Source organism: Pseudoalteromonas sp. G5_S1_54_S4, from assembly GCF_054968565.1.
Map to the genome: position 1 here is coordinate 1 of NZ_JBQKUL010000024.1, position 57671 is coordinate 57671.

51 protein-coding genes, 8 tRNA genes and 1 other RNA gene (1 of these 60 running past the window's edge) are annotated in these 57671 nt (G+C 40.2%); 41 read left to right on the plus strand and 19 right to left on the minus strand.

Annotated elements, in window-relative coordinates; translation table 11 throughout:
* Nucleotides 1–2: 2 nt before the first annotated feature.
* Nucleotides 3–599, minus strand: a complete 597-nt coding sequence (locus tag ACTRWE_RS10490) for a DUF2726 domain-containing protein (RefSeq protein WP_013464137.1) — start codon at nt 597–599, stop codon at nt 3–5.
* 102 nt (nt 600–701) lie between these two features.
* Nucleotides 702–1622, minus strand: a complete 921-nt coding sequence (gene folE2 / locus ACTRWE_RS10495) for a GTP cyclohydrolase FolE2 (protein ID WP_024601258.1) — start codon at nt 1620–1622, stop codon at nt 702–704.
* A 207-nt stretch (nt 1623–1829) separates the two neighbouring features.
* Between folE2 and arcB the strand changes: the two genes are divergently transcribed.
* Nucleotides 1830–4148 carry an aerobic respiration two-component sensor histidine kinase ArcB gene (arcB, locus tag ACTRWE_RS10500; RefSeq protein ID WP_013464139.1) on the plus strand — a complete coding sequence of 773 codons (2319 nt, stop codon included), beginning with the start codon at nt 1830–1832 and terminating at the stop codon, nt 4146–4148.
* A 7-nt stretch (nt 4149–4155) separates the two neighbouring features.
* On the opposite strand, the gene arcA is transcribed toward arcB, so the two are convergent.
* From arcA to trmB, 4 genes are all read right to left on the minus strand, one after another.
* Nucleotides 4156–4872 carry a two-component system response regulator ArcA gene (arcA, locus tag ACTRWE_RS10505; RefSeq protein ID WP_008110444.1) on the minus strand — a complete coding sequence of 239 codons (717 nt, stop codon included), beginning with the start codon at nt 4870–4872 and terminating at the stop codon, nt 4156–4158.
* Between the two features lie 459 nt (nt 4873–5331).
* Nucleotides 5332–6936, minus strand: coding sequence for an ATP-binding protein (locus ACTRWE_RS10510; RefSeq protein WP_462879971.1), 1605 nt, complete (start codon nt 6934–6936; stop codon nt 5332–5334).
* Between the two features lie 183 nt (nt 6937–7119).
* The gene (locus ACTRWE_RS10515) at nt 7120–8145 is read right to left on the minus strand and encodes a methyltransferase (RefSeq protein WP_024601261.1); all 1026 of its coding nucleotides are present in this window, start codon (nt 8143–8145) and stop codon (nt 7120–7122) included.
* A gap of 36 nt (nt 8146–8181) precedes the next feature.
* Nucleotides 8182–8907, minus strand: coding sequence for a tRNA (guanosine(46)-N7)-methyltransferase TrmB (trmB, locus tag ACTRWE_RS10520; RefSeq protein WP_024601262.1), 726 nt, complete (start codon nt 8905–8907; stop codon nt 8182–8184).
* 150 nt (nt 8908–9057) lie between these two features.
* On the opposite strand from trmB, the gene mutY reads away from it, so the two are divergent.
* Entirely contained in the window at nt 9058–10119 is a 1062-nt protein-coding gene (mutY, locus tag ACTRWE_RS10525; protein WP_090494637.1) for an A/G-specific adenine glycosylase, read from the plus strand.
* A gap of 33 nt (nt 10120–10152) precedes the next feature.
* Nucleotides 10153–10425, plus strand: coding sequence for an oxidative damage protection protein (locus ACTRWE_RS10530; RefSeq protein WP_013464143.1), 273 nt, complete (start codon nt 10153–10155; stop codon nt 10423–10425).
* A gap of 57 nt (nt 10426–10482) precedes the next feature.
* On the opposite strand, the gene ACTRWE_RS10535 is transcribed toward ACTRWE_RS10530, so the two are convergent.
* The gene (locus ACTRWE_RS10535) at nt 10483–13266 is read right to left on the minus strand and encodes an ATP-binding protein (protein WP_462879972.1); all 2784 of its coding nucleotides are present in this window, start codon (nt 13264–13266) and stop codon (nt 10483–10485) included.
* A 306-nt stretch (nt 13267–13572) separates the two neighbouring features.
* On the opposite strand from ACTRWE_RS10535, the gene ACTRWE_RS10540 reads away from it, so the two are divergent.
* The 9 genes from ACTRWE_RS10540 to ACTRWE_RS10580 all read left to right on the plus strand — a co-directional run bounded on the left by ACTRWE_RS10540 (nt 13573) and on the right by ACTRWE_RS10580 (nt 20400).
* Nucleotides 13573–13648: transfer RNA gene (locus tag ACTRWE_RS10540), tRNA-Phe, on the plus strand.
* Nucleotides 13649–13720: 72 nt separating this feature from the next.
* Nucleotides 13721–13796, plus strand: a tRNA-Thr gene (locus ACTRWE_RS10545).
* A gap of 48 nt (nt 13797–13844) precedes the next feature.
* Nucleotides 13845–13920 (plus strand) — tRNA-Phe (locus ACTRWE_RS10550).
* A 59-nt stretch (nt 13921–13979) separates the two neighbouring features.
* Nucleotides 13980–14055 (plus strand) — tRNA-Thr (locus ACTRWE_RS10555).
* A gap of 41 nt (nt 14056–14096) precedes the next feature.
* Nucleotides 14097–14172 (plus strand) — tRNA-Phe (locus tag ACTRWE_RS10560).
* A gap of 86 nt (nt 14173–14258) precedes the next feature.
* A tRNA-Thr gene (locus ACTRWE_RS10565) sits at nt 14259–14334 on the plus strand.
* 383 nt (nt 14335–14717) lie between these two features.
* The gene (locus ACTRWE_RS10570; protein ID WP_462879973.1) at nt 14718–16127 is read left to right on the plus strand and encodes a TolC family protein; all 1410 of its coding nucleotides are present in this window, start codon (nt 14718–14720) and stop codon (nt 16125–16127) included.
* Nucleotides 16124–17320, plus strand: a complete 1197-nt coding sequence (locus ACTRWE_RS10575; protein ID WP_350608476.1) for an efflux RND transporter periplasmic adaptor subunit — start codon at nt 16124–16126, stop codon at nt 17318–17320. The genes ACTRWE_RS10570 and ACTRWE_RS10575 overlap by 4 nt, the downstream gene beginning before the upstream one ends.
* Nucleotides 17317–20400, plus strand: a complete 3084-nt coding sequence (locus ACTRWE_RS10580; protein ID WP_033102606.1) for an efflux RND transporter permease subunit — start codon at nt 17317–17319, stop codon at nt 20398–20400. The genes ACTRWE_RS10575 and ACTRWE_RS10580 overlap by 4 nt, the downstream gene beginning before the upstream one ends.
* Before the next feature lie 146 nt (nt 20401–20546).
* Here ACTRWE_RS10580 and ssrS read toward each other — a convergent pair.
* Nucleotides 20547–20730: non-coding RNA, 6S RNA (gene ssrS / locus ACTRWE_RS10585), on the minus strand.
* A gap of 225 nt (nt 20731–20955) precedes the next feature.
* On the opposite strand from ssrS, the gene ACTRWE_RS10590 reads away from it, so the two are divergent.
* The 4 genes from ACTRWE_RS10590 to ACTRWE_RS10605 are packed head-to-tail and all read left to right on the plus strand — an operon-like array spanning nt 20956 to nt 25243.
* On the plus strand, nt 20956–21519 hold the full coding sequence (locus ACTRWE_RS10590) for a UPF0149 family protein (protein WP_008110427.1): 564 nt from the start codon (nt 20956–20958) through the stop codon (nt 21517–21519).
* Nucleotides 21520–21555: 36 nt separating this feature from the next.
* Nucleotides 21556–22878, plus strand: coding sequence for a Xaa-Pro aminopeptidase (gene pepP / locus ACTRWE_RS10595; protein ID WP_462879974.1), 1323 nt, complete (start codon nt 21556–21558; stop codon nt 22876–22878).
* Nucleotides 22879–22892: 14 nt separating this feature from the next.
* A complete protein-coding gene (gene ubiH, locus ACTRWE_RS10600) occupies nt 22893–24080 on the plus strand; it encodes a 2-octaprenyl-6-methoxyphenyl hydroxylase (protein WP_462879975.1) in 1188 nt (395 codons plus the stop codon).
* The gene (locus ACTRWE_RS10605) at nt 24077–25243 is read left to right on the plus strand and encodes an FAD-dependent oxidoreductase (RefSeq protein WP_462879976.1); all 1167 of its coding nucleotides are present in this window, start codon (nt 24077–24079) and stop codon (nt 25241–25243) included. Before ubiH ends, ACTRWE_RS10605 begins: the two co-directional genes overlap by 4 nt.
* A gap of 160 nt (nt 25244–25403) precedes the next feature.
* On the opposite strand, the gene ACTRWE_RS10610 is transcribed toward ACTRWE_RS10605, so the two are convergent.
* Nucleotides 25404–26603, minus strand: coding sequence for an alpha/beta hydrolase-fold protein (locus ACTRWE_RS10610; protein ID WP_462879977.1), 1200 nt, complete (start codon nt 26601–26603; stop codon nt 25404–25406).
* A 430-nt stretch (nt 26604–27033) separates the two neighbouring features.
* On the opposite strand from ACTRWE_RS10610, the gene rpsF reads away from it, so the two are divergent.
* The 9 genes from rpsF (at nt 27034) to alr (ending at nt 33233) form a co-directional block, all read left to right on the plus strand.
* A complete protein-coding gene (gene rpsF / locus ACTRWE_RS10615) occupies nt 27034–27375 on the plus strand; it encodes a 30S ribosomal protein S6 (RefSeq protein WP_008110420.1) in 342 nt (113 codons plus the stop codon).
* A 43-nt stretch (nt 27376–27418) separates the two neighbouring features.
* On the plus strand, nt 27419–27736 hold the full coding sequence (gene priB, locus ACTRWE_RS10620) for a primosomal replication protein N (protein WP_008466122.1): 318 nt from the start codon (nt 27419–27421) through the stop codon (nt 27734–27736).
* Nucleotides 27737–27748: 12 nt separating this feature from the next.
* Nucleotides 27749–27976, plus strand: coding sequence for a 30S ribosomal protein S18 (gene rpsR / locus ACTRWE_RS10625; protein ID WP_002962753.1), 228 nt, complete (start codon nt 27749–27751; stop codon nt 27974–27976).
* Between the two features lie 36 nt (nt 27977–28012).
* Nucleotides 28013–28465, plus strand: a complete 453-nt coding sequence (gene rplI, locus ACTRWE_RS10630; protein ID WP_008110407.1) for a 50S ribosomal protein L9 — start codon at nt 28013–28015, stop codon at nt 28463–28465.
* 224 nt (nt 28466–28689) lie between these two features.
* Entirely contained in the window at nt 28690–29241 is a 552-nt protein-coding gene (locus ACTRWE_RS10635; RefSeq protein WP_016900127.1) for an RNA polymerase sigma factor, read from the plus strand.
* On the plus strand, nt 29234–29713 hold the full coding sequence (locus ACTRWE_RS10640; RefSeq protein WP_462879978.1) for a hypothetical protein: 480 nt from the start codon (nt 29234–29236) through the stop codon (nt 29711–29713). The genes ACTRWE_RS10635 and ACTRWE_RS10640 overlap by 8 nt, the downstream gene beginning before the upstream one ends.
* A gap of 9 nt (nt 29714–29722) precedes the next feature.
* Nucleotides 29723–30661: a DUF4097 family beta strand repeat-containing protein gene (locus tag ACTRWE_RS10645; RefSeq protein ID WP_462879979.1), complete on the plus strand. Its 939-nt coding sequence runs from the start codon at nt 29723–29725 to the stop codon at nt 30659–30661.
* 113 nt (nt 30662–30774) lie between these two features.
* Complete coding sequence (gene dnaB, locus ACTRWE_RS10650; protein WP_041695638.1) at nt 30775–32154, plus strand: replicative DNA helicase; 1380 nt, start codon at nt 30775–30777, stop codon at nt 32152–32154.
* Nucleotides 32154–33233, plus strand: a complete 1080-nt coding sequence (gene alr, locus ACTRWE_RS10655; protein WP_462879980.1) for an alanine racemase — start codon at nt 32154–32156, stop codon at nt 33231–33233. The genes dnaB and alr overlap by 1 nt, the downstream gene beginning before the upstream one ends.
* A 70-nt stretch (nt 33234–33303) precedes the next feature.
* On the opposite strand, the gene ACTRWE_RS10660 is transcribed toward alr, so the two are convergent.
* Complete coding sequence (locus ACTRWE_RS10660; RefSeq protein WP_462879981.1) at nt 33304–33543, minus strand: DUF2960 domain-containing protein; 240 nt, start codon at nt 33541–33543, stop codon at nt 33304–33306.
* 100 nt (nt 33544–33643) lie between these two features.
* Between ACTRWE_RS10660 and ACTRWE_RS10665 the strand changes: the two genes are divergently transcribed.
* From ACTRWE_RS10665 to ACTRWE_RS10675, 3 genes are read left to right on the plus strand one after another with little or no spacing between them, the layout of a single operon-like run.
* Nucleotides 33644–33895 carry a hypothetical protein gene (locus tag ACTRWE_RS10665; protein WP_008110382.1) on the plus strand — a complete coding sequence of 84 codons (252 nt, stop codon included), beginning with the start codon at nt 33644–33646 and terminating at the stop codon, nt 33893–33895.
* 30 nt (nt 33896–33925) lie between these two features.
* Entirely contained in the window at nt 33926–34549 is a 624-nt protein-coding gene (gene pnuC / locus ACTRWE_RS10670; protein WP_076922065.1) for a nicotinamide riboside transporter PnuC, read from the plus strand.
* Nucleotides 34550–34552: 3 nt separating this feature from the next.
* Nucleotides 34553–35356, plus strand: a complete 804-nt coding sequence (locus tag ACTRWE_RS10675; protein ID WP_427683986.1) for a phosphotransferase family protein — start codon at nt 34553–34555, stop codon at nt 35354–35356.
* Here ACTRWE_RS10675 and ACTRWE_RS10680 read toward each other — a convergent pair.
* Nucleotides 35353–35535, minus strand: a complete 183-nt coding sequence (locus ACTRWE_RS10680) for a hypothetical protein (RefSeq protein WP_008110377.1) — start codon at nt 35533–35535, stop codon at nt 35353–35355. The genes ACTRWE_RS10675 and ACTRWE_RS10680 overlap by 4 nt on opposite strands.
* Nucleotides 35536–35772: 237 nt before the next feature.
* Between ACTRWE_RS10680 and ACTRWE_RS10685 the strand changes: the two genes are divergently transcribed.
* Together ACTRWE_RS10685 and ACTRWE_RS10690 are read left to right on the plus strand one after the other, a co-directional pair.
* Nucleotides 35773–35847: transfer RNA gene (locus ACTRWE_RS10685), tRNA-Arg, on the plus strand.
* A gap of 284 nt (nt 35848–36131) precedes the next feature.
* Nucleotides 36132–37349, plus strand: coding sequence for an HD-GYP domain-containing protein (locus ACTRWE_RS10690; protein ID WP_013464161.1), 1218 nt, complete (start codon nt 36132–36134; stop codon nt 37347–37349).
* Here the strand turns inward: ACTRWE_RS10690 and ACTRWE_RS10695 are convergent.
* A complete protein-coding gene (locus ACTRWE_RS10695; protein ID WP_076922061.1) occupies nt 37309–37629 on the minus strand; it encodes a hypothetical protein in 321 nt (106 codons plus the stop codon). The two genes, ACTRWE_RS10690 and ACTRWE_RS10695, sit on opposite strands and share 41 nt — an antisense overlap.
* A 282-nt stretch (nt 37630–37911) precedes the next feature.
* Here ACTRWE_RS10695 and ACTRWE_RS10700 point away from each other — a divergent pair, with 282 nt between their 5' ends.
* Nucleotides 37912–39213 (plus strand): outer membrane protein transport protein, encoded by a 1302-nt coding sequence (locus ACTRWE_RS10700; protein ID WP_427683988.1) that lies wholly within the window; start codon nt 37912–37914, stop codon nt 39211–39213.
* A gap of 136 nt (nt 39214–39349) precedes the next feature.
* Here ACTRWE_RS10700 and ACTRWE_RS10705 read toward each other — a convergent pair whose 3' ends face one another.
* The 3 genes from ACTRWE_RS10705 to pepA form a co-directional block, all read right to left on the minus strand.
* Nucleotides 39350–42202: a valine--tRNA ligase gene (locus ACTRWE_RS10705; protein WP_427683990.1), complete on the minus strand. Its 2853-nt coding sequence runs from the start codon at nt 42200–42202 to the stop codon at nt 39350–39352.
* Between the two features lie 58 nt (nt 42203–42260).
* Nucleotides 42261–42707 carry a DNA polymerase III subunit chi gene (locus ACTRWE_RS10710; RefSeq protein WP_008466814.1) on the minus strand — a complete coding sequence of 149 codons (447 nt, stop codon included), beginning with the start codon at nt 42705–42707 and terminating at the stop codon, nt 42261–42263.
* A gap of 172 nt (nt 42708–42879) precedes the next feature.
* The gene (gene pepA / locus ACTRWE_RS10715) at nt 42880–44391 is read right to left on the minus strand and encodes a leucyl aminopeptidase (protein ID WP_008112485.1); all 1512 of its coding nucleotides are present in this window, start codon (nt 44389–44391) and stop codon (nt 42880–42882) included.
* A gap of 307 nt (nt 44392–44698) precedes the next feature.
* Between pepA and lptF the strand changes: the two genes are divergently transcribed.
* A complete protein-coding gene (gene lptF / locus ACTRWE_RS10720) occupies nt 44699–45811 on the plus strand; it encodes an LPS export ABC transporter permease LptF (protein WP_076919353.1) in 1113 nt (370 codons plus the stop codon).
* On the plus strand, nt 45808–46875 hold the full coding sequence (gene lptG, locus ACTRWE_RS10725) for an LPS export ABC transporter permease LptG (protein ID WP_076919314.1): 1068 nt from the start codon (nt 45808–45810) through the stop codon (nt 46873–46875). Before lptF ends, lptG begins: the two co-directional genes overlap by 4 nt.
* A 97-nt stretch (nt 46876–46972) precedes the next feature.
* Here the strand turns inward: lptG and ACTRWE_RS10730 are convergent, their stop codons facing one another.
* The gene (locus ACTRWE_RS10730; RefSeq protein WP_427683995.1) at nt 46973–47473 is read right to left on the minus strand and encodes an RDD family protein; all 501 of its coding nucleotides are present in this window, start codon (nt 47471–47473) and stop codon (nt 46973–46975) included.
* A gap of 271 nt (nt 47474–47744) precedes the next feature.
* On the opposite strand from ACTRWE_RS10730, the gene ACTRWE_RS10735 reads away from it, so the two are divergent.
* From ACTRWE_RS10735 to tyrS, 4 genes are all read left to right on the plus strand, one after another.
* A tRNA-Leu gene (locus tag ACTRWE_RS10735) sits at nt 47745–47829 on the plus strand.
* A 531-nt stretch (nt 47830–48360) separates the two neighbouring features.
* Nucleotides 48361–49350, plus strand: coding sequence for a fatty acid desaturase (locus tag ACTRWE_RS10740; protein WP_427683997.1), 990 nt, complete (start codon nt 48361–48363; stop codon nt 49348–49350).
* Nucleotides 49351–49374: 24 nt separating this feature from the next.
* Complete coding sequence (locus ACTRWE_RS10745; protein ID WP_427683999.1) at nt 49375–50181, plus strand: LuxR C-terminal-related transcriptional regulator; 807 nt, start codon at nt 49375–49377, stop codon at nt 50179–50181.
* An 84-nt stretch (nt 50182–50265) separates the two neighbouring features.
* Nucleotides 50266–51528: a tyrosine--tRNA ligase gene (gene tyrS, locus ACTRWE_RS10750; RefSeq protein WP_427684001.1), complete on the plus strand. Its 1263-nt coding sequence runs from the start codon at nt 50266–50268 to the stop codon at nt 51526–51528.
* A 48-nt stretch (nt 51529–51576) separates the two neighbouring features.
* On the opposite strand, the gene ACTRWE_RS10755 is transcribed toward tyrS, so the two are convergent.
* Entirely contained in the window at nt 51577–52770 is a 1194-nt protein-coding gene (locus ACTRWE_RS10755; protein WP_076922053.1) for an MFS transporter, read from the minus strand.
* Nucleotides 52771–52884: 114 nt separating this feature from the next.
* On the opposite strand from ACTRWE_RS10755, the gene ACTRWE_RS10760 reads away from it, so the two are divergent.
* Complete coding sequence (locus tag ACTRWE_RS10760) at nt 52885–53679, plus strand: AraC family transcriptional regulator (protein WP_075170392.1); 795 nt, start codon at nt 52885–52887, stop codon at nt 53677–53679.
* Here ACTRWE_RS10760 and ACTRWE_RS10765 read toward each other — a convergent pair.
* Together ACTRWE_RS10765 and ACTRWE_RS10770 are read right to left on the minus strand one after the other, a co-directional pair.
* On the minus strand, nt 53667–55736 hold the full coding sequence (locus ACTRWE_RS10765) for a TonB-dependent receptor (RefSeq protein WP_427684003.1): 2070 nt from the start codon (nt 55734–55736) through the stop codon (nt 53667–53669). The two genes, ACTRWE_RS10760 and ACTRWE_RS10765, sit on opposite strands and share 13 nt — an antisense overlap.
* A gap of 56 nt (nt 55737–55792) precedes the next feature.
* The gene (locus ACTRWE_RS10770) at nt 55793–56449 is read right to left on the minus strand and encodes a YoaK family protein (RefSeq protein ID WP_427684005.1); all 657 of its coding nucleotides are present in this window, start codon (nt 56447–56449) and stop codon (nt 55793–55795) included.
* Nucleotides 56450–56592: 143 nt separating this feature from the next.
* Here ACTRWE_RS10770 and ACTRWE_RS10775 point away from each other — a divergent pair, with 143 nt between their 5' ends.
* The 3 genes from ACTRWE_RS10775 to ACTRWE_RS10785 form a co-directional block, all read left to right on the plus strand.
* Nucleotides 56593–56841 carry a TIGR03643 family protein gene (locus ACTRWE_RS10775; RefSeq protein ID WP_041708743.1) on the plus strand — a complete coding sequence of 83 codons (249 nt, stop codon included), beginning with the start codon at nt 56593–56595 and terminating at the stop codon, nt 56839–56841.
* 73 nt (nt 56842–56914) lie between these two features.
* Nucleotides 56915–57286: a hypothetical protein gene (locus ACTRWE_RS10780; protein ID WP_427684007.1), complete on the plus strand. Its 372-nt coding sequence runs from the start codon at nt 56915–56917 to the stop codon at nt 57284–57286.
* A 9-nt stretch (nt 57287–57295) separates the two neighbouring features.
* Nucleotides 57296–57671 carry part of the coding region annotated (locus ACTRWE_RS10785; RefSeq protein ID WP_462879984.1) for an endonuclease/exonuclease/phosphatase family protein on the plus strand (this coding region is incomplete at its 3' end). The annotated region continues 444 nt past the right edge of the window, so 376 of the 820 annotated nt are shown.

The following is a 57671-nucleotide window of genomic DNA, read 5'->3' on the forward strand; positions in this document are numbered from 1 at the left end:
GATTATATTTCAGCAAGGGCTGTTGATTGTGCCTTTGCTTGAGAAGGAGACAATACCGCAGGTTTATGAACTCTAGCACGCGTAGGTCGTGAAGGTTTAGATGCCGCTGGCTTACCTAATTTAAACATAATTGCATCGCGTACTTCGCTTGGGCGGTAGCCTGCCTTCACTTTCATACGAATATGTGGAATACCTGCGGCTTCCAATGCGCCATTAACAAACCAGTCGCGCTGTGCTTTGTGGCCATCTTTATTGGCGTTATTAACTAAGTCAACCGCAGCTACTATGGTCATTTTTTCTTTATCTACTAAAACAAAGTCGAGCTGCTTATTTTTTGCTTTAGCCATTGCCGCACGTTTAGATTTAACAGACAGGCCTTGTTTACAGTCAATCACATCGATTAGTTTAACGCGACTAACAATTTTATATTGATCGCCAACAGCGCGCTCTAATAAATTCAGAAACGCCCCTTCTACTTGGGTAAATACACTTTGCTTACGAGTAAAAGGATAAGGGTTTCCGCCGTCATCATTAAATTTTGACGCAACGACAGATGCCCCAACAACTAGCACTAATATTAATAATAAAGCGAATTCCATACGGTAACTCCATAACAACAAATTGACACTGCTTTTCTAAAGCAATTTATGTGCCCAAATAGTTGTTATGGTTGTTTTATTAACGAATGGGGATGAGCACTATTATGCTTTATAGCCGCCTTCAATACCTTTTACGGCAATCGCAACTGCATCATGAGCATGTAAAGACTCATAATGGTTAATTTGCAGGAAGTAATCGCTAAACTCTTTTGACTCTAACGTCGTTTTAATTTTTCGTGCTGCGTCTTCACAAAACATTAAATTTTGACCGTTTAAGCGAGCAAACTCTTGTTCGTCTTCACGTTTTACCGCAGCTTGTACTGGTGTTTTTAGCTCATCTTCTAGTAAGTTTATTAAGTTAACCACATCAAACTGTTTAATGTTATTTGCTAATTTAACTTTAACATTAGCAATTGAACGCTGTGAATGCGGGGTTGCTACAATGCCTTGAGTTGTTCCAAGCCACTCTAAAACTTCTGATTGAGTGAGTGTTTCTTGAGAAAACTTTTCGCTGAATGCGTTTTGAATTAATTGGCGAGCCAGTGCTGCAGAGCAGGGGCAAGTTGATGAATAAGTCACATCAACGCTGAGCTCAAAACTAATAACGCCTTGATTTATAGTGCTGGTAAGTACAATGGGATAGCTTTTCCAACCTGCTTTACCACTAAGTAATGACTTACGGCGTAGCGGCAATTCAAATTTAAATTCAATGTGTGCTTTATCACTTAAGCCTTCATGACTGGTGATAAAGGTATCTAAGGCTTGTGCTAAGGTTTGTGGATTGACCTGTTGCTCAGTTGAGAGGTGATCCAACGCTAAAAATAGTCGCGACATATGAATGCCTTTAGCATCTTCTTTGTGTAAATTAACAAAGGCGCGTGCTTTTGCATTAACGGTAACTGGAGCTAAATCAAGAGATTCAAAAATAAAAGGCAGCTCTATATCGCCCATACCTACCCAGTCTAATTTACCTGTTTGTAATGCGGCAGCCGTGTTAGCAATATCTGGCATAGTTTTTTGCATGATACGTTACTCGTTATTTGCAATATTTAAAACGCCGCATTTTACACTAAATAAAGATTTGCTGAAATGCAGCAAATAACACCAAACATGAAATTTTATTGTTTTTGTCGCACAACATGAAAATAGCTGATAGAAAATGCTAAAATTAGCCTTTAACCTTGAAAGGTCAACAGACCCTAAGCATTTAGCTAAGAGAAAAACTGATATATGACTGATTCTTCTTTGAACCCGTGGGTTCGAGTTCTTTCCAGTTCAATAACTCGTTTTGGTGAGTTTAAAACTGCTGCTATTTGCTATGCATTATTACTAACAATATCGCTGGTTTTATCAAGTATGTTTTATTACGTCGCCATAGGCGAAGTAAACTTGGTTGATATACTGGCCGTAGTATTTTTTACCTCGGTTGTTTCTCCTTTAGTTATCAGCATATTATTAAACTCTATTCGGCAACTTGATGCCTCTTATGCTTATTTAGATAGTGCCACAAAACAAGAGAAGCTTTTAAATCAAACCCTCAAAGACAATATTAACCGCTTAAATATTGAAATTGACGAACGTAAAATGGCTTTTCATGCCAAACATCGAGCAATAGAAGAGCTCAGGCGTGAAATTGCAGAGCGTAAAAAAACACAACAAGAACTCGCACAGCAAGGCATGTTACTGCGCTCAATTGTAGACTCCTCGCCGGATTTATTTTATTACCGCGATAACAACGGGGTGTTTGCCGGTTGTAATAAAATGTTTGAAGAGGTAATGGGCAAAACCAGTGGCGAACTTATTGGTAAAGCCGCAGAAGAAATATTCCCAAGCCACTTTTTATCAGAAGTACTCAGAACCGATGAGCAAGTTGAGCGCACTCACCAAGGTTTAACTATAGATGTGGAGTACTCAGTAAACGGTGAAATTAGGTGGTTTGAACTCAGAAAACTCCCCTTTATTAATGAACAAGGGGATTACATTGGTTTACTTGCGTTTGGCCGTGATATTACCAGTCGTAAAGAAGCTGCGCAGGCACTAGAAACAGCTTATAAAGATAAAGGGAAATTTATTGCCACATTAAGCCATGAGTTACGCACACCGCTTAATGGTATTGTGGGCTTAACGCGCATGCTACTGGATACCGAATTAAACAAACAGCAACGCAGTTGGTGTAATACCGTGTTTTCAAGCGCCGAAACGCTAGGTAACATATTTAACGATATTATAGATTTAGATAAAATTGACCGTGAGCAGTTAGATATTGCCGCCAACGAAATTAATGTTTCGGACTTTATCAACGATGTAGTTAACTTTGCAGGCCTTATTGCTGAGCAAAAAGAGCTTTCGTTTGAAGTGAAGCGTTCTGGCATGCTTGACATATATGCTTTGCTTGACCCGACTCGTTTACGCCAAGTGGTGTGGAACTTAATTAATAACGCCGTTAAGTTTACTCAACAAGGGAGCGTAATCTTAGATTGTGCCAGAGAAAACCGTGAAGATGGCCCTTGGCTTATTATTAAAATACTCGATACCGGTGAAGGTATTCCACAAGAGCAACTAACACGCATTTTTGACATGTACTATAAAGCGCCAGATCTTAAAGGCACCAATGCCATAGGTTCAGGTATTGGCTTAGCTGTCACCAAAGCGTTAGTAAGCGCAATGAAAGGCACAATAACGGTTAATAGTACCCCAGGAGAGGGCAGCTGCTTTACGGTACAAATTCCGCTGAATTTATGTAGTGCACCTACCGAACATAGTTATGTTGGGCGTAGCTTATATATTTTATTAGTGGAGGATGTGCCACTTAATGCTGAAATTGCTACTAACCTACTAGAGCAACGTGGACACGAAGTGCTGTGGGCTGAAACGGGTGAAGATGCTTTATCGTTTGTCGAAACTGAAGATGACTTAGATTTAGTATTACTTGATATGCAGTTGCCTGATATTAATGGTGACGAAGTGGCAAGACAAATTCGCGCTCAAAGTCATTTTGATCAGCTACCAATAGTGGCATTAACGGCCAATGTTCGCAGTGCTGAAGAAGAGCTTGAGGGTATATCTATTCAAGGCGCACTAGCTAAACCAATAAACACAAGCAAGTTAGATAATATGCTCGCTGAACTCTTTGGCATTAAGCAAGCGCAAACCGAGGCTCCTCAACGAGTGGTCAATCAAGCGTTATTAAATCAAATTAATACTGACTTGTTGGATGTTGAAACCATTGAAGACTTTGTAAATTCGATGGGCGTTGAAGTATTTAAACGCAGTAGCCAGTTGTTCGCAAAGCTAAATCCGCAGTACCAACAAGAGCTATTAGCTTCGTTAAACGCTGCTGATAGAGAAGAGTACAAATCGGTTGCGCACAAATTAAAAGGTGCCGCTGGTTCGGTGGGTCTTAATGATGTTCAGTTGCATGCAAAGCAAATGGAGCATGGGGCGCTGGAGCAAAGTGATGAAGTGTTAGCTGTGTGGCTTGAGGAGTTAACAGATAAAATAAATGAAGGACAACAGGCCCTTCATTTATTTTTACAGCAATTAGAGTAATAACTAATTAGCTGTCGATTTTACCAATGAAACGGTAACCTTCACCATGGATGGTGCTGATTAACTCAGATGTTGAGTTGTCGCTTTCAAAGTGTTTGCGGATACGACGAATTGTTACGTCAACCGTACGGTCGTTAGCGCGGAGCTCTCGGCCAGTCATGTGTTTAATTAGTTGCTCACGGCTAAATATACGACCCGGAGAGTCAAGCATTAAACGCAGTGCTCTGTATTCGCCTTTAGGTAGACGTTTCGCGTCTCCGTTTGGAGAAGTAAGGCAACGACTGTTTTCGTCAAGTTCCCAACCGTTAAAGGTGATCACGCCATTTGTTTCAATAGCAGACTCTTCACCACCTAATGCAGTACGCGTAATTAAGTTACGAGCACGAATAGTTAATTCACGCGGGTTGAAAGGCTTAGTAATATAGTCATCAGCACCAATTTCAAGACCTAAAATACGGTCTACATCGTTGTCACGGCCTGTTAAGAAAATAAGACCAACTTTGCGTTTTTGGCGTAATTCGCGAGCTAAAATAAGCCCGTTTTTACCTGGCAGGTTGATGTCCATAACTACAAGATTGACGTCATCGTTATTTGTAAGCTTATCATGCATATCATCGCCATCAATGGCTTCAATAACTTTGTAACCTTCGGCTTCAAATAAACTAACGAGGTTTAGTCTAGTTACGTCTTCATCCTCTACGATCAGAATGACTGGCGTTTGCATTTTTAATTAACCTTTTTGGAGTGTGTTTTATTTTAAAATCGGTGTGATCATCAAAACCGACTACTAGAATTATAGGATTATATCTAAATGTTAACAAGTAAAAACAAATTAGATAAAAACAGCTGCGCGCCCAAACCTACTTTGACGTATTATTAAAAACCGCGGCTTAATTGATACTTAACGTTGGATGTATAATTTGAATTATAAAGTCGAAGCCATTTCCCTTTAATAATTGATACATCCATCAACCACCTAAAGATACTTAAAATAATCAGACTAATTCAAAACGAAATTATATCACTTTACAATTTTTCATCAATGTATGTGATATGTTAAACACAATTAAGTTCATTAATTGTGTGAAAATACAGCATTAATGATACAACTGTTCAATGAGTGCTGTCATAGTATGGTCATAAAGTCGTAATTCAAGAGTAGACAACGGATTTATTTCACTTTTTAAAATAGCGTAATAATAAATCGTGCTCCTGATTGATACTCAGTATCTAACACAATTTCTCCAGCCAAAGCCTGGGTCACTAAGTTGTAAACTAAATGCATGCCTAATCCACTGGCTCCTTGACCGCGTTTTGAAGTAACAAAGGGGTCAAAAATTTTCGCTCTTATGTTGCTCTCTACACCTAGGCCGTTATCGGTGTAGGTAATTTGTGTTTTTGTGTTTGTTGCCACAATATCAATTTGCACTACATTGTCACCGCCAGCTACAAATCCGTGTAGTAAGGAGTTTAAAATTAGTTGATGGAAAACTTGCTGCAGTGGCCCTTTTTTACTTTCAACGGTTAAATCTGCTGGACAATTTATAAGAACTTTAGGATTTTTTATTCTTAATTCTTGCCCCATAGACAATAATGTATCGTTTATGAGCTGCTGTAAGTGAACGGTGCTAGTGATTTCATCATCTTTGATCACGGCCACTTTTTTAAAGTTAGAAATAAGCTCTGCGACACGGTTTAGACTACTGTAGATGAGGTCTAAGTTTTCAATGCCATCGTTAGTAAATTGTTCAAATTGACTCGCAGTTAGTGATTTATTATGAAATTTAACCTGCAGTTCCGCGAGTTTATCCCGCAATAGAGTAGAGCCTGTAATACCAAGTCCAATCGGTGTATTTACCTCATGGGCAACCCCTGCCACCATTTGCCCCAATGAAGCCATTTTTTTGTTTTCGACAATTTGAGTTTGGTATTGGTGCATCTTTTCCAGAGTGGATAACAGCTCTTTATTAGCCTCTCTGAGTGCGATAGTGCGTTGACTTACCTTCTCTTCAAGGTTTGAGTTTAGCTGCTTAATTTCTTGTTTATCTTCTTCATGGCGTTCTATTTGCCTTTGTGTACGTGCAAGCATTACATTTAAGCTATTAGAAAGCCGAGTTATTTCAGTTAGGTTCGTTAAAGGCGCACGTGCATAGTAATTATGTTTTTTAGCTATGTTTTGCAGTAACAAGCTTAAGTTTTCTATTGGGCTGGCTATCCTTTTTTGTAGCCTTATAATAATCAAAGAGATGAAGATAAGTATTAAAGCGATAATGGCAATATCAATTATAATTTTTTTAGTGATAAGCTCATTTAAGTTATCCAAGCTGCCCCTAATATACACATAACCAAGTAACTGATCATTATTGAGTATTGGAGTAATGTATTCAATAAACTCATCACCTACTTGGGGTTCTATAAAGTCGTTAATACTGTCTGTTTTGATTGGTACAGGTGGCGATTTTCGGGCATTAAAACTGGTAAAAAATACTGGTTTTCTTGTTTGCTCATCTAGCGCATAAATATGTAAGTTTGTAACCGATGAGACTTGTTGAAGAAGCTTTAACCGCCTTTCTTCTGCAGGTCTATTTTTATTTAGTAATGACGGCATTGCATCAAAGGCAATGATCTCAGACACCAGCACAAGTTTACTAATCAGCTGCTTTTTTTGCTCTTGTGTACTTAAGTAAGTAGAAATAGAAAGAGATAATAGCAAACAGATGGCTGTTATAAGCATGATGGTTTTAAACAATATGCTACGAATGCTATTTTGCTCTACAGTTTTAGGCATTGCGAGAGGGTCATCCGTGTCAATTGTGAATGTAATAAATACTAGTTTAGCAAAAACAGGAAAAAGTGAAGCAAAAAGATTAGCTTAATTACACTATTTATTCTTAATTAACCTACGTCATAAAGTAAATATGCGGCTAATATACCGCATATTTATGTTTTGATAGGGGATTAATAATAAGTTTCAGCTACTGTATACAGCAAACTTATTATTCTTAAACACCGTTTGATAACTATCAAATTGGGCTTCTAAAATAGGTGGATATTTTAAAAAGCTATTAGCAACAATAGTGAGCTTACCTGTTTTAGTTAGGTGCTGTTTGGCATTATTTAAAAACGATTCGGCCACTGTGTAGTCGGTCGCAATACCGGTATGAAATGGTGGGTTACTAATAATTAAATCAAACTTACCTGCAATGCTGTTTAAACCATCGCTCAGTACGGCTTCACCATTAACGTTATTAAGTTTAAGCGTTTGTGTTGTTGCATAGGCAGCCAGTGCGCTTACATCACTACATGTAAATGTAAGAGCCGGATTTTTTAGCCCTAAAAACGTAGCAATAAGCCCCGCGCCACAACCAAAATCAAGAACGTTACCGTGTTTTATATTTGGTGCATTTTCTAATAGCATTTTAGTGCCTGCATCAAGGCCGCCATGGTTAAACACGCCAGGAATACTTACAGCAGTAAACTCAATATCACTTACGTTGACCACAAACTCTTTGTGGTAAGTACTAATATCAAATGTTGAATTCAGGGTTATTTCTGAAAATGAATATAAAACGCAGTGTTTTGCAGAGTCAATTTTATTACTAAACGCCGTTTTATTGGCGAGTTGCTTTTCAATTGATTTTACACCGCTTTTGTTTTCGCCAACGACTAGCAGCTCAGCTTCTTTACTTATCACTGCGCGTATGTTGTCTAATGCCATTAATAGCTCGGGCTTAGACTTGGGGTAATAAAGAATTACTAAATCATATTCACCGGCGCTAATCGTGTGATTAACTTCTACATTTATACCCGATATGTTTTTAGCAAATTCACCATTTGCATGGTTATAGCTAAAAGCCGTTATTTTACTTTGTGGGTTGAGCGTTTTTAGCTCATTTAAAAAGCCATCTTGAACAAAGTTGACCACCAATATTGATTTACCTTTTAGCTCCTCGCTGTTGCGAAGTAATAATAGGCTCGGATTGGTTAATACGCTCATAAATGGCTTTACCTTACTTGATTATTTAATTAACGGTTATTTAGTACGTTCGAACATTAAATCCCATACGCCATGGCCTAAACGATGGCCACGTTGTTCAAACTTAGTCAGCGGACGTAAATCAGGACGAGGTACATAGTCGTTAGTCTCTGATTGGTTTTTGTAACCAGGTGCTGCTTGCATTACTTCAAGCATATGCTCTGCATAGTTTTCCCAATCGGTTGCCATATGAAAAACGCCGCCAATTTTTAATTTAGAACGTAGTTTTTCTGCAAACTCAGTTTGTACAATACGGCGCTTATGGTGACGCTTTTTGTGCCATGGATCAGGGAAGAACAATTGTAAGGTCGATAAGCTTTCATCACTTATACAATCTGCAAGGACTTCAACGGCGTCGTGTTCAAATACACGAAGATTAGTAACGCCTGCTTCGTCGGCATCCATTAAACACGCGCCAACGCCTGGGCGATGTACTTCTATACCGATAAAGTTAAGATGTGGTGCGTTTTTTGCCATTTCAACCAATGACTTGCCCATACCAAAGCCAATTTCTAACACTACATCATTGTCATTGCCAAATACTGCGTTTAAATCAAGTAGGCCGTTTTTATGCTCAAGCCCCATTGTTGGCCAGCATTTTTCGATTGCAGCGGCTTGGCCTTTGGTTAATCGGCCTTCGCGTTTTACAAAACTACGAATAGTGCGGATATACTTACCTTCTTGCTTAGCTTGCTCAAGGTTGTTGTTACTTGATTCACTCATATTATTGGCCTGACAAAACAATGTGTTTAAAAATGGTTGCGTATTATCCCTGACCCGCGCGGGGTTGACAAGCTCTAGGGCGTTATAGCTTGATCTTTTCAACAACTACAATAGACTGAGCCGCCATTAAGCATTAGTAAAAAAGTAAATATGTTGGATTTAAAAAAGCAGCAGTCTGATTGGTTTTCTAACCAAGTAGTTGATTGGTATCATCTCCATGGGCGCAAAACATTGCCATGGCAATTAGCTAAAACACCTTATAAAGTATGGGTGTCTGAGGTGATGCTGCAGCAAACCCAAGTTGTGACTGTTATTCCTTATTTCGAAAAGTTTATGCAAAGCTTTCCCGATATTATTGCTTTAGCAAATGCTGATGAAGATCAGGTTCTGCATCACTGGACTGGTCTAGGTTACTATGCACGCGCGCGCAACTTACATAAAACGGCCAAAATAGTGCGAGACAAATATCAAGGCCAGTTTCCCAGCACGCTTGAAGAGGTAATGGATTTACCCGGAATAGGACGCTCCACTGCCGGTGCTGTTTTATCTTTATCTTTGGGGCAACATCATCCTATTCTTGATGGCAATGTAAAAAGGGTGCTTGCACGATTTTTCATGGTTGAAGGTTGGTATGGCGTCAAAAAGGTAGAAAATCAGCTGTGGCATTTAAGTGAACAACTCACCCCTAAAAATAATGTGACTGAGTTTAATCAAGCTATGATGGATTTAGGGGCAAGCCTTTGTTCACGAAGTCGTTTTGATTGTGAAGCATGCCCGTTAAAAACACAATGTGGTGCTTTTAATGCGGGTAAGGTTAAAGAGTTCCCACATTCTAAACCTAAAAAAGCAGTGCCTAAAAAAAGTTGTCATCAGTTAATTATTAAACATAACGACAAAGTACTCATGGAAAAACGCCCAAGTAGCGGTATTTGGGGCGGATTATTTGGGTTTTTTGAATTTAATGAGCACAGTGAGCTCGACACTTTTTTAGCACAGCAAGGGCTAAAAAGTGAGCTTGAGATATTAGCGCCTTTTAGCCATGTGTTCTCACATTTTGAGCTAACCATAAACCCACATGTGCTCAATGTTCAGCAAATCCCTGATGTGGTGAACGACAAGCAATTAATATGGTATCCACTTGATCAATCAATAGAGGTGGGTTTAGCTGCACCGACTAAAAAGTTGGTTAAACAAATGAGCCCAATAGGTTAAACTAGCAGCATTTAGCGTTAGAGAGAATAAATCATGGCACGTACTGTATTTTGTCAAAAGTTACAAAAAGAAGCTGAAGGCCTTGGATTTCAACTTTATCCTGGGGAAATTGGCGAAAAGATTTTTAATAATATATCTAAAGAAGCATGGGGACAGTGGCAGCATAAACAAACGATGCTGATCAACGAAAAGCATTTAAATATGATGGACCCAGAACATCGTACCTTTTTAGAAGAGCAAATGGTTGGCTTTTTATTTGAAGGAAAAGAGGTTGAGATTGAAGGCTATAAGCCAGTAGAAAAATAATCGTTAAAAAAGGGCTAAAAAGCCCTTTTTTGTTGTGCATACCTATGAACAGTTTAGTTAAATCAAGTCATCTTGTTGATCGTGGTTTCTAATTTGTTCTTTTAAAAATTGTGCTGCTCTTGAATATTCAATTTCGAGCTCATCTCTCATCTCAATTAACTCATCGGCATTGATTTCATCAGCCTTACACTTATCCTCAAATGACTGCGCTAAATCAGCCACAATATTAGCCCCCACTGTTTTTGATATAGATTTCAATTGATGGCAGGCAGCTATAATTTCACTTTTACTCTTTTGTAGTACCGCAAAGTTGATTGATTTAATTTGTTCTTGGCTTTGCTCTAAATACATTTTAAAGAAGCGAATTTTTTTAGCATCATCGCCATTTATATATTTGTTGGCAGACTCCATGTTAATAGGCATGGCTGGCTTTTCAGCTGAGCTAATTTGTTTTGGCTGTTTATTATCTATATCGCTCCATTGATTTAATATGTCCTCAAGCGTATTTAACTCAATCGGTTTAGTTATAAAGTCATTAATTCCCACAGCTAAACAGCGCTCTCTTTCGCCTTTTAAGGCATTGGCTGTTACAGCAATAATATAAGGTTGAGCGTCGATTGCTTCTAACAGTGCCGCTTCTTCTCTAATCTTTTCAACCATATCGTAGCCAGACATTTTCGGCATATGTAAATCTGTTAGGATGAGCGAATAGCTGTTTTTACGCCACATCTCTATGCCTTCCTCACCATTATTCGCTACTTCCACACTATACCCTAATATATGTAACTGCTCGGTAAGTACTTCTTGGTTTAATAAGTTATCTTCTACCAGTAAAACAAGCCTATTTGCAGCGAGTGCTTCTTCTGAATTTAAGTAATGATTCATGCTTTTAGCTTTTTTTATTTGCTTAGGTTTATGTAAGCCCGCCGCAACCAAAATTGAAAGCATAAAGTTAGATTTACACAGTGGTGAAGCATTAATATAAAAAATATTTTCATGATTAATAACGGCTTCATCTAGCTTACTTAATACCACCATTTGCTGATTATTATCTTCTAGTGAGTAAAGTAAACTTCTTAGCAAAGTGCTAATACTGCTCATGTCGTCAATACCATCGACAACCCAAATAATATCTTTTGTGTCTTGATGATCTTCTATATCTTTTTGCTCATGGGCATAGGTTATTTTGGCACCCATGAATGACAAGTAACGATAAATTACCTTGCCGCGTTCAGCATTGTCACTAACAACAACAACATGCTTATTATTGAGTGTATTTTTATGAGCAAATTCAGTTTTACCTGCCGTTGAAAAAGGCAGTTCAACGGTAAACTCACTACCAATCCCCTCATGGCTTGTAACATGTATAGTACCAAGCATTAGCTCGGTTAAGCTTTTACAAATTGAAAGCCCAAGTCCTGTACCGCCAAATTCTCGAGTAATTGAGCTTTCAGCTTGAGTAAACGGGCTGAATATTTTCCTTAATTGAGACTGACTCATTCCTTTACCGTTATCAACTACACAAAAACGGAGTGTAAAATGATCGGCAGTGTTGTGTGCAACTTCAACCGATATTTTCACCCTACCTTGAGTAGAGCCGTTAGTGCTGGTAAATTTAATGGCATTGCTACATAAGTTATAAAGTACTTGGCGAACCCTGACTGAGTCGCCGATAAGGTTATTAGGAATATCGGGTGCAATTGATAAATCGAGTTCTAGGTGACGGTTTTTTGCAACAGACGATAACACCTTTGCGACTTCTTCTAGCGTATCTGCAACAGAGAAGGGAGTCGGGTCTATATTGAGCTTTCCTGCTTCAATTTTAGAAAAATCCAAAATATCATCTAAGATACTGAGTAACGAAAATGCAGATTCACGAATAATTGTACTTAAACGTTGCTGTGCACCATCAAGTTCTGTTTGACGAAGTAAATCAATGGTACCGATTACGCCATTCATTGGTGTTCTTATTTCATGACTCATAGTGGCTAAAAAGGTGGTTTTAGTTTCACTGGCTTTTAGCGCTTTTTGCGTTTGTTTCTCTAACTCAAAGGTTCTGCTTTGTACTTCTGTTTCAAGGCTTGTTTGTAATTTTTTTAACTCTTTTTTTGCCGCTTGATCGTCAGCTTGAACCTTACTCACCTTTTTGAGTAATAAATTAACTTGTTGAGCTACCGTTTCTAAACCACCCTCTAGTTGCTCATTTAGGGTGCTTTGATAGTTATCATTTTGCGTAATTTCTTTTAGTTCTTGAGTAAGTGAATCTGTATTTTTATGTAATCGATTGTTAATGTGTTTATTCAACATGAATGCTAATACAAACAGCACCACCAGTGCAGCAAAGGCTACAACATAGGCATTTAGTGGTGAGTGTTGATTTGATGGTGTAACTGAGGACTGTGTTTGCTTAATAATAAGCTCTCCAATTATCTGCCCCTCTGATGAGATTAAATGATGAAGAGTATTTTGTTCTTTAATATGTTTATTAACAGCTAAAGGCGCAATTGCTTTACTGTTATTGCTATAAACTAACTCGGCTTGATTATTGGCATTAAAACGGTGGAGCGTATATTTATAATCATCATTGAGTAAGGTGGTCATATCGAGTAATTGCGTGACCTTGTCTTGCTCGTATATTGTTAATGCTTCTGCTAAAGGCTGATCAAGACGCTCAGCAAGTTTTGTTAACGATAAAGTAGAGGTTGGAGCAGATGCATTGTTATCAGCATTACTTTGTGAATAAAGCACAAAGGCGACTACAAATAATGCGGTTATTATAAGGTTACTAACTAAGAATAAAGGTAGTAGGCCTTTTATTGCTGAAGAGGGCTTGCTCTGCATGAGTTTTCCTGTGGTCTTATTATTAAAACGGTAAGCCTGTACCGAAAGTTATTATTCAATCGTAACACCTAAAAAAAATAATTCACTACGTTTTTTAAACTCTTTTGTTGGATAAATACACTGTATTAACGAAAATAGCCTCGAGTTGTTTGAAAACCGTTCAAACGATTATAAAGAATAAAAAAAAAGTTGACTTGTAGGGGCAAAACTCGTTTAATACGCCGCACGCCCAGATAGCCAGTCAGTAGAGCTAGCTGGGAATTGCATTAAAAATCCGTTAAGATTTTTAATTAGCACTGTTTAAGTGCCTCGATAGCTCAGTTGGTAGAGCAGAGGATTGAAAATCCTCGTGTCCCTGGTTCGATTCCGGGTCGAGGCACCATTATTAAAGTAATAGTGTTTCAAATCATAAGATTAAACGTTATTACACGTGCCTTAGCACACAGTTTAGTGTGCCGACTTAGCTCAGCTGGTAGAGCAACTGACTTGTAATCAGTAGGTCAACCGTTCGACTCGGTTAGTCGGCACCATTTATAAAAGTGAAATTGCTAAAAGCAGTTCACTAGCACTGTTTAAGTGCCTCGATAGCTCAGTTGGTAGAGCAGAGGATTGAAAATCCTCGTGTCCCTGGTTCGATTCCGGGTCGAGGCACCATTTATTAAAAGTTATCAATCTTTAAAATTGATAAAGTGCCTTAGCACACAGTTTAGTGTGCCGACTTAGCTCAGCTGGTAGAGCAACTGACTTGTAATCAGTAGGTCAACCGTTCGACTCGGTTAGTCGGCACCATTTATTTAAATAGTTAATTTAACTATTTGCACTGTTTAAGTGCCTCGATAGCTCAGTTGGTAGAGCAGAGGATTGAAAATCCTCGTGTCCCTGGTTCGATTCCGGGTCGAGGCACCATTTATTTTAAAACCTTGCTTATGCAAGGTTTTTTTTTAAGTTATCAATCTTAAAGATTGAACGCGCCTTAGCACATAGTTTAGTGTGCCGACTTAGCTCAGCTGGTAGAGCAACTGACTTGTAATCAGTAGGTCAACCGTTCGACTCGGTTAGTCGGCACCATTTACAATGTAACTAGAAAAAGAAACTGTAATCAGTAGTCTGTTCAAGTTATCCGTCGACTCGGTTAGTCGGTACCATTTATACAAAGCCTCGCATATGCGGGGCTTTTTTGTTTCTAAGTTTTTTCTATCCTGCTCTATTTTTCCAGCACGTCATAAATAGTAAGTCCCTCTGTCCTTTTCGTACCGCTTTGAGAACTTTATTCAGCTTTTTTGGCTAAAAATTAGGTTGTTTATTAATTTGTAATCAATATGTTAATACTTGGCGTATCTACGGCACTTATAATTTCATCGCAAAGTATGTAATGTTATGTAAAGTCAATTGAGCAACGTTTGCTAAAGTGCTTGAATAACATTCATAAATAGCATTAATCAGGTTTAAACATGATGTGGCAATATAAGCCACCTTTATTGGCAATAAGTATTATGCTGCTAAGTGGTTGTGCGAGTAACTTAAACCCGCAACTACGTGAGCAAGCACCGAATACACTCCCAGATCAGTGGCAACAAACAGCTGTTGAATCAGTAGTTGCTGTCAACGACACATGGTTTAATAAACTTGCTTCACCAACAGTAAAGCAGCTAGTTACTCAAGCGCTAAAAAACAATCAGCAACTATTGCAAAACCGTTTTGATGTAGAAATACAAAAACAGCAATTAATTGTCACCGGTGCCGCTTTATGGCCCAGTTTAGATATTTTAACGCGAGTAGGGCGAAGCAAAGATAATCGTCCGGTTAGTTATAATAACTCAAGCTCTGTATCGTTAGAGTTAGGTTATGAAATTGATTTATGGGGTAAACTCTCTGATGCAAAGCGTAGAGACAACCTCAACTACCTTGCTCAGCAAGCTCGCTATGAGCAAACTAAACAACAGCTTATTGCAGATGTTATAACAAATTGGTTTAACTTAATCAGTGCAGAGCAATTACTTGATTTGTTTAAGCGCAGAGAAGCTAACGCCCAGCAAAACCTTGAGATTATTGAGTCGGGTTATCGCCAAGGTTTAAATGAAGCGTTAGATGTTTATTTAGCTCGCAATGAGTTAAACAATGAACGCTCCCGTATAGCAACCCAAAAAGCAAATTTGACTCAAGCTGCACGTAGCCTTGAGCGTTTATTGGGGGAGTATCCAAAAGGATTGATAGCAGCGAATAACGACCTACCTGTAATTAATGACGACATTCCTCTTGGTTTACCGTCGGAGCTTATTACTCGCAAACCTGCGTTGCGTGCTAGTTGGTATCAGTTATTAGCCAGCGACGCTTCGCTTGCGTATGCGCATAAACAGCGTTTTCCGAGTTTAAATTTAGCGGCAGGTTTAAGCGATAGCACTAACAGGGTAAGCGACTTATTTTCTGCTTCAAGTTTTGCGTGGTCACTTATTGGTAGCATTTCAGCGCCTATTTTTGACGCTGGGCGACTCGCTGCGAACGAGGAAATAGCCAGTTTACAAACGCAAAAGCAAGAGCAAGCCTATCTGCAATCATTATATGATGCATTTGGTGATGTTGAAAATGCTATTACCCAACAACAATCTTTAAAGGCACGCTACCAAAGCACCTTGCAGGCACAAGAAAATGCCTTAGCAGCAGAGCAATTATCGTTTGAACAATATCAAAGTGGTTTAGTGAGCTACACCACCGTATTAGATGCACAAGCACGCTCGTTTGATGCACAAAGTTCACTGATTGAAATTAAAAACCAACTACTTACAAATCGCATTAAATTACATGTTGCTCTTGGGGGCGACTTTGCAAAATCAAGATCCGCACAGGATGAGCAAGCACTATGAAACTCAACAAACAAAAAATCATTGTTCCCGCTGCTATCATTATAGCGACCATTTTTTTGGTGATGTTTATTAAAGGAAACCCGCCTAAAGCATCACGTTTTTCAGCACCGCCAAAAGCAAAAATTAATGTAGCGGTAAAACCATTGCAGTTAATTGACTACCCCGTTGAAATTGATAGCTTTGGTACGGTTAAACCACGAACTCAAAGTATGTTGGTGGCTCAGGTTTCTGGGCTGATTATTGATATAAATGAGCAGTTCCGCGAAGGTGGTTTTTTTGAAAAAGGCGACATGTTACTACAACTGGATGATCGTGATTTAAAAGCGGAAGTTAAATCAGCACAAGCTAATTTGCTCAATGCCGAGCAAAACTTACTAGAAGAGCAAGCGCGAGGCCGACAAGCGCTTACTGATTGGCAACGTTTAGGCAATGAGTCTGAACCGAGTATTTTAGTACTTAGAAAGCCACAGCTAGCAGCAGCGCAAGCACAGGTTTTGTCAGCACAAGCACAATTGGAAAAAGCGCAACTAAATCTAGAACGTACTAAAATTAAAGCCCCTTATGCTGGGCGAGTATTAAACCGCAGCGTTGACTTAGGTCAGGTGGTATCTAACAATATGCAGTTGGCGACAATTTATGCAACCGACAGTGTTGAAATACGCTTACCGATAAAGAATAAAGATCTGCCTTTTATTAATTTACCTGAGCAATATCGAGATGGTGCTAAAAATCAGCGTGGCTCAGCGGTTAATTTCACTTCAGATTTAATTGGCGAGCAACAATGGCAAGGCCAACTTATTCGTACTGAGGGCGCAATAGATGAAAGTGCTCAGCAATTGTATGTGGTGGCTAAAATTAATGACCCTTATAAATCAACCAGTGATAATCAATACCCAGTGAAAATAGGGCAATACGTTAAAGCTAAAATTAATGGCAAAGTCGCCTCTCAGGTACTCGTTATTCCCAATAGTGCGATATATCAAGGCAGTTATGTTTATGTGGTTGAAAATGGCACACTACAGCGTAAAAATATTGCTTTAGCGTGGCAAAATGCGCTGCAAGGCATTGTGAGTAAAGGTCTTGAAGCGGGTAGTCAATTAGTGCTGACGCCACTGGGTCAAGTGAGTTCAGGTACGCCAGTGCAGATAATGGATGCGACTCCTAAAGCACAAAAACCAGGAGAGCAGCCATGATCGCTTGGTTTACACGTAACCATGTGGCTGCCAACTTACTGCTAATTAGTATTGTGTTGGGCGGCCTATTCAGCCTGTCTTCTAAGTTACCGTTAGAGGTGTTTCCCTCGTTTGTTTCTGATCGTATAAATATTAGTGTGAGTTTACGTGGTTCAACCCCAGAAGATGCTGAAAAAGGGGTCACCATACGAATAGAAGAAGCATTACAAGATCTCGAAGGTATTAAACAAATATCGAGCCGCTCTTCTGAGGGGTCATCACAAGTGAGCGTTGAGGTTGACACTGGCTACGACGAGCGTGAATTGTTAGCGGATATAAAGAGCCGTGTCGATGCCATTAATACCTTTCCAGCCGATGCAGAAAAACCAGTAATAGGGTTAATCCAGCGTAAGCGTGAAGTAATAGCAGTCACTGTTTCAAGTGACTACAACGAAAAAGAAACCCTAGAATATGCAGAGCAAGTCCGTGATGAATTACTGCGTATTCCGGCGATTACCCAAGTTGAACTTAGTGGCGTACGTAATTATGAGCTGGCAATCGAAGTAAGCCAAGATACGCTGCGCCAATACGATTTAACCTTGGCGCAAATATCCAGTGCCATTGCCAATTCAAGTTCTGATATTTCAGCAGGAAACCTTAAAACAGAGGGCGGCGATGTACTTATTCGCTCTAAAGGGCAAGCTTACCGCAAAGATGAATTTGCAAGCATTGTGATAAAAAATCAAGCCGATGGCACTATTATTCGCTTAAGTGATATTGCAACCATTAACGATGATTTTGAAGAAACCCCCGTGCGCACCCGCTTTAATGGCAAACAAGCCGCATTTATCGATGTGTACCGTATTGGTCCGCAAAGTGCGATAGAAGTGGCCGATGCAGTTAAAAACTATATTACCAGTGAGCAAGCTAATTTACCGCAAGGGTTTTATTTAAGCTATTGGGATGATGACTCCGAGGTAGTAAAAAGCCGTATTGCCACCCTAACTAGCAATGCTTTACAGGGCGGTATTTTGGTACTGGGGTTACTGACATTATTTTTAAGACCTGCCATCGCGTTTTGGGTATTTATTGGTATTCCGGTTTCATTTATGGGCGCGTTTATGGCAATGGCCGCCTTTGGCGTGACCATAAATGTGATCAGCTTATTTGGTTTTATATTGGTGCTAGGGATTGTGGTGGACGATGCCATTGTTACCGGTGAAAACGTGTATACCCATTTAAAAACCGCCAAATCGGGCGAAGAGGCTGCTATAAAAGGAACTCAAGAAGTAGCCACGCCAGTTACATTTGGCGTGTTAACCACCGTGGCCGCTTTTTTACCGTTAGGTTTTATAGAAGGCGCGCGAGGCGCTATTTTTGCGCAAATTCCGGTGGTGGTTATTCCGGTATTATTGTTTTCATTGATTGAATCTAAATTTGTGCTGCCAGCGCATTTAAAATATATCAAACTGCGCCAGCAAAAAGGCAAAGGTTCTAAATTAGAGCAACTCCAACAACGTTTTGCAGATGGTTTTGAGCATGCCATTTTAAAATATTACCAACCCGTATTAGGGCTAGCGCTACGCAACAAACTGGCCACAGTCAGTTTATTTATGGGCGTGTTTTTAATTATTTTAACCATGATCACCAGTGGTTGGACTAAGTTTATTTTCTTCCCACGTATTCCCAGTGAAACAGTTCGGGTTAATTTAACTTTTCCTGCGGGAACACCGTTTGAAGTCACGAATAAATACATTATTGATATGTCAGATAAAGCCAGAGAGCTTCAGCGTAAGTATCAAGATGAAGAAACAGGGCAAAGTATTATCCTTAATATTCTAGCGAGCACTGGCGGGCGAGGCGGTGCGGCTAATTCGGGTAGTGTGCGCTTTGAAATCACCCCAGCAGAACAACGAGAGTCTGATATTGGTTCGCGTGAGTTGGTAAAAGAGTGGCGGCAATTAATAGGGGTGATCCCAGGGGCTGAAAGTCTCACATTTAGAGCAGAAATAGGTAGAAGCTCAAACCCAATTGATATTCAATTATCGGGTAATTCCATAACCACACTGCAAACAGTGGCTGAGCAAATTAAACAACGATTGGCCACTTATCCAAGCGTGTTTGATATTGCCGATAGCATGTCTGATGGTAAAGAAGAGCTACAAATAGAGCTAACAGAGCAAGGGCTTGCACTTGGATTAAATAGAGTTGATGTATCAAGACAAGTGCGTAACTCGTTTTTTGGTGTACAAGTACAGCGCATTCAACGCGGGCGTGATGATGTGCGCGTTATGGTGCGCTTACCTATAGATGAAAGGCGCTCAGTTGCTGATTTAAAAGATATATTAATACAAACGCCTAATGGTGGGCGAGTGCCGCTGTCACACGTGGCCACTTTAGTACCGGGTCAAAGCCCATCAACCATTACCCGTATTGATCGTTACCGTACACTTAATGTGTCGGCGGATGTAGAAAAAACCGATACCAATATGACCGTGCTTCAAGCTGATTTAAAAACCTACTTAGATGAACTGGTGCAACAATACCCAGGTGTAAGCCATTCATTAGAAGGTGAAGCCAAAGAGCAGCGCGAATCGTTTGGTTCGTTACTGTGGGGAATGGTATTTGTATTTTTTGTAATTTATGGGTTGCTCGCAATTCCCTTTAAATCGTACTTACAGCCACTGGTGGTGATGAGCATTATTCCTTTTGGCATGATTGGCGCAGTAATTGGCCATTGGATCATGGCTATGGAGCTTACCATTATGAGTTTGCTGGGAATGCTCGCGTTAATTGGGGTCGTGGTGAACGACTCGTTAGTATTGGTTGATTTTATTAATAAAAAGCGCAGTGAAGGGCTCGATTTAATGGAAGCTGTTAAAACCGCCGGCGTAGCGCGTTTTCGCCCGGTTATGCTAACTAGTTTAACCACTTTTATAGGTTTAATGCCGCTGCTGTTTGAAAAGGCGACTCAAGCGCAGTTTTTAATACCTATGGCAGTAAGCTTAGGATTTGGGATTATATTTGCGACTTTTATAACCTTATTACTTGTTCCCGTTAACTATATGCTGATGGAGCGCTTTCAAGGTTGGTTTAAGTAGTGTTAGGCATTAAAAAGACAAAGGGATAGGTGTTAGAAATAAGTTTAATATCGGGCTGTGGAAACGCAGTTCGATATATTTAAAGACGAAAGATAGGGAATATTTAGTTATAAAGAAATGCTTGAGAACCTAAGCTATAAAGGAAGGTGTTCCCCGAGAATGCGGTGCCCAGTGTCAGTCCTGAAACCTTGAGGTTTCAGGGCGGAAATCTGCGGTTTACCGTAGGCTTCTCGGTACATGCCGAGCTTGCACAATAGTAAACGAACAAAAATCCTGGTATAAAATTTATCGGCTCAGGGACTTAACCAAGCTCCTGCACCCCAGGGAACAAATTTAGTATATAAGACATATTCCAATCCTTAAACCCCAATTGTAAAAAATTAAACTGTTCGCTCAGTTTTCCTGCAAATTTAATCTTGTATTTACTTTTAAGATTGCTTTTTGAACTCAATTTGCTTTTCAATCGCTTGCTTTTGACCTCAGTCATAGAATTCATTGGAGTTGCTTTTTATCGAGTGGTAGCATTGCTTTAATTAGCAAAGCGAAGACGTCATTATGAATAACTTACCAGATTACGAAAAAGCCCAACTTCTTTTAGAGAAAAATGAAATATTTGTATCACCCGCAGAAGCGCATGGCGTTATTAGCGGCTTACTTGCTTGTGGGCTAAGCATTGACGATAAAGAGTATTTAGGCTTACTGAGCGATGTATTTAATGATGGCGAGTCGTTTAGCAACGATTTAAAACAGTTTTTTGGCCAAATTTATCAACAAGTGGTTGAAAGTTTTAATAACGAAGAGTTTCAATTTGACTTGTTTTTACCTAGTGATGACGAAACACTCATCGATCAGGCCAACGGGCTCGTATCATGGGTAGCTGGGTTTATGTTGGGTTTTGGCTTAAAGCAAAAAGATTATGGCAAGCTGTCGGCAGATGTAAAAGAAGTGATCAGCGACTTTAGCGAGATTACACGCCTAGATACAACCTTTGAAGAAACCGAAGAAGATAGCCAAGCACTGCATGAAGTGATTGAGTACGTCCGCGTATCGGCGTTACTGTGTTTTGCTGAACTTGGCAAAGAGCAAAACCCACAAAGCAATAAAAAAACACTGCATTAATTGAGCAACACAATAAAAATAATGGGTTAGTTATTAATGGTTGAAATACAAAAGTCAGAGTTTAAAGCGCGCCGCGAGCGTTTATTGGCGGCAATGGATAATAACAGTATTGCTATAATTCCCGCAGCAACAGAACTCACGCGCAGCCGTGATACTCATTATCCCTTTCGACAAGACAGTGACTTTTTTTACTTAACTGGTTTTAACGAACCCGATGCCGTGTTGGTGCTTTGCAAAAACAGTGATACACCCTCACTATTATTTTGTTTAGATAAAGACAAACTTGCAGAGGTATGGCACGGCAGACGCATTGGTTTTGAAAAAGCACAAAGCGAATACTTATTCGACAAAACTTATGCACTTAGTGAGCTAAATGAACAATTATTGAATTTGGTGAACGGCCAACAGATTTTATTTTATGCACAAGGGACGTATCCTGCCTTCGACGGCAAAGTCTTTTCAATGCTCAATACTTTGCGTAGTGCCCCCAAAAAAGGCGATACAGCACCGAGTACCCTTAAAGATATTCGTCCGCTATTACACGAGATGCGCCTATTTAAATCGCCAAGTGAAATTAACATTATGCGTGAAGGCTGTGAAATAAGTGCCCGAGCACACATGCGTGCCATGCGCTTTTCCCACGTTGGCGCAACCGAGTTTCAATTAGAGGCAGAGCTTCATCATCACTATGCAATGAACGGTGCGCCATATCCAGCTTATGGCACTATTGTCGGTAGTGGCGATAACGCTAATATTTTGCACTACACCCAAAACAGCGATGTATTAAACAATGGCGACCTAGTGCTGATTGATTCAGGTTGTGAGCTACAAGGTTACGCAGCCGACATTACCCGTACTTTCCCCGTTAACGGTAAATTTAGCACTGAGCAAGCTGCGCTTTATAATATTGTACTCAAAGCGCAAGAAGTCGCTTTTAGCGAAGTAAAGCCCGGTGGCTACTTATCGCAGGCTAATAAATTAGCTATGCAAGTGCTAACCCAAGGGTTACTCGATTTAGGTATTTTAACCGGCGATTTTGATGAGCTAATGGCGCAAGGTGCCTGTAAAGAATATTACATGCATGGTCTTGGCCATTGGTTAGGACTCGATGTTCACGATGTAGGTGGTTACAAGGTTAATAACCAAGAGCGTGCTTTTGAACCTGGTATGGTACTGACCATTGAACCTGGGCTTTATATTAGTAAAGATTCAAACGCACCCAAAAAATACCAAGGCATAGGTATTCGTATTGAAGATAACTTATTAGTAACTGAGTCTGGTCACGAAAACTTAACGATTACCGTGCCTAAAAAAATTAGCGAAATAGAAGCGTTAATGCAAAGCGCTAAAAACGCATAAGCTTGGAGATAAAAGTGGCTAAGCAGTTTGATGTTGTAGTAATTGGTGGTGGTTTAGTCGGCGCAAGTTGTGCTCTAAGTATAAGTAAAAAAAATCCCAGCTTAAATATTGCTGTAATTGAAGCAAATCAAGTAACCACTGATTATCATCCAAGCTTTGATGACAGAAGCATCGCACTTGCCCAGCAGTCGGTAGAGTATTTACAAAGCCTCAATTTATTTGAAATGAACGCTCCCTATGCTGCGGCCATAAAAAAAGTGAGTGTGTCAGACAAAGGGCACTTTGGTAAAACCCATATACAGTGTGATGAGTTTGCAAAACCCTCATTAGGTTATGTGGTAGAGGTAAACCCATTTGGCAGAGCGCTGCATCAGCGTTTAATGCAATCAAACATATCGCTTTTTTGCCCAGATAGCGTAACAGCGATAAAACAAAACGCCGATAGTAATGAACTTACATTACAAAGTAGCGAAAAACTCAGTGCTAAGCTGTTGGTGATTGCCGACGGTGCACAGTCGCCAACTCGTAATTTATTGGGGCTCGGCTTCAATACCCAGCCTTATGAACAAGGTGCGATTATTGCCAATATAGAAGTCGCTGGTGGACATAACCATCATGCGTTTGAGCGGTTTACCCAAAATGGCCCAATGGCTTTATTACCCATGAGTAATAACCGCTATTCGTTAGTATGGTGTATGCGCCAAGAACATATTGAGCAGTATATGTCGCTAAGTGAACCAGACTTTATAAGTGCGCTGCAAACCACCTTTGGTTATCGTGCAGGGCAATTTATAAAAGTCGGTATGCGCGCCAGTTATCCGCTGGTTTATGGGCAAATCGAATCGTTGACGGCGCACCGTACTGTGGTAATAGGTAACGCGGCACACGCCATTCACCCAATTGCAGGTCAAGGCTTTAATTTAGGGCTGCGCGACGTACAAGTGCTTAGTAACTTAATAGCAAACAGTGAACATGATTTAGGGAGTTATGCCTTTACTCGTCAATATTCAATTAAGCGCAGTGATGATATAAACACCGTGATGACATTGACCGATGCCTTGGTTCGACTTTTTTCAAACTCATCACGGGTGTTAGCGCTTGGTCGTAGTATTGGGCTATTTTCAATGGATTTATTCCCCGCATTTAAAGCCCCATTGACTAAACAGTTAATGGGACAAGTTAAACAAGGTACACGTTTATGAAACAAGTACAGGTTTGTATAGTGGGTGGTGGCTGCGTAGGTTTAACGCTGGCGCTCGGGCTTGCTAAAGCGAATATTAGCGTGGCTGTGTTAGATGCTGCGCCAACTCAAGCTTCACCTAGCGATGATTATGGCTTACGAGTTAGTGCACTAAGTATTGCCAGCCAAACTTTGCTCGAGCAGTTAAATGTATGGCCACACATAATAGCTGAGCGTGCTTGTGCTTATACGCACATGGATGTACGCGATGCCGACAGCTTTGGAAAAATAACCTTTAATAACGAGCAACTTGAGCTTGAGCATTTAGGGCACATTGTTGAAAACGATATTATTCGCTTTGCGCTAATAAAAGAGCTTGAGCAACAAAGTAATGCCACAGTGATGTTTGATACTGAGTATCAGCAAATACATCAAAGTGAGTCTGACGTATTTATTAATTTAAAAACTGGCGAACCTATTATTGCTAAGTTGCTGGTGGCGGCCGATGGCGCAAATTCAGCGATTCGTAAACAGTTTAATATGGCGCTGAGCTTTAAAGATTACGATCACCATGCGTTAGTAGCGACAGTTAAAACCAAAGAGTCACACGCAAATACCGCACGCCAAGTGTTTTTACCAACCGGGCCACTAGCGTTTTTACCACTAAGCGATGAGCATACTCATTCAATTGTGTGGTCAACCAGCCCGAATCATTGTGATGAATTGTTAGCAATGGACGACACTACTTTTAACAAAGCAGTAATGGCTGCAATAGATGGGCAGTGCGGTTTATGTGAAGTGCAAAGTAAGCGCGTCGCGTTCCCTCTTAAAATGCGTTACGCCCAACAATGGGTTAATGGCAAGGTGGTGTTAATGGGCGATGCAGCGCATACCATTCATCCATTAGCAGGGCTCGGTATGAACCTGGGCCTAAAAGATGCCGCTTATTTAATTGAGCTACTAAGTCAAGACGCCAAAGAATTTGCCAGTACGCGCACACTGCGTGATTACGAGCGCACCCGTAAGCTCGACGCACAAAAACACATCGCCATGATGCAAGGGCTCAAAGAGCTATTTGAAGGTGCAAACCCAGTTAAAAAGCTGATTCGGGGAGTAGGGCTATCGCTGGTTGATAATCTTGGGCCTATAAAGCACCTGTTCGCCAAAGAAGCGATAGGGAAGTGATAAAGCCAAGCTGTCAGTTTTTAGCTGTCAGCTTTTAGCCAAAGAAAAACCGATGTTTAGTTTAAACATCGGTTTTTTTATAGGCTAATGCTTTCTTTAGTGTATGCGTACAGCCTGCTGACGCGACGAGCAAAGCTCGTAATGCTTTTAAATTAATGAGCTACAAATTTTCTTGTGCTTCATTCACCATATCTTGCAGTGCATCGATTAACAATGGGTCACGCGAGTTCTGTTTAGCAAGTTCTAGTGCGTGTTTCATACTAGTGAGTGCCTCTTTGAACTGTTTATTAGCAGTGTAGCCTTGCGATAATCGCATGTGAGAGTAAGCAGCATTAGGGTAATCGTTAGTAAAGTGTTTTAGTGTTGAAATAGCTTTTTTAGTGTTACCAAACTCTTGCTGGCTGTGGGCAAATTCTACGTACACATCTTGTGGAATTTTAAGCTCAAATCCGTACTTATCACTAAGTGCTTGGTAGTAACCGGTAATCAATGATACATCTGCAAATTTTCCGTGCTCGTCAGTCACTTTAAATATTAGGTCGCTAAATAAGTGAATTAGGCTATCGCTAAGTGCTGGAAGTATGGTGCCCATATGAGTAAAAGTGGGATAATGCTTATATTTCCATTTTAGCTGCGTGGGCATTTGTTGCTCTAAATTTACTAAAGTATTTAATACGCCGGTATAAAAGCGTGCGCCTTCACTTGCAACACTAATAAATAACGCTTGAGCGCCTTTGGGGTTTTTAGTGTATTTAATAATATTACTTTTTAACTCTTCATCACTCCACCAACTATTTGGGCTTATAGCGATGTAGTTGTTAAATAATGCCGGTTGATTAACTAAAGTATAAAGCGCTAATGTACCAGCATTAGAATGACCAATTAAGGTGTTGTAACCATTAGTTGGGTAGTTGCTATTTATATAGGGCATGAGCTCATCAGACACAAACTTTAAAAAATTATCGGTTTGCCCTGCGTCAGGCCATTTATTTTTAACAAAGGTTTGAAACTCCGTTTTAGGCTCACCTTGTACTTTAGGTAAGTAATCACGAACACGGTTGGTTGTATCAATAGCAACAAGCATTGCATTAGGTATCTGCTCGTAATCAACAAGGGATTTTATAACGCCAGACGCCGTATGAAAGTGCTCAACACCATCAAGTAAATAAATAACATAGAGCGGCTGATCGTCTTTTACATTGTCAGGTATGAATATTCTGATAGGTCTGTCTTCGTTAAGTATTTTTGATTGTAGAATGACTTTTTTACCAACGGTTATGTCGGTTGTAGCGGTGTCTGCATAGCTTAAAACAGGTGTACTAAAAGTAACTATTAACACAAGCGATAGTAAAAGCTTCATAAATATCCTTATTAAATAATGTGTTGCTCAATAATTGCACGGCTTTAGGTTTGAGTAAATGTTTATATTTTAGAAGCAAATGTAGAGCTTAAATAATTTAAAGCTATGCTTTTCAAGCTCGGCGTCTACCACAAAAAATTTAAACACTTATCTTTATTTTACTTATTGATATAAAGGGAGCATCCAATAATCTCTTCCCGAACCCCGAACCCCGAACCCCGAACCCCGAACCCCGAACCCCGAACCCCGAACCCCGAACCCCGAACCCCGAACCCTTTAACGCTTATCTATTAAAGCTTAAAAACCTGCTTGCTTAATTATCCTACTAAGCGTAAAATGCGCGCTCATTTCGGCTTTTAAACTATTAATTCCTTGCCTTAAACCGACCGGCCGAAACGGTAGAAGGCTCTATTAACCGTAAGGAATATCCATGCGTCATTACGAAATCGTATTCATGGTTCACCCTGATCAGAGTGAGCAAGTATCTGGTATGATCGAACGTTATACTGGTTCTATCACTGAAGCAGGTGGTACTATCCACCGTCTTGAAGACTGGGGCCGTCGTCAACTGGCTTACCCAATCAACAAGCTTCATAAAGCTCATTATGTTCTTATGAACGTTGAAGCACCAACTGAAGTAATCAGCGAGCTAGAAACTACTTTCCGCTACAACGATGCAGTGCTTCGTAACTTAGTTATGCGTACTAAAAACGCTGTAACTGAAGCGTCTCCTCTTGTAAGAGAAGAGAAGAAAGAAGCACCAGCTGCTTAATTGTTTTGAGTCCTAGCATGGCACGTAGTCAGCAGTTACTATAATGGTTAGCCCATATACGAATCAGCTGGTTATATCGGGGGTTGTTTGTAAAACACCCAAGTTTAGCCAAAGCCCCGCGGGCATACCGCATTGTATTTTTGTTGTAGAACATAAATCAATGCAAGTTGAAGCAGATCTTAACCGTAATAGTTATGTGAGGCTTCAGGTGGTTGCCAGTGGTAAGCAAATGCAACAACAGACTCAACATTTGCACGTTGGGCAGGCATTGCAAGTGAGTGGTTTTTTAAATCGCCACGAAGGTCGTAACGGCCTTAGCCAATTGGTTTTGCATGCTCAGCATATAGAAAGAATTATTTGAGGAATTAATCTCATGGCACGTTATTTCAGACGTCGTAAGTTCTGCCGCTTTAAAGCGGAAGGCGTACAACAAATCGATTACAAAGATCTAGCTACTCTTAGAAACTATGTTACAGAAAGTGGCAAAATCGTACCTAGCCGTATCACAGGTACTAGCGCTAAATACCAGCGCCAGCTAGCAACTGCTATTAAGCGTGCTCGCTACTTAGCCCTTCTTCCATACACTGACTTACATAAGTAAGCAGCGGATTAACACGTTTTTAAAAGGTGTAGAAACATGCAAGTTATTCTACTAGATAAGATCGCTAACCTAGGTGGCCTAGGTGACCAGGTTGTTGTTAAATCTGGCTTCGCACGTAACTTCCTTTTCCCACAAGGTAAGGCAGTTCCTGCAACTAAAGCAAACATTGAAACGTTTGACGCACGTCGCGCAGAACTAGAAGCAAAAATCGCTGAACAGTTAACTGCAGCACAAGCACGCGCTGACAAACTTGAAGCATTAGCAGAAGTTACATTAGTATCTAAAGCTGGTGACGAAGGTAAATTATTCGGTTCAATCGGTACTCGTGACATCGCTGACGCTATCTCAGCTGTTGGTGTTGAAGTTGCTAAATCAGAAGTTCGTTTACCTCTAGGTACTATCCGTGAGACTGGCGAATTTGACGTTGCAATCGCAGTACACTCAGACGTAACAGCTACTATTAAAGTAATCGTTATTGCTGAAGCTTAATTTTAAATATTAAGCTAAAAAAACCGTGCTTTGCACGGTTTTTTTGTGTCTAAAATTTATAACCCAAAGTAATAAATTGTTTGTTGTGGGTAAAATAAAACACTTTTCTAAAATAAAGCTTCATTTTCTACAAATATTTTCTATTTCATTTAAACCTTTCTATTTCTTCTCACGTCTAATAAGTTAAATTGCAATTACATAATTATAAACAGGAAAAATTTGCGATGTTAATGGACGCTAATCAGCCAATAACTGATCAAGTGCAGCAAATGCTTATTGATCAAGTTAAAAACGGCGACCAGTTAGCCTATAAAGCGCTCTATGACATGCATAAAGCAAAAGTTTATGGCTTATGCCTGAGGCTAATAGCCGATGAGGGGCATGCGCAAGATGCAACCCAAGAAGTATTTGTACAGGTATGGCACAAAATAGCGCAATTTGATGGGCGTTCGCAATTTTCTACCTGGCTTTACAGTGTCACCAGTAATATTGCTATTAGCTATGTGCGTAAGCAAAAACATTGGCTTAATAAAGTTATTAGCTTTGAACAAAGCGGTATGGATGAGCAATCTGCAAATGACTGCAATGGCTTAAATGGCTTAGATAAATTAATCGTTAGGCTGCCTGAGCGCGCAAGAATGGTATTTGTACTGTATGCCGTTGAAGGTTATAGGCATGAAGAAATAGCAACCTTGCTAGGTATGGCGGTAGGCTCTAGTAAGGCGCAATATCATCGTGCAAGGCAATTATTAAAACAGTGGTACGAAAATGAGTAAAACAAATTTTGATGACTACTTAAATGAGTCGCTAACACAGTTAAATAAAAATATAACACCCGATAAAGAGCTGTGGGATGGGATTGAGCGCGCCATAATGACTAATAAGCAGACAAGTAAAGTTAATAGTGTAGTTTGGCCGAAGCTAACTGCTATTGCAGCATGTTGTGTGGCTGCTTTGGTTAGCACTATGCTGTTTTTTACATCTCCAGAGACAAATACCGCTGTGGCGATGAGTGAGTTTTTTACTAAACAAAAACAAAGTTTACTTGTTCAATACCAAAGCCAAGCGGCACTAACAGATAACTGGCAAGTGCAGCTACAAGAACTTGAAGATGCTGAGCAGGCTATAAAGCAAACACTTGAAAATGAACCACAAAATAAGGCGCTACTGTCTATGTTAGCGCAAGTATATCAACAACAACTCGACTTAATTAACAAGGTGCATGCACCGCGTTGGCAACACATCTAGGAGAAATAAATGAAAGCAATAATATTAGGGATCGCTTTATTACCCATGGCCGTATTTGCTGGTGAAAAAATAGATCAGCAAATTGAGGTACCCAATGCTGGGGTGATCCACATTGAAAACCAGCGTGGTGATATTAAAGTGACAGGTTGGGATAAAAATCAATTTAAAGTAACCGGTGAACTTGATGATAAAGCACAAGGCTACACACTTAAAACACAGGGTAATAAAACCCAGTTTATTGTGAAAATGCCTGAACTTTCTAATTGGGATAATAACAACAATGGCTCAACGCTCACTATTTTTATGCCAAAAAGTAGTGCGCTAGAATTTGTGGGTGTTAATGCATCTATAACGGCCAAAGAGTTACAAAAAGGTACTGAAATTGATGTAGTTAATGGGGCTATCACAGTAAAAGATCTTAATGGCGATATTAAGCTGACCACTGTAAATGGTGACATCAAGGCAAAAGCACTTAATGGTAAAGTTCAATTTGAAACTGTTAATGGTTCGATTGATGATCAGCAATCTAGCGGTGAAGTTCGTTTTAGTGCGGTTAATGGCGATATTACATCAAACTCGACGGCCAATGATATTCGCTTAGAAAACGTAAATGGCGATATTAACTTTAATTTAGATACAATTAAAGAGTTACAAATAAGCACCGTTAATGGCGAAGTTAAAGTACAAATTAACCGCCTTCTGAGTGATGCTGATGTGAGTTTTGAATCTGTTAGTGGTAACGCTGCGTTTTATTTCCCTGCTGATTTATCTGCACAATTTGAGGTGGAAGCACACGCTGGCGGTAAAATTGACAACCAGTTAACTAACGATCAAGTACAAAAAGCCAAATATGGCCCAGCAAGTGGAATTAAGTTTAATACTAATGGCACTGATGCTAGCGTAGAGATGAATACTATTAGCGGTGTTATCGAACTTAAACGTCAATAATCAGCTATTTTATTTTAAGTAACAAAAAGCAGGAAAAGATTTCCTGCTTTGCTATTTGCACAGCCCCGCCAAGTCGATAGAATAGAGCTATTCAATTTTAGTACTGTGAAGTTATGGCCAAACCAGATAAGCAAGTCGACACTCTTAAAGTTCCTCCCCATTCAATAGAAGCTGAACAATCTGTTTTAGGTGGTTTAATGCTTGATAACCAAGCATTTGATCGCGTAGCTGAACTTGTTGTGGCGCAGGATTTTTATACCCGTACCCATAAGCTTATTTTTGAGGCAATGACAGCACTGGCTGAAATTGGCGATCCGATTGATTTAATTACTATTTCTGAAAGTTTAGAAAAAAATAATCAGCTTTCAGGGATTGGTGGCTTTGCGTATTTAGCCGAAATAGCTAAAAACACCCCAAGTGCTGCTAATATTGATGCTTACGCTAGCATTGTACGCGAGCGTGCAGTTGTGCGTGAAATGATTGGTGTCGCCAATGAAATAGCCGAAGCAGGCTTTAACCCAGAAGGGCGCACAAGTCACGATTTACTCGACTTTGCTGAGAGCAAAGTATTTAAAATTGCTGAGCAACGTACAAAAAGTAGTGATGGCCCGCAAAGCATTCACAATATACTTGAAAAAACCGTTGATAAAATAGAAGAGCTTTATCAATCGCCACAAGATGGTGTTACCGGTGTAAGCACAGGTTACGCTGATTTAGATAAAATGACGACTGGTCTGCAGCCCTCAGATTTAATTATTGTAGCAGCACGTCCATCGATGGGTAAAACTACCTTTGCGATGAACCTTGCTGAGCATGCAGCAATGACCCAAGACAAGCCTGTACTTATCTACTCACTAGAGATGCCCTCTGAACAAATTATGATGAGGATGCTGGCGTCCCTTGGCCGAATTAACCAAACCAAAGTACGTACTGGTCAGCTAGATGACGATGACTGGGCGCGCCTTTCATCAACCATGGGGTTACTCATGGAAAAAGGCAAAATGTATGTTGATGACGCCTCAGGCTTAACACCCACTGATGTACGTTCACGTGCACGTCGTATTGCCCGCGATCATGGTGGTATTAGTATGATCATGGTCGATTACCTACAATTAATGCGCGTACCTAGCTTGTCAGATAATCGTACCTTAGAAATTGCCGAAATTTCACGTTCACTTAAAGCATTAGCAAAAGAATTACAGTGTCCGGTTGTTGCACTATCGCAGCTTAACCGTACCCTAGAGCAACGTGCTGATAAACGCCCAATTAACTCAGATTTGCGTGAGTCGGGCTCTATTGAGCAAGATGCCGATTTAATCATGTTTATTTATCGTGACGAAGTATACAACGAAGACAGTACTGATAAAGGTGTTGCAGAAATTATCATCGGTAAACAGCGTAACGGTCCGATTGGTAAAGTGCGCCTAACCTTCCAAGGTCAATTCTCTCGCTTTGATAATTACGCGGGGCCTGCTGTAGATGATGATTACTAATGCGCTTAGCTATTGCCGAAATTAACTTACAAGCACTTGCTCATAATTTAGCGCAAGTGCGACAGTTTGCGCCTAACAGTAAAGTTATGGCGGTATTAAAAGCCAATGCTTATGGCCATGGTTTAGTAAAAATAGCGCAGCACCTTAATGATGCCGACGCATTTGCAGTGGCACGAATAGATGAAGCGCTCGCACTGCGAGCAGGCGGGCTGACCAAGCCTATTGTGTTGTTGGAAGGTTTTTTCCATCAAGATGACTTGCCGATTTTATTAGCCAATAACTTTCAAACCATAATCCATGATGAAAACCAGCTCAGAGCACTTGAAAATGCAAAGCTCGATGCACCAATCAGTTGCTGGTTAAAAATCAATACGGGTATGCATCGTTTAGGGGTTGCACCAACGCAATTGAATGATTTTTATCAGCGCTTGCAAGCGACTAATAACGCTAAAGATACAATCAATTTAATGACGCATTTTTCCAGTGCCGATGATGTTAATGATCCCAAAACAGCTGATCAAATTGCTTTGTTTGATTCATTAGTGCAAGGCAAACAACAAGCACATTGTTTAGCAAATTCGGCCGGTATTATTGCTTGGCCTGCCGGTCATGGCGAGTGGGTGCGTCCAGGCTTGATGATGTATGGTGTATCACCAATGCTTAACACTTCAGGCAAAGATCATCAGCTTAAGCCGGTGATGCGCTTAACTACTAAGGTTATTGCAATTCGCGATGTTGATGCTGCGCAAGGTGTTGGTTATGGTGGCAGTTGGCAAAGTGCTCAGCCGACTAAGCTTGCAGTGGTTGCTATGGGCTATGGTGATGGTTATCCGCGTCATGCTAAACATGGTACCCCAGTAGTGATTGCTGGCAAACGTTATGGTATTGCTGGCAACATCTCTATGGATATGATCAGTGTTGATATTGGTGAAAATACTGATGGCATCAAAGTCGGCGATGAGGTAGTAATGTGGGGGCCTGAGTTGCCGGTAGAAGAAATTGCACAATGTGCTGATACTATATCTTACGAGTTATTGTGTAATATTACACCGCGCGTAAGTTATGAGTACCAGCGCTAATATTTATTTTAAAAATACCCATTAAGTTTACATTGCTAGAATGATCGTGATGCTCACTTAATCGGTATCGTTACTCTTTTATAAAGTAAATATCGCTAAAGCCCATGCGAGCAAATTCTTGATCACGAAAGTTACGCACTGCCGATGACCCTTTAGAGGTCATTTCAATTTGGCGTACCATGTTTAAGTAGTTAGTTAAATCGATACCTTCGGCAGCCGCAATAGCCTGATACATATCGTGGTATTTATCTTTGGCGAAGTTAATTTCGCGCGGTTTATTTTTAAAAGTGTAGGTAATTCTGCGTGCCATAATGAGCTCATTTAAATTGAGTGTTAGTGTAATTTTACACTGTATTTAAGTTGCGTTGAATGATTAGTTGAAATCAAATAATTAAAAAGGTGAGTTTGAAATGAAATTATCAGTAGAGATCAGTAAATACCCGCTCCACCAAGATTACATTCCTTTTATTAAAGGCTTTATCGACAGAGTTAATGCCTACGAAGAACTCAAAGTGATCACTAATACTATGTCGACCCAAATATTTGGTGATTATGACCTAGTTATGCAAGTGATCAGCACAGAAATTAAACATTCATATGAGCAATTTGGTAAAGCTATATTTGTGTGTAAATTTATTTCGGGCGATTTATCTCCCGAATAACCTCTTAACAAACACGGTCGTTTTATAATGATGGATTTTGTAACGCAAATACTCAGTGGTTTTACTGCTATGTCGCATTGGGAATATATTGCGGTTGCTTTGTCGATGGCGTATTTATTACTGGCCATTAAAGAGAACTTATGGTGCTGGCCTGCGGCTTTTTTTAGTACGCTTATTTATACCATTATGTATTGGAATGGCGCGCTGCTAATGGAGTCGTTACTAAACTTTTATTATATGTATATGGCGGTGTTTGGTTGGGTCGTGTGGCGCAAAGGCAAGGCTAATCAAGCGCAGCGACTAATTACATCCTGGCCGGTAAACCGACATATTATTTTAATTGTACTGACTGCATTAGTGTCATTAGCAATTGGCTATGTAATGCAAAACTATACGCATGCAGATTTTGCGTATCTTGATAGTTTCACAACTTGCTTTGCTGTGGTTACTACGTATCTGGTAGCTAAAAAAGTACTAGAAAATTGGCTCTATTGGATAGTCATTGATGCGGCCTCTATGTATTTGTACTATGAAAAAGGCTATTACCCAACCCTTGTTTTATTTGTATTTTATACCGTTATGGCAGCATGGGGATTTAAAACGTGGTACGAAGAATACGAGCAAAGCCAAGCCAAGCCCATGGCGCAACTTTAATCTATGAATCAGCATTCTCAGTTAGTTAATATTTGTAGCGCGTTTTTAGTACCGAGCACAATAACCTCAACAGAGTATTTGGTTAACGGTTTAAGCAACGATAACTTTTTGATCCGTACTGACAGCCAAGCTTATTTATTAAAGTGTTATAAAGCGTATTGGCCACAAGTAGGTTTACATGCCCAATATGAGCTCAGTAAACAACAAGTTTGCTCTGCTCCCATCTGGCTTGATAAGCAAAATAAGCGCGCAGCTTTTAACTATATTGATGGCGACGTCGCTCAGTCTTATTTGGCGATGCCGCTACTGACTAAACTTGTTAAGCTACATGCGTATACAACTAATAATGAGGCAATGAATATAGCTTTGGAATTGCAAGCCTATCAGCATTTATTAGTGTTTAAACAGTATGAAAAGCTCATAAACAAAACATTAAAAAGCATAGCCAACATGCCCGTAGATAGTGGCTTTTGCCATAACGACTTAGTCAAAGAAAATATCGTGGTAAACCCGCAAGGCGTTTATTTAATCGATTTTGAGTATGCTCAAACAAATGATGTGTATTTTGATCTTGCTGCGTTAGCGGTTAGTTTTAAATTAGATGCTTCAGGCAAGCAGGCTCTGCTTAACAATTACAAAACGCACACCCTATCAGAACAATTTTATTTATCTATGCACAAACTCAATTGCTATCAGTTAGTTTATTTACTGTTATGTATAGGTTGGTATGAGCAACGCGCTATAAACAATCAGGTTGTTGTATTGCGCGCGCAACTGGATGAGCTTATTGCTTTAATGGAGGGTTAAAGTCCGCCAAAGCGTTCCGCAAGCTCTTTGTATTTTGCTACTTCATCAGCGTCAAATTGCATTTCGCCGTTATCATCTTCTGATTTAGCGATTAATAGGCTTTCTCGAGCAAGGCGTTTAACGCGCTCTGCTTTTACACCTAAAAATTCAGCAACTTGCTCTGTTGACATTAACTTCATAATTACTTCCTCGTGTTTAATCTTTCCGTTCAGTGACAATAATAGATAATATGTGTCTAAAGCGTTACTGTTTTTTTATAGAATATAAACAAATAGCGCTTTTTTTACCTTTTGTGAAGTGATTAGTTTAAATTATAGACATGTAAACGAATCATGCTGGCATTTATACAAAGATGCCTTTATTATTGCGCATGCTAAAGCATTGATATCGCGAGTTGATGTGGCGGCAACAAATGTGCTCTCGTGGTGAAATGGATATCACGTGGCCCTCCGGAGGCTGAGTTGTAGGTTCGATCCCTACCGAGAGCGCCATTTGCGTTTAAAGTATCATTTCCTGTTTCTTCCTCAAAATACCTACAATTATTTAAATTAGTCCGCTGCCTTACATTATTTAATTTTCGATAATAAAATATGTAGCAATCTATTTTATACCTTTAGGCGTATATTCATTGCTGAGCTTATGGTTTATTCTTGCTAGTGCGTATAATTATTGATGTTAATCATTTATTATTACCCTGAACTCAAAAGCTAGACTTTTATAGCTAAATAATGCTATTTAAAGTATATATTCATTAATTATAGAAACCCTCATTTTTATGCTAATCACCTTACCTATATCAGAACTCGTTCCAGGCATGTACGTAAATAGCGTTACTAAGCAGCAGGAGAGTGTCGATGGCATAAAAATTAAAACCAGTGGTTTGGTTCGTGATAAATCAATCATTCAGCGTTTAATTACCGAAGGGGTGCTTGAGCTTCTCATCGACTTTACAAAAAGTGATGTCGCCGTACCAGCTAAATACAAAGAAAAACAAAAACCACAAGCTCCTGTAGCTAAGCAAGATAAGCCAGTTAAGGCAAAGGTTGCTATAAGCTTAGAGCAAGAGTTTGCAAAAGCCAGTGTGAGTTATGATGCGCACAACAGAAAACTACAAAGTATTTTTGGTGACTTAACATCAGGTTTGTCACTTAATATTGAAGCGCTCAATGAAATAAGTAATGAAATAGTGAGCTCTGTATTTCGTAATGAACACGCTATGACTATTTTAACTCGGATCAAAGATAAGCACAGTTACAACTGGCGTCATATGATCAACTGCACCATTTTTACAGCGGTGTTTGCTAAATACTTAGGTTATAAACGCGCTGTTGTGCAAGAGCTTGCAATGGGGGCTTTAATGCATGACTTAGGTCAGGCTAAGTTACCGCAAGGGATATTTTCCAAACCAGGAAAAGTCACGGGTAACGAAATGACGGCAATAAAAAAGCATGTCGCACAAAGCTTAGGATTGTTAAAAGGCGGAAAAGGTATTACGCCTTTAATGCTTGATATGATTGTAAATCATCATGAGCGTCTTGATGGTTCAGGCTATCCAAGAGGTGTAGATGGAAGCAAATTAAGCCGCCCAGCTCGGATCATTGCGATTGTAGACGTATACGATGCATTGACAGCAGATAGACCGCATCAAGAGGGTGATGAGCCAATTAATGCGCTTCGCTATTTGTTAGCTAACAAACAGCTGTTTGATGCAGAGTTAGTACAGTTATTTATTAAGTGTTTAGGTGTACACCCAGTAGGGACTATTGTTAAGTTAACCAATGAGCGATTAGCGTTGGTGCTAGAGGGCAATCATTCAAACCCTATCAAACCTAAAGTGAAGCTTTTTTACAACGCTAAACATAACCATCATGTTACCGCAAAAGATATAGATTTAAGCTTAAATAATAACGAGATAAAAATACAGGCAAGTGTTAAACCTGCTGATTATAAGATTAATTTGCCTCGGCTTTTAAAAGAGCATTTACTGCTTTAGCGTTACATCTTCTTTTTTCGTTTGTTTTAACAGAAATATAGCCACCCAAAAAACAACTTCCCATCAGCGTTAACCACAGTAATGTGCCTAATTCTACATGCAGCGCTAAGCAACAAAAAACCAAAGAAATAATCGCCATGGCAATGGCTGCGAGCCAATATTGATTGACAGGATTGTCACATTTCCCAGCACGCGTACACGCGCAATAATTTGCCTTATAAAAGAAATAAACACTAATGCCGCAAAAAATAAGCCCAGCAATAATAAGTAAAATGATCACAGTTTTCTCCCTTTGTGATTTTAATTGCAGTGTAAATTGCAAAGTATTTTAAGTCAATGCAAATAAGAATTAATCTCATTAGAGTATATACTCTAATACCACACTTCTTGTCCGATGAGTTTTAAATAGTTGTTAAATTGTCGTTAAAAAACGTGTTTTTTGGCTTTTTTTAACGTTTTAGTAAGGTTTTTTATAAAAAATTAAGGTAGGGTACGTAGGTTTGAAACTCTAATAACAACACACATAGCTATCCAAACAGTAAGTTTGGCTAAGGACACAACAATGAAATTTACTAAAACTCTTATTGCGGCATCGCTGGCATTTGTTTCAGCTGATACTTTTGCAGCGGCTTTTCAACTTGCTGAGCAAAACGTATCTGGTTTAGGCCGCGCATACGCAGGTGAAGCGTCTGTAGCAGACGATGCGTCTGTGGTTGCACGTAACCCAGCATTAATGACGTTGTTTAAAGAGAAGCAACTTAGTGTTGCAGCTATTGCTGTAATTCCAGATGTGAGTTTAGAAGGAACCGGTAACGGATATGGTTTAGATAACAGCGTATTAAATGATGACAGCATTGCACCAAGCGCGATTATTCCAGCAGGTTATTTCACTATGCCAGTAAACGATAAAGTATCGGTTGGGTTTGGTGCTTTTTCTAACTTTGGCCTTGCTACTGAGTTTAACGATGATTACGCAGCTGGCCAAATTGCCGGTGAAACTGAAATTGTTACTGTAAACATGAACGCAAGTGTTGCTTATAAAGTATCAGAGCAGTTTAGCTTTGGTATTGGTTTGAATGCAATTTATGCAGAAGCGAAGATTATTCGTAAGTTTGGTGTAGTACCTCCTGTAAACCCTGCTATTGCTTCTATTCCTGCAAGTGCTGATGCTGTTCACCTTGAAGGTGATGATATGGGCTACGGCTTAAACGTCGGCTTAATGTATCAATTAGATGAAAATAGCCGCTTTGGTTTTAACTACCGTACAGAAACAGATATTACTTTTGAAGGTGAATACTCGAATGAACTACCTTCATTTATTCCTGGTGGATTAAACGGACAGCTTGAATTACCGGGCTCTGTTGAAATTACATTACCAGCAATTGCTGAGTTCTCAGGCTCTCATCAGTTAGACGAGAAACTAGGCGTTCACTACAGCGTATTATGGACAGGTTGGAGCAGCTTTGACTCATTAGAAGCGCAAGTTACTGCGCCTACAGGCGATAAGTTCAGTGCCTTTGAAAAAACAGAAGACTTTTCTGATGCAATGCGCTACTCAATCGGTGCTGATTACCAATACAGCGAAAACTTAATGCTACGTGCCGGCTTTGCGTTTGATGAGTCGCCAGTGTCACAACAGCATTTATCAATTTCTATTCCTGATACAGACCGCTTCTGGTTCTCGTTCGGTGGTAACTACGCGATTGATCAAAACTCAAACGTTGATTTAGGTGTGAGTGTATTACGTGGTAAAACGCAAAAGTTCACTGAAAAAGTAGAAAGCGAAACGCTACCTCAGCAATGGTCTTTTGAATCAAAAGGTCATGCAGTACTTATTGGTGCTCAGTATAACTACACGTTCTAATTCTGCCTAGAGCCTAGAGCCTAGAGCCTAGAGCCTAGACACAAAAAAGCCGCTTACAGCAAATGCAGTACGCGGCTTTTTTTATACTTATAAATTAACTGTTTACGAATGGCGTAAGCCATCCGTAACAGCTTAATTATAAGCTTTCTATTTTAACTTTTTGCTCTAGTAGCTTAGTTTTAGCATCGGTAAATTCAGCTAGCTTAGCATTTTCTTTAGCCAGTACTGCTTCAGGTGCGTTGTTAACAAACTTTTCGTTAGCGAGTTTGTTTTGCACTTGGGCTAGCCCTTTTTCTGCTTTTTCAAGTTGCTTGTTAATTCGTGCAAGCTCGGCTTCAACGTCAATTAAGCCCGCCATTGGGATCATAATCTCAAGGTTGCCAACATAAGAGGTTGCACACGCTGGAGCATCGTCTTTGTTTTCAAGCAGGGTAAACGCTTCAAGCTTAGCTAATGACGCTAGGAATGATTCATTCTCGTTTATACGGCGCACATCATCGCTTGATGCGTTAGCCAGTAAAACGCTAAGTGGTTTACTTGGGCTGATATCCATTTCACCACGGATATTACGAATTGCTAAAATGAATTGCTTAACCCACTCTAAATCGTCCATTGCTTGTGCATCAACATTGGCTTGGTTATAAACAGGGAAACCCTGAACCATAATACTGGTACCCGCTGTTTCAAGGCCAGCAAGTGGTGCAACACGTTGCCAAATCGTTTCAGTGATGTAAGGCATCATTGGGTGCATTAAGCGTAATAAGCTTTCAAGTACGGTAATAAGGGTATGACGTGTACCGCGTTGCTGTGCTTCATTACCTTTAAATAATACCGGCTTCGTCAGCTCTAAGTACCAATCACAGAACTGGTTCCAGGTGAATTCATAAAGCGTGTTCGCCGCTAAATCAAAACGGTAGTTATCAAGGTGCTCGGTGTAGGTTTTAACCGTTGCTTCATATTGGCCTAAAATCCAACGATCAGCTAACGAGTACTGTTTTTCACTGTCGTTAAAGCCACAGTCTTGCTCTTCTGTGTTCATTAATACGTAACGGCTTGCGTTCCACAATTTATTACAGAAGTTACGGTAACCTTCAAGGCGGTTCATATCCCAGTTAATATCACGACCAGTTGAAGCCATCGCTGCTAAGGTAAAGCGCAGTGCGTCAGTACCGTGTGCTTCAATCCCGTTTGCAAATACTTTGCGGGTATCTTTTTCAATTTTAGCGGCAAGTTTTGGCTGCATCATATTACCAGTACGTTTTTGTACTAAGTCTTCAAGGCCAATGCCGTCAATCATGTCTAGCGGGTCAAGTACGTTACCTTTTGACTTCGACATTTTATCGCCGTTATCGTCACGTATTAAGCCAGTTACATACACGGTTTTAAAAGGAACTTGTGGTTTGCCGTTTTCATCTTTTATAAAGTGCAGCGTCATCATGATCATACGTGCAACCCAGAAGAAAATGATATCAAAACCAGTTACCAACACGTCAGATGGGTGGAAAGTTTTTAAGTCATCGGTATTTTCTGGCCAACCTTGGGTTGAGAACGTCCACAGTGCTGATGAGAACCAGGTATCAAGAACGTCTTCGTCTTGGCTTAGTGTTACGCTATCTGCAATATTATTATCGCGACGTACTTCAGCTTCATCACGACCAACGTATACGTTGCCTTCGCTGTCGTACCAAGCTGGAATACGGTGACCCCACCAAAGCTGGCGTGAAATACACCAATCTTGTACGTCGTTCATCCACGAAAAGTACATGTTTTCGTATTGCTTAGGTACAAACTGAATGTCGCCGTTTTTAACTGCGTCTTTTGCAGGTTCAGCAAGTGGTGCAACACGCACATACCACTGGTCAGTTAGTAGTGGTTCGATAACAACACCAGAACGGTCACCGTAAGGAACTGTCAGGCCATGGTCTTCAATTTTTTCAAGTAGGCCTAGCTCTTCAAATTCAGCAACAATCGCTTTACGTGCGTCAAAACGGTCAAGGCCATGTAAGCGCTCAGGAATAGGCGCGTCAAATTCAAGTTCTTTGCCGTCAAAGGTGTAGGTTTCACCTTGAGTTAAAATCGCCGCGTCTTTATCGAAGATATTAATCATCGGCATCTGGTGGCGCTTGCCTACTTCGTTATCGTTAAAGTCGTGCGCAGGGGTTATTTTTACACAACCCGTCCCTTTGTCTTTATCGGCATGTTCATCGGCAACAATTTTAATACGACGATTAACGATTGGTAGTAAAATCTCTTTACCGATTAGGTCTTGGTAGCGCTCGTCATCGGGGTTTACGGCCACACCTGAGTCACCTAACATGGTTTCTGGGCGCGTAGTGGCTACAACAATGTAGTCTTTACCGTCTTGTGTTTTTACGCCATCAGCAAGTGGATAACGTAAGTTCCACATGTGGCCTTGTTTGTCTTTGTTTTCAACTTCAAGATCAGAAATCGCAGTGTGTAATTTTGGATCCCAGTTTACTAGGCGTTTACCACGGTAAATTAGGTTTTCTTTATGAAGGCGTACAAATACTTCTTTAACAGCTTCTGATAGGCCATCGTCCATAGTAAAACGTTCACGATCCCAATCAACAGAAGCACCAAGACGACGAAGTTGTTTAGTGATTGTGCCACCAGACTCGTTTTTCCATTCCCAAATTTTATCGATGAAAGCTTCACGGCCTAAATCGTGGCGTGTTTTCCCTTCTTCTGCCGCAAGCTTTCGCTCTACAAGCATTTGCGTGGCAATACCTGCGTGGTCAGTACCTACTTGCCATAATGTATTGTTACCTTGCATACGTTTAAAGCGCGTTAAGGTATCCATGATGGTATCTTGGAAAGCGTGGCCCATGTGTAAGCTACCCGTGACATTTGGCGGCGGGATCATAATTGAATATGGGGTGCCTTGGCCAGATGGCTTAAAGTAGCCTTTTTGTTCCCAGTCTTGATAGAGAGACTGTTCAATATCTTGCGGATTGTAGGTTTTATCCATTACACAGAACCTTAAATAAGTACTTAAATGAGTTAGTTAGCTTTGTACGCAGTGAGCGTTAGCGATTAATATCTTGCGTGGTGATATTGGCACCGAGTTGGCGTAGTTTTTTAAAACGCTCGCGAGCGGCTTGTTTGGCTACGGGCTCTACGGGTACAAAATCAAAAACTTGGTTAAACCGACGAATAAAATCCGGTAAGTGATTGGCCAAGTTAATTAATACTTTACGATTACCAACGGGTGGTGTTGTGCCAATTTCTACAGGTGCGCCGCCCTTAGGGCCTTCACCTTGTAAATTATGGGGCACAAAACTGTCGGCATCAAATGTCCAAATCGTTTCGTCAATGCTGTTGGCGGTTACTTCGCTATCTACAAAAATAAATACGCGTTGACCAAGCCGATACTGTTGCCCAGCTATTTGAGCTGCTAAAGCAAAGTGATCATCGGCTTTAGCTAATGACTCATCTTGTTGCTTTAAAATGAAAAACTGGGCATTCATGTTCATTGTATCGGGATTTCCCATGACATTGATTGTGCTGTTATTAAATACACACAAATTAAGAAGGAGATTTTGCCATATAACGGTGTTTGCTTCAATTAATACCCAATAAATAAGGCGCTTTAAAAGCGCCTTATTTTATACTCTACATTGGGCTGTAAAGCCTTTTACAGGTTTGTTAGTCTTGTGTTGCTTCGCTAATGCCAGCTCGGTTTAATAAATATTGCGTTAGCATAGGAACAGGGCGACCCGTGGCACCTTTTTTAGCACCACTTCGCCATGCTGTGCCGGCAATATCTAAATGAGCCCAGTTATACTTTTTAGTAAATTTAGATAAGAAGCAGGCCGCGGTAATAGTACCTGCAGCACGGCCACCTAAGTTAGTAAAGTCGGCAAATGGGCTCTCAAGTTGATCTTGATAATCATCCCATAATGGCAGTTGCCATGCACGGTCGCCGCTTTGCTCAGACGCTTTTAATAAATCATGCGCCAGTGGATTATGATTAGCTAATAACCCCGTAGCATGGGCACCTAAGGCAACAATACACGCACCGGTTAATGTTGCAACATCAATGACGGTTTCTGGTTCAAAACGCTCTACATAGGTCAGCGCATCACATAACACTAAACGGCCTTCGGCATCGGTGTTAAGTACTTCAACCGTTTGCCCTGACATAGTGGTTAAAATATCACCAGGGCGATAGGCATTTGAGCTTGGCATGTTTTCACAGCCGGCTAAAACGCCAATTACGTTTATAGGTAGCTGCATTTGTGCAAGCGAGCGCATAGCACCAATAACACCAGCAGCGCCACCCATGTCGTATTTCATTTCATCCATGCCTTCGCCTGGTTTTAATGAAATACCGCCTGAGTCAAAGGTTAAACCTTTACCAACTAACACAATAGGCGCTTGGTCATCGCCTGCGCCTTTGTAATTAATTATAGACATAACCGATTCGTTATCACTACCACGACCAACTGCTAGGTATGAGTTCATACCTAGTTCTGCCATTTTATCTTCGCCAATCAGCTCAACAGTGATGTTGTCAAAATTAGTCTCAAGTTCTTTGGCTTGCTCGCCAAGGTATGCCGGGTTACAAATATTAGGCGGCATATTGGCAACGTCTTTACACAGCTTACTGCCTGCTGCAATCGCTAAGCCATGCTCAATGGCACTTTCGCCTATAGTCAGTTCACGGCGAGTAGGGACGTTAAATACCATTTTACGCAGTGGGCGACGTGGGTCTACTTTCTTACTTTTTAGCTGATTAAAAGTGTATAAACAGTCTTGGGTTGTTTCCACCGCTTGACGTACTTTCCAATAGGTATCACGGCCTTTAACATGTTGCTCAGTTAAAAAGCATACCGCTTCCATCGAGCCTGTTTCGTTTAAGGTATTGATAGTTTTAGAAATAATTTGTTTATATTGTTTGTCGTCTAGTTCGCGTTCTTTACCGCAGCCAACGAGTAAAATACGTTCGCTTAAAATATTAGGTACATGGTGTAATAGTAATACTTGCCCTGGCTTACCTTCTAAGTCGCCACGGCGTAATAAATTTGAGATATAACCATCGCTGATTTTATCAAGTTGTTCACCAATGGGGGATAACCTGCGTGGTTCGTATACGCCAACAACAATACATGCACTGCGTTGTTTTTCTGGGCTACCACTTTTTACGTTGAATTCCATTGTCACTCCTGATTTTGAGTCATCTATAGAAGCTAAGTTGGGACTAAAAATGTGTTTTCTAGTCTTTTTACCTAAATTTTTAGGTCTAGCGCTAATATTAGTAGATTTTACTCGACTCTTACTGTGTATTTGAACTTTATATGCTTAAGGGTTACTAATGCAACATTATATCGTGATGTTAGGTAGGATAATTAATATTGATGGCTTATAATATGTGCTTAATACTCATTTAAAATGAGTGAATTAACTAGTTCACTCATTGTTTTTTATTACTAAATTGAAATTCCATGTTTAACAGGGGCGAATGTTGCTAATTTTCCGTTATTTGACCACTGAGGTTTTAAAATCGCAGGTCGCCGTATTTTTAACTTTAATGACCATATTTTTGTCGCAAAAGTTTGTTGTTATTCTTGGTGATGCCTCAGAGGGGAGTATCCCTGCTAAACTCGTGTTTGCCATGATTGCGCTTAAGTTGCCGCAGTTAGCATCGTTAATTTTGCCACTGAGTTTATTTTTAGGAATTATTCTAGCTTATAGCCGTATTTACGCTGACAGTGAAATGACAGTACTTAAAGCCTGTGGCGTGAGTGAGTGGTATGTAGTGCGTATTACGCTAATCTCAAGTGTCATCTTAGCGTTACTGGCTGCCGTACTTACTTTATACATTGCACCGTGGGCAAGCGAGCAAGAATACCAACTTAAAGAACAAGCCAAGGCTGATGCTGGTTTATCTGCACTTCGAGCGGGGCGTTTTCAGCAAACCGGTAACGAAAAAGCTGTGGTATTTATTCATAATATTGAAAATGGCGGCAAAGAGCTCAACAAAGTTTTTGTTGCCCAGCTACCCGATAGCGAAAAAGGTGACTTAGCGCGTTTAGTTTATGCAGAGCAAGGTGTTGTTATTGAAGCGCAAAATGGTGAGCAGCAGTTAGTACTTACTGATGGTAAACGTTACGAAACCGATGGCGAAGCGCCTTCACTTAATTTAACTGAGTTTGATGGCTACAGCGTACAAATTCGCGAGCAAGAAATAGAACACCAACGTCGTAAGTTAGAAGCCGTGCCAACTCGTGAATTAATGGCTATTAACACCCCTGAAGCAATTGCACAGTGGCAATGGCGTTTGGCAATTCCGTTATCTATACCATTATTAACTTTACTTGCAGTACCCCTGAGTGTTGTTAATCCACGCCAAGGTAAATTTGCTAAATTAGTGCCCGCTTTGAGCTTATATTTAGGGTATTTCATTTTACTTAACGCGGCCAAGTTTGCGGTAGAAGACGGTAAAATTCCGCCCTCTATTGGTCTGTGGTGGATTCACTTAAGTGCATTATTTATTGGTAGTTTATTAATTATTAAAGGCCGTCCATTAGGTGTGTGGCTGAAGGCTGTCGTGACTAAACGGGAGCAACACGTATGATGAAAACGCTTGATTGGTATTTAGGTCGCAGCATTATGCAAACCACTGGGTTTGCGTTAATGGTGCTGGTTGGGATCAGTACTTTAATTAAATTCATAGAGCAGCTTAAATCAGTTGGCCGAGGTAGTTACGACATAATGACCGCCTTGTTATATACCATTTATAGTATGCCTGGCGATTTAGTGGTGTTTTTCCCGATGGCAGCACTTATTGGTGGCTTAACAGGACTAGGCGCTTTGGCCTCTAATAGTGAGCTGGTAGTGATGCAAGCCGCGGGTATGTCGCGTTTACAAATTATTGGCTCGGTAATGAAAACCGCTATTTTTATGGCCCTGTGCGTAATGGCATTAGGGGAGTGGGGTGCGCCCGCCGCTCAGTTGCATGCTAAGGAAATGCGTAACCAAGCCATTCATGGCGGGGATGTATTTAATGCGCAAAAAGGTGTGTGGGCAAAAGATGGCAGTAACTTTATTAATATTGAAGATGTTGACCAAAATGGCATGCTGCGCGGCGTTAATATGTATCACTTTGATAAATCGTTACTACTTACACAAATCACTAAAGCAAAAGAAGCTGTAGGGCGTGATAATGGCTGGCTACTGCGCGATGTGAACAAAGTCATGATCAGTGAAGAGCTAATTACCACGGAACAAGTTTCTGAAGAGTTTTATCCGTCGCAGCTTACCGCTGAAAAACTCGGTGTGGTTTCAGTAAAACCAGAGTCACTGTCGTTTTCAGGATTGTGGTCATATTTAGCTTATTTACAGCAAAATGAGCAAGACACCAGTACCTATGATTTAGCATTATGGCGTAAATTAATGCAGCCTGTGTCTATTGCCGTGATGTTGTTAGTTGCCTTGTCGTTTATATTTGGTCCGCTGCGAACCGTAACTATGGGGGCACGAATTATCATGGGAGTGGTAACGGGGATAGTGTTTCACTTAACTAATGAGATATTTGGCCCTGTGGTAATGGTATATCAAATCCCAGCGATTGTAGGCGCCGTTCTACCGAGCATTTTATTTACTGGGTTTGCAGCTTATTTGATGAATAAGCGGGTGTAGCTAGATTTAAAGCTTAAATAAAAAACGCGGCCTTTTTTAAAAGTGCCGCGTTTTTTATGCTTTAGCTTGAGGTTATACCAATTCACTAGATTAAGTATTAATCTAGTTCGCGATACACGCGTTTATTTTCTTCTTTGGTGAGCGTAACCACTTCGGTTTTTGATAAGTAATCTTGTAGTGCTTTTTTATTTTTAAAGTCGACTAATACCACTAAATTACCTAAACCAAGTAATGCGCTGATACTGCGGATAATAGCTTGTGGCCAGCTAATTAAACTTCCTTGGCTGGTTTGTACTTTTAAGCGCCATGCGCGCATACCAATTGTTTGCCCGCTTTTTGTCCAAAAATAACCAAAAAACACCAAACCAACAAGTACCAACAGCGAGCTACGAATTCCCGAAAGTAATAGTGAACCCTGAATACGTGCAGATACATCTTCAGCACCATTAAGGGCAATAACATCAAGGGAAATAAGCCCTTGGATAGCAAATAAATACAATACCACCGTTAGCATCGCAAAAGCGATTATAGCTAATGTATCGTAAACTAACGACGCAAAACGACGCCAAAACCCTGCCCGTGGAAACTCAGCCGACATAAATATACTCTCACTGTTAATATGCGCGATAGTTTAGCAAATAAGCCGCTAAATACTACCTATTACGCTACGTGCTCAACTGGGTATTGGTTCAAATGTTAATGGTTGCCTAAATGTTAAGCGGTTGATCATACTTAATACATAAAACGCTTGCCGCTTTGCTTATTGTTTGTATAATGCTAGGCAATGAGATGAAAGAGGGTACATAATCTTTCACTCTTAAGTGGTTTTTCTTTATCTTCTCGTGTTTAGAAGGTTAAAGAAAAATGATGCCAGCGTGATGAAATTGGTATACATGGGGGATTCAAAATCCCCTGCCGCAAGGCGTGCCGGTTCAAGTCCGGCCGCTGGTACCACTTTTTATAGCCCCTGCTAGATTTAGCAGGGGTTTTTTTATGCCTAAGATTTGAGTTGCCGGACTCGAGCGGCACGTGAGGTGCTGCTGTTATAAGTAAAAGTCCGGCCGATGGGTGAGAGTGAACCGAAACGCAGTTTCGCAGTGATTCGAAGTGAGTTCATGGATGAACGATGGATGCAGCTTCAAGGATGAATTATATACTCAGCTATATAGATTATAGCCCCGACCAAATTGGTTGGGGTTTTTTTATGCCTAAGATTTGAGTTGCCGGATTTTAATTACAAAAAATGTGTCCAACATTGCTACTTTTATAAGCAGTAGGTTTTGATCTAAACTTGGCCTGTAAACGTTTTGGTTTACCTAACCTTAAGCTCTGCTTGAGATAGGTTTCTTATCCAGAACTAAGGTTATATAGTAAACACAGGCCTGACTTTAATCGTATTTTTCATTGATACGGGTGTGCTAAGTTATGCAATGTGTTTTGACTCGGGTATTATATACCTCAACCTCTTGTTGCGAATAAAACATCATGACTCAACTAACCGCAAAACAGAATATTCAAGCCATTGTAAAAGCGATTAAGGCTGAAGAAGCATTACTGCGTAAAAAACACCCGCTATTAATGCATCAAAATACCTTAGGAATGGCTATTTTATTACTTTCTTTGAGTGCATTAATCGGAATTGGCACGCTGTATTATTTTGCTATTATTCCCGCTTGGCTATGCATTATTTTAGCGGCCATTGCTACCTCAATTTCCCATGAGCTTGAGCATGACTTAATTCACAAACAGTACTTTAGCAACCAACCATTTTTGCATAATTTTATGATGTTAACCGTGTGGCTGATGCGTCCTAATACCATAAGCCCATGGTACCGTCGCAAGATGCATTTACATCATCATAAAACGTCGGGTACTGAGCAAGATTTAGAAGAGCGTTTGGTAGGTAATGGTATTAAAAATCCGTTTTTACGTGCCTTGGTAATTGTTGATGGATTACTCGGTTTATTAATTAATGCAAAGCGCTTTAGTAAAGAAATTAAAGGTTTTAGCTTTTTTAAAGTATTTAACGCAGGTTTTCCGATTACTACCGCGTATTTCGCCATTTTATATAGCGTAATTGCGTTTCACTTAGTTAATTTGTTCACTCCATTGGCAGCTAATTCACCGGTATTATTGCTTGATGTAATGCATGTATTTGAATTTCTAATGGTGGTACTGATTGTGCCTAATATTGTACGTTCGAGCTCCCTTAATTTTGTTACTTCAAGTATGCATTATTATGGCGGTGTGAATAATATGCTTGAACAAACTCACGTCATCACCAGCCGTTTGTTTATGCCATTTAATTTATTTTGCTTTAACTTTGGGCATACTCATACTATTCATCATTTTGTGCCGAATCAGCCGTTTTATTTACGACAAATGATCAGTAAAAAAATCCTTGAAGTGATGCGCCAACACGGCGTGCGTTTTAATGATTTTGCCAGTATTAAGCAAGCAAACTTGTATCAGTAATACTCAGTGTAAAATGGCATCATAATGCAGTCGGACTCGCAGCAGCAATTAACTCAGCAAGATGCGTTAGCGCAATGTGTACAAGCTATAAAGGGGACCAGTTTTGCGCAAAAGCTGGTTAATTACATTGCCCTTATTGTTGAGTTTGATTGTGCGGTTGTATTGGCTTGCAGAGTAAATAAGCATCCCATTTATTTATTCGATTCTATCGAGAAACAGCGTGAACTTTTATTTCAGCGCTACCTTACTAACTCGTTTGTAAACGACCCTTTTTATACTGAACTGGTTAGTAAAGCTGAGGAAGGAGTATTTCGGCTCGCTGATATAGCTAGTTATCAAGATGAACTGACCTTTAAAGTATATCAACAGCAGTTTTATACTCACACTGGCTGGACTGATGAGCTAAGTATTTGTACTAATATAGGTAACGGTCGCTCGATTGTTATTTACCTTGGTTTATTATCCAATAACCAGCGCTTTAGTGCGTTGCAAAAGCAGCAATTAATAGCACATTTTAATTTAATAAAAGCACTGTGTAGCCAACATTGGGGTAGCCAAAAATTACTATTAAATCAATTTAATAGTTCAGTTACTGGGCAGCTTATAGAAAATGCCCTCACGTCATTTGCTAACCAACAACTCACTCAACGAGAGCATCAGGTTGCTTGTCTAATTGTGCAAGGTTGCGACTCCGCAGATATTGCTGCTCAGCTTGGGATCACCCTAGGTACAGTTAAAAACCATCGCAAACGTATATATTCGCAGTTAAACGTTGCTTCACTAAGTGAATTTTTTCGACTGTTTTTAAACCATTTAATGCGCACAGAATAAAATGCGTTTATGTCCCTTTAGGGATATAGTGCCCATCGCTGAGTTTAATTAGTATTTTTCTTATAGATAATTTTGAGAAATACGATGACAGCACATTTACTTAATGACATTACGCAGCGTGGTTTAGTCTCTCAAGTGAGTAATATTGAGCAATTAACCCAGAAGCTTGAAACCCCACAGGTGGTTTACTGTGGCTTCGATCCTACCGCAGGTAGCTTACATATAGGTCACTTAGTACCATTAATAATGCTAAAGCGTTTTATGGATGCAGGGCATCAAGGTGTGGCATTAATTGGGGGGGCTACAGGATTGATTGGTGACCCGAGTTTTAAAGCCACTGAGCGTAGCCTAAATACCAAACAAACGGTGTCGCAATGGGTGGATGCGCTTGCAAACCAAGTTGAGAGTGTACTTGGTCCGCATTTAAACCTGCCACTGCAAATAAAAAATAACGCTGACTGGTTTAGCAGTATTGATGTATTAGACTTTTTTCGTGATGTAGGTAAACACTTTTCAATTAACACCATGATCAACCGCGAGTCAGTAAAACAACGTTTGCAACGTCCAGACCAAGGCTTGTCGTTTACTGAATTTAGTTACTCCTTATTGCAGTCGTATGACTTTGCTAAGCTCAATAGTGAGCTAAATTGTACTTTGCAGATAGGCGGTAACGATCAGTGGGGTAATATCGTCAGTGGAATTGATTTAACCCGCCGTTTAAACCAGCAAACAGTGTTTGGTTTAACGTTGCCACTTATTACCAAGTCAGACGGTACAAAATTTGGAAAAACCGAGGGCGGTGCTATTTGGCTCAACCCCAAAAAAACCTCACCGTATCGTTTTTATCAGTTTTGGTTAAATTGTGAAGATGCTGATGTGTATAACTTTTTGCGTTTTTATACTTTTTTATCAGTTAAAGAAATTGAGGCCATAGAAGCAAACGATAAGATAAGCGGCCAAAAGCCTCAAGCACAGCGCATTTTAGCTGAGCAATTAACACGTTTTGTTCATGCTGAAGAAGGCTTGGCAAGTGCGCAGCGTATCACCGAGTTGTTATTTAATGGTCAGGTGCAAACACTCACCTTGGCAGAACTTGAACAATTAGAGCAAGATGGACTAACCGTGAACACTATTAGCGACATGCAAATAAGTATTGCTGAGTTACTAGTTAAAAGTAAACTGGCCAGCTCAAAGCGACAGGCGCGTGAATTAATAACAGCTAATGCGATTAAAATTAATAGTATGGTCGTTACTGACGAGCATGCGCAGCTTGATATTTCGTTGTTTGAACGCTTTTGGATAATGCAACGTGGCAAAAAGCAATTCAGGCTTATTAAACTAGTTTAAAGTATAAACAGTGGGCTTATGATTACACGGCCCACCTTAAATTTACACTTAGGCCTTGTTGCGTATAGTAATATTCCGTCCGCCTAAATAGCCAAACATAGCGCTTAGTGCACTCGCACTCGCGCAAAACCACAAAGTAGATGTCCAGTTACCAAAATAACTATGTAGTGCACCTGCAATAATAGGCCCCGTAGCGGCAAGTAAATAACCAATACACTGCGCCATACCTGAAAGGGCAGCAGCTTGATGTGAGTCGTGAGTACGTAAACTTATAAACGACAAGCCCAATATAAAGCATGCACCCGAGCAAAACCCCATAGTAATTGACCACACAAACGCATGTACTGGCATATACAGTAGTCCTATTGAAGATAGGCTTGCCAATACTCCTAAGGCAAAGGTGAGTACACGCTGATCTTTCAGTTTTGCTAATAAAGGAATTAGGATAATACCAGGCAATGCCGAAGCCACCTGAAATGAGCCTTGTAATGCACCCGCTTGCTGTGCATTGAAGCCACTGTCAATTAATATACTTGGTAACCAGCCTATAATTATATAAGTAAATAACGAATTACAGCCAAGTAGCAAGGTAATTTGCCACGCAAGCGCTTGGTGCCACACTTTAACCTCATCGGTATTTTCAACCAGATCTTTAGTTGGTTTGGTGCGTAGCTTTAATTGCGGTAACCAAATAAATAAACTTAGTAATGTAATTAACGCATAACTGGCCAAAGCGATTTGCCAACCTATTTGTTTATATTCTGCAAGTGGAATAATTAACGCTGAGTAACTACCACCAAAAATACCCATAGCAAGTACATACGCCGAGGTCATTACTGCTACTTTATGTGCAAAGTCGCGCTTAATTAAACTCGGTAGCAGTACATTACCTATCGCAATGCCTACCCCGATGACAACGGTGCCTAAATAGAGTATCGGCACAGAATCTATCATGCGTGATGCTAAGCCTAGGCCAATCAAAATAAGAGCAATAAATAGCGATACTTCTAAACCTTGCCTCTTAGCTAAACTAGTTGCTAATGGGCTTGCTAAAGCAAATGCAATTAAAGGTAAGGTGGTAAGCATACCGGCTTGTGATGCGCTTAAATTAAAACTAAGAATTATTTGGTCCAATACAGGAGCTAAACCAGTCACCGGCGCACGTAAGTTACTAGCAATAAGTATAATACCCAGTATTAATAATGCGAAAGATAAACGAGATTGAGGTTGTTGGATTAACAAGGTAAATGTCCTAGCAAGTTAGTTATTTAGCAAGAGGCAATTGAGCCTAGTATAAAGGCTTAATCATCACTATAATTTAGTAAAAGAGACATTAAATAACTAAAAACAGACAAAATGCAGCTTTCCCAAGATTGGAATGAAATAATAAACTTTGAAATTATGCCGCAGCCGGTTATTGCAAAAATAGAATATGCCCAGCTTAGCCGTGAAATTCCACTGCATACACACCCAAAAGGGCAGTTAATTTTAGCTCTATACGGCTATGTTACTTGTGAAGTAGCAACAAAAATGTGGATGGTACCTACCCACAGTGCTATTTGGATCCCAGCAAATGTAGAGCACAGTAATAGGGCATCTGATAATGCGCATTTATGCCATTTATTCATTGATGTAAACTTACAAGGAATGCCAGCTACAGCCTGTACATTAACTATCAGTCCTCTTGTAAAAGAATTAATGCTTAGTTTGGCAGGTAACCAGCAAAACTATAGCTTAATAGGTAAAACCGCGCGGCTTGCACAAGTATTATTTGATCAACTAGTGGATATGCCAATTCAACCTTTAGATTTTGTACTATCAAAAAATAGTGTGATTAAAAACATGAGTAATCAGCTTATTAGTCAGCCTTATAGCCGCAAAACATTACCACAATGGGCGCAGCAATTTGCTTTAACTGAGCGTACTTTAGCGCGATTGATAAAAAAAGAAACAGGCATGACCTTTGGTAAATGGCGTACTCAATTGCATATTATAATTGCACTGCAGGCGTTATCTAATCAGCAAAGTGTACAACAGGTATCAGAGTTATTAGGTTATGAATCGGTGAGTGCGTTTATTACTATGTTCAAAAAGGTAATGAAAAAATCGCCCATGCGTTACATGAGCGAACTGGATGCCTACCAATTATAAGTTGCCGAAATCATGGCATTACGCGGTTTTCCTGGGAAGTAACGATCGCCAGTAAAGCTGGTGTAATCGGCGCGTTCAGCGTAGGCAGTGTTGGTTAGATTTATTATTCGCGCACTGAGTAATAATTGTGGGCTTATTTGCCATTGGCCGCGCAAGCTTAAAATATCGTGACCTTGATATTCATATAAGTTTTCAGGGTCGGTAAAATAGCGACTCACATAGTGCCATTGCAGAGCAAGGTTAACACGCTCGTTGGCTTGCCAGTTAAAATCGATATTAGCGACCTTTCGAGGTGCGGTATCAATATCGTTACCTTTAATATTAATACTGCCGATGATTTGCTCATTCGAGTACGTATGTTTGGCATAAGTACCTGCAAAATTAATCGAAAAGTGCTGATTAAAGCTGTGTGCTAACTCAAGCTCAATGCCACGATGTTGAGTTTGGCCGTCATTAACAGTAAAAAAATCACTGTCGCGGTAGATGGTGTTGTGCTTGCTCATCGCATAAGCCGACAAACCGTATCGAGTATTGTTATACACCCCTTTAATACCTAACTCAGCATTATTAGCTATTTCTGCGTCTAAGTCGGCAGTACTTTGCTCGCGTTGTAATTGATAAAGCTCAGCTGCTTGGGGGGCTCTATAGCCTCTTGAAAAGTTAGCGTATAGTGTATTGTTAATATTAAGCTGATAACTCATACCTAGTTTTGGCGAAAGATTACTAAAGCTGTTTTTAGTGCTCTCGGGGCGACTATAACGACAGCCGCCAAAACCACATTCACTGCCATCCTCTTTTGTACGCCCTGTAAGCATATTGTTTTGATAGTCATATTGCATATGCTCATAACGTACACCTGCGGTTATAAGCCAATTATTTAGCTGCCAATCAATAGCGGCAAATGGGGCATATAATGTGGCATCAACTTGGTAATCGTAATGCTTACCTTGCGGTACTGTGGCCACTAAAAATGCAGAACCTTGAGTGGGGTTATCTTGGGTTTGTAAAAAATCGGCTTGTGTAAACTCACCATCAAAACCAAGCTTTAGGTTGGTATTGTCGTTCACATAATGCTGATAAAGCGATTGTAGCCCAAACCCAGTTTGGCTATTTTTTTCAAGTGGTGTGCCGGGTAAAAAGTGTTTAAAAAAGTCCATGCTTTGGTCACGAATATAAGGAGTAACAACAAGCGTGTTCTCACCTAATTGCCAGCTTACTTTACTCCAAGCCCTAAGCGAGCGAGCTTTTCTAAAGGCGTCGGGATCAAAGTTTTGCTGTGCTATATCTTCATCTTTATAGCTTTGAAAACCGCTAATATAACCAGCAGTTTGTTGATCTAAATTAGTATACGTAAGCCCAGAAACTAAGCTTAGGTTGTTATTATTATAGCGATGGCGCACATTTATTTTTTGTTGCTTTACGCTTTCATCATCTCGATAACCGCTATCATCAGTAAAACTAGCATTAATACCTAGGCCTGAATTATCCATGGCATGGCCTGCACGTAATTTATAGCGAGCATAACCGTAAGAGCCATAATCAACACCCAGCAAACCACCACCTTGGGTCGTGTCTGGTGTAATGACGTTAATTACGCCATGCACTGCATTTGAGCCATACAGTGCAGAGCCTGGGCCTTTTAATACTTCAATACGCTGTGCCATCTCACTATGTGCTTCAAACAGCTCATTAATATTACAAAACCCAGCTGCACGAAGAGCTATGCCATCTTCTGCGGTTAAAACACCACCACAAGCGCCCGTTCCAGAAAGTACTTGCGAGCGCAGAGCCGGTAAATACTCTTGGCCATTCCCACGCTGGACATTGGCACCTGCAACGCGTTGTAGCGCTTCCTCTACATGGGTAGGAGCTATAAGCTCAAGCTGTGATTCACTTAATACACTGATAACCAAAGGTAATGGGGTGGAAAGCGCTTCACTACGTGATGCTGTGGTGGTGATACGTTCAATTGATTGCGCGGTATCTTCAGCACACGCACTATTAATTAAACTTAACTGACTGCATAACAATAAAGGGGGTAAATAGTAATATTTCATAAATTCCAGCACATCGGCAATTTGATAAGTTTAGGGTAGGGGATTTTGTGAATTGGTTAAAGCACACTCAACCTATAAACCCGATAAGTAATCGATAAAACAATACAAAAAATGCCGGGCACAACTAAAGTCAGCACTGAGTAATGTTTAAATAGCAATACGCCTACCACTCCGCCGGTTAAAAAACCGGCAATAATTAATACAAAAACAATGCACTTTCTAGTATCGAATGTGTGTCCTTTTAGGGCTTTTCCAAACATTAACCCTAGGTCGGTAAATATACCGGTTAAATGAGTGGTACGCACTACAGCGCCGCTGTAGTTAGTGGCCAAAGCATTTTGTAAGCCGCAGGCGGCAGAGGCGAGTGTAAGTGCGTAAGGGTAGGAATGTTGAAGTAGCTGTGCGCTTACCAGTAGTAAAATACCCTCAATAAATAAGAGCGTATCGTAATGGCGGCCTAGCTTAAGTGAACCCCCTGAAAGCATTAAGCCTGTTAATGCCGAGCCAAATATAAAACTCAGTACAATCGCAATTAAAAATAACGCTGCCTTGATGTTGGTAGTAAGTTCAATAGCTAATGAAGTCACCGACCCTGAAACGTGAGAAATTGCTTGCTGTTCAAACCCTAATAAACCTACTGCGTTTACCATACCGGCAATAAAAGCGAGGGTAAACGCACCATATTCGACCCACTTAGGTAGTTTTGTAAACATCCTTTTAGCTCCGGTTTCAGTGTGTAGATTAATCATACACTTAATTAAAGTTAATAAATGAAAAGAGGTTATATTTTTAACATCACAAGCAAGTGATGATCGCTAAATTTAACTTTTGCGTATCAACCAAATTTGGAATTAATATGTTTAACCAAGAACAGCAATCACGCATTATAGAAATGGCATGGGAAGACAGAACGCCATTTGAAGCCATTGAAAATCTGTATGGGCTAAATTACTCTCAATTAGTTAATTTTATGCGGGAGCATATCTCTAGCGGGTCATTTAAAGTATGGCGTAAGCGCCATGCTGGGCGTAAAACTAAACACCTAAAGTTACGCGACCCCGCGATTATGCGCAGTCATTGTAAAACACAGTACAAGCAACGTTAATTTTTCTCATTTCATGTAATGTTCAGGCTTAGCCGTTAATACTCTTCAGTAATGATCACACTGGAGAATCGCCATGAAATCACTAATCAGTATTTTAGTAATGGTTTTTACGCTAACGGCAACAAACGCATTTGCAGTGCCACACAAAGACAAACATGAAAATAAGCATGCTAATAAACACCACTGGAAAAAGCATAAATATAACCAATACCATGACAAAAAACGAATCTCTAAAAAACAAGCAAGGCATTTAATTCGCCAAGGGTGGACTCCACCAGGATGGCACACCCGTTATCATCAAGGCGATATCCTTGGGCATGACATTTATAAGCGTGCTAGAGTAATAGACCGAGAAAGAGACACAGTGCGAGTTGAAGTTGATCGCACTATTATTCATCTAGTGCACGACACTCGTGAAATACTCTCTATTTTACAGCGCTATTAGGATTTATAAATGCTCACTGTATTGGTCATAGTTACTGGCTTGTTGTTATTAATAACCTTATTACCCCTGTCATACAGTCAGCATTACTTGATACGTAGTTGCGACTTTGTGCGCTTGCAGGTGTGCTACCTAGCAAGCGCTGTAGTTATCGTGGCACTGATAGGTATGTGGCAAAGCGACTTTATTGCATACTCATTAATAGCGGCTGTTGCTTTAATTATCTGTGCGCTTCAAGCTAAGTGGATTTATCCCTACACTTGGTTTGCTAAAAAAGAAGTATTAACAGCGCCAAAAAGTAGTGATCATAGCATCAGAATCTTATCCGCTAATGTACTGATGTCGAATCGACATAGTGAGCAGTTAATCAACTTAGTCGATAAATATC

Bases quoted from the DNA above. Each gene is read 5' to 3' on its own strand.
- ACTRWE_RS10570 (WP_462879973.1), top strand. From the start codon at position 14,718: ATGATGTGGCAATATAAGCCACCTTTATTGGCAATAAGTATTATGCTG.
- ACTRWE_RS10780 (WP_427684007.1), top strand. From the start codon at position 56,915: ATGAAATCACTAATCAGTATTTTAGTAATGGTTTTTACGCTAACGGCA.
- ACTRWE_RS10700 (WP_427683988.1), top strand. From the start codon at position 37,912: ATGAAATTTACTAAAACTCTTATTGCGGCATCGCTGGCATTTGTTTCA.
- pepA (WP_008112485.1), bottom strand. From the start codon at position 44,391: ATGGAATTCAACGTAAAAAGTGGTAGCCCAGAAAAACAACGCAGTGCA.
- ACTRWE_RS10665 (WP_008110382.1), top strand. From the start codon at position 33,644: ATGAAATTATCAGTAGAGATCAGTAAATACCCGCTCCACCAAGATTAC.
- ACTRWE_RS10730 (WP_427683995.1), bottom strand. From the start codon at position 47,473: ATGTCGGCTGAGTTTCCACGGGCAGGGTTTTGGCGTCGTTTTGCGTCG.
- arcB (WP_013464139.1), top strand. From the start codon at position 1,830: ATGACTGATTCTTCTTTGAACCCGTGGGTTCGAGTTCTTTCCAGTTCA.
- rpsR (WP_002962753.1), top strand. From the start codon at position 27,749: ATGGCACGTTATTTCAGACGTCGTAAGTTCTGCCGCTTTAAAGCGGAA.
- ACTRWE_RS10490 (WP_013464137.1), bottom strand. From the start codon at position 599: ATGGAATTCGCTTTATTATTAATATTAGTGCTAGTTGTTGGGGCATCT.
- ACTRWE_RS10510 (WP_462879971.1), bottom strand. From the start codon at position 6,936: ATGCCTAAAACTGTAGAGCAAAATAGCATTCGTAGCATATTGTTTAAA.
- ACTRWE_RS10690 (WP_013464161.1), top strand. From the start codon at position 36,132: ATGCTAATCACCTTACCTATATCAGAACTCGTTCCAGGCATGTACGTA.
- ACTRWE_RS10535 (WP_462879972.1), bottom strand. From the start codon at position 13,266: ATGCAGAGCAAGCCCTCTTCAGCAATAAAAGGCCTACTACCTTTATTC.
- pnuC (WP_076922065.1), top strand. From the start codon at position 33,926: ATGGATTTTGTAACGCAAATACTCAGTGGTTTTACTGCTATGTCGCAT.
- alr (WP_462879980.1), top strand. From the start codon at position 32,154: ATGCGCTTAGCTATTGCCGAAATTAACTTACAAGCACTTGCTCATAAT.
- mutY (WP_090494637.1), top strand. From the start codon at position 9,058: ATGTTGGATTTAAAAAAGCAGCAGTCTGATTGGTTTTCTAACCAAGTA.
- priB (WP_008466122.1), top strand. From the start codon at position 27,419: ATGGTTAGCCCATATACGAATCAGCTGGTTATATCGGGGGTTGTTTGT.
- ACTRWE_RS10575 (WP_350608476.1), top strand. From the start codon at position 16,124: ATGAAACTCAACAAACAAAAAATCATTGTTCCCGCTGCTATCATTATA.
- ACTRWE_RS10515 (WP_024601261.1), bottom strand. From the start codon at position 8,145: ATGAGCGTATTAACCAATCCGAGCCTATTATTACTTCGCAACAGCGAG.
- ACTRWE_RS10705 (WP_427683990.1), bottom strand. From the start codon at position 42,202: ATGGATAAAACCTACAATCCGCAAGATATTGAACAGTCTCTCTATCAA.
- ACTRWE_RS10770 (WP_427684005.1), bottom strand. From the start codon at position 56,449: ATGTTTACAAAACTACCTAAGTGGGTCGAATATGGTGCGTTTACCCTC.
- ACTRWE_RS10660 (WP_462879981.1), bottom strand. From the start codon at position 33,543: ATGGCACGCAGAATTACCTACACTTTTAAAAATAAACCGCGCGAAATT.
- ACTRWE_RS10605 (WP_462879976.1), top strand. From the start codon at position 24,077: ATGAAACAAGTACAGGTTTGTATAGTGGGTGGTGGCTGCGTAGGTTTA.
- ACTRWE_RS10610 (WP_462879977.1), bottom strand. From the start codon at position 26,603: ATGAAGCTTTTACTATCGCTTGTGTTAATAGTTACTTTTAGTACACCT.
- ACTRWE_RS10680 (WP_008110377.1), bottom strand. From the start codon at position 35,535: ATGAAGTTAATGTCAACAGAGCAAGTTGCTGAATTTTTAGGTGTAAAA.
- folE2 (WP_024601258.1), bottom strand. From the start codon at position 1,622: ATGCAAAAAACTATGCCAGATATTGCTAACACGGCTGCCGCATTACAA.
- ACTRWE_RS10740 (WP_427683997.1), top strand. From the start codon at position 48,361: ATGACTCAACTAACCGCAAAACAGAATATTCAAGCCATTGTAAAAGCG.
- dnaB (WP_041695638.1), top strand. From the start codon at position 30,775: ATGGCCAAACCAGATAAGCAAGTCGACACTCTTAAAGTTCCTCCCCAT.
- ACTRWE_RS10775 (WP_041708743.1), top strand. From the start codon at position 56,593: ATGTTTAACCAAGAACAGCAATCACGCATTATAGAAATGGCATGGGAA.
- rplI (WP_008110407.1), top strand. From the start codon at position 28,013: ATGCAAGTTATTCTACTAGATAAGATCGCTAACCTAGGTGGCCTAGGT.
- ACTRWE_RS10765 (WP_427684003.1), bottom strand. From the start codon at position 55,736: ATGAAATATTACTATTTACCCCCTTTATTGTTATGCAGTCAGTTAAGT.
- ACTRWE_RS10640 (WP_462879978.1), top strand. From the start codon at position 29,234: ATGAGTAAAACAAATTTTGATGACTACTTAAATGAGTCGCTAACACAG.
- ACTRWE_RS10590 (WP_008110427.1), top strand. From the start codon at position 20,956: ATGAATAACTTACCAGATTACGAAAAAGCCCAACTTCTTTTAGAGAAA.
- pepP (WP_462879974.1), top strand. From the start codon at position 21,556: ATGGTTGAAATACAAAAGTCAGAGTTTAAAGCGCGCCGCGAGCGTTTA.
- arcA (WP_008110444.1), bottom strand. From the start codon at position 4,872: ATGCAAACGCCAGTCATTCTGATCGTAGAGGATGAAGACGTAACTAGA.
- ACTRWE_RS10710 (WP_008466814.1), bottom strand. From the start codon at position 42,707: ATGAACATGAATGCCCAGTTTTTCATTTTAAAGCAACAAGATGAGTCA.
- ACTRWE_RS10580 (WP_033102606.1), top strand. From the start codon at position 17,317: ATGATCGCTTGGTTTACACGTAACCATGTGGCTGCCAACTTACTGCTA.
- ACTRWE_RS10645 (WP_462879979.1), top strand. From the start codon at position 29,723: ATGAAAGCAATAATATTAGGGATCGCTTTATTACCCATGGCCGTATTT.
- lptG (WP_076919314.1), top strand. From the start codon at position 45,808: ATGATGAAAACGCTTGATTGGTATTTAGGTCGCAGCATTATGCAAACC.
- rpsF (WP_008110420.1), top strand. From the start codon at position 27,034: ATGCGTCATTACGAAATCGTATTCATGGTTCACCCTGATCAGAGTGAG.
- ACTRWE_RS10760 (WP_075170392.1), top strand. From the start codon at position 52,885: ATGCAGCTTTCCCAAGATTGGAATGAAATAATAAACTTTGAAATTATG.
- ACTRWE_RS10530 (WP_013464143.1), top strand. From the start codon at position 10,153: ATGGCACGTACTGTATTTTGTCAAAAGTTACAAAAAGAAGCTGAAGGC.
- ACTRWE_RS10745 (WP_427683999.1), top strand. From the start codon at position 49,375: ATGCAGTCGGACTCGCAGCAGCAATTAACTCAGCAAGATGCGTTAGCG.
- ACTRWE_RS10675 (WP_427683986.1), top strand. From the start codon at position 34,553: ATGAATCAGCATTCTCAGTTAGTTAATATTTGTAGCGCGTTTTTAGTA.
- trmB (WP_024601262.1), bottom strand. From the start codon at position 8,907: ATGAGTGAATCAAGTAACAACAACCTTGAGCAAGCTAAGCAAGAAGGT.
- tyrS (WP_427684001.1), top strand. From the start codon at position 50,266: ATGACAGCACATTTACTTAATGACATTACGCAGCGTGGTTTAGTCTCT.
- ACTRWE_RS10635 (WP_016900127.1), top strand. From the start codon at position 28,690: ATGTTAATGGACGCTAATCAGCCAATAACTGATCAAGTGCAGCAAATG.